Origin of the sequence: Streptomyces barringtoniae (genome assembly GCF_020819595.1) — a bacterium.
Lineage (GTDB): Bacteria > Actinomycetota > Actinomycetes > Streptomycetales > Streptomycetaceae > Streptomyces > Streptomyces barringtoniae.
In genome coordinates this window covers 57672-115224 of sequence record NZ_JAJHNP010000026.1, presented here as the reverse complement: position 1 = coordinate 115224, position 57553 = coordinate 57672, and the positions used below count along the sequence as shown (strand labels likewise).

Sequence of the window (57553 nt, the reverse complement as noted above, 5' to 3'; positions counted from 1 at the left end):
GCCTTCGCCTCCGACAGCCGCAGCCAGACCCAGATCCTGGCCGGCTCCAGCGAGTCCACGGTCTCCGCGACCGCGACCGCCACCTGGGCGGCCGAGGGCGCCATACCGGCGGTGTCGGCCCGCAGGGACTGCGCCAAGGGCGCCCTGGACATCTTCGTGGCCAACAAGGGCGACAAGCCCTTCACCTTCGAGCTGATGGGCGCCGAGCACACCATCCCCGCGGGCACGTCCCGCACGGTGACCGTCCCGCTCCAGGAGGACCAGGCCTACGACTTCACGATCACCGGACCCCACGGCTTCAGCCACCGCTTCACCGGCGTCCTCGACTGCAAGACGCAGGGCGCGATCACCACGGAGTCGGCCCGGATCCACAACGCCCCCAGCCCCGCCTCGGTCGGCGGCACCACCGCCCCTGACACCAACCTGGCCGAAACGGGCGGCTCCGAGATCACCCCGCTGATCGCTGGCGTGGCCATCGGTTTCGTGGTGATCGGCGGGGCGGTACTGGTGGCGCTGCGCAAGCGGGAAGAGCGGAACACCTGATCAGGGGCCGTGTCAGGCGGCTTGGGTCGTCCTGGTGCGGGTTGGGGGATCGGCTCGTTACCCGCCGATCGCTGAGTCTGCGGAAAACGAAGCCAGATGCACTCAGGAAGATGAGAATGGATCAGTGGATATAGCCCGTCTGGTCCTGGACTTCACCAAGGTGTTGGTCTGGCCCTTGGTTGTGTTGTTCATTGCCTACGGCTTCCGAGACGAGGTACGGGGGTTGTTGCGGCGAGTGCGCAACCTCAGTGCTGTGGGAGTAGATGCCGAGTTCTCGGAGGCGGTCGAAGTGGCCAGCGCCGGAGTTGAGGCCGCTGTACGCGAGAGTCCACCTTCACAGGAGGCTTTGGAGCCCGCCAGCGGGCCCGCTGAGCGTCAGCAATTGACTACTTCAGAGACCGCCTCTGGTTTCAGTCGTCGGCCTGCTCCGCTGACAGCGATGGCGTTCGTGAGCCCCGATGGAGCGATGATGGCTGCCTGGCGTCAGGTTGAGAGCAAGCTCTCTGAGATGGTGCCGAACTACGAAGACATGAGGGAGCGCGGCAAGCTGTTCATGCTGATCACCAGGAGCGAGTACTTCTTTCCCCGAGACATCAGCGGTGCACTTCAGGACCTGAAGAGGATGCGCAATGAGGTAACTCACGTAGTTGATCAGGGACGGATACCGAGCCCCGAGGCTGCGGCAGAGTACGTCGAGAGCTGCCAAGCCATGGTCGAGTGGCTAGACGAGTATCGGCGCAGCCCGGCTTGGGAGAGTGCGGTCGAAAGACTCCGCTCCCTGCCCGGGTCCCAGTGACCTTCCGTTCGAGGCCGCGCAATAACCGCAATGACCGTCCCTGGTCGGTCTGCTTCGAGCTACGGATCAGAAGGCTTCTGACATTCAGCGCGGACATCAACGAGTCCGGACGGAAACATACACCAGCGTCTCTGTCCGGCTATCGCGCCCGTCGACAGGCAGCAGCCGAAGCGGGCCCGGAGCGAACTCCTGAAGCGGGTGCCGCAGGTTCGAATCCCGCCGAGGGGACACAGGCAAAGGGCCGGCTCAGCAGGTAAACCCTCCTGAGTCGGCCCTTTGCCTTGTTCGCCTCACCAATGCCGCTCGGATGCCACATCCCCGCCTTGGGCTGGTCTCTCCCGCCCTCGCGGATCACGAACGTCCCGCGGGCATGTGGCCGTGCCGCACATGGAGAAGTGCCGAGTCCCAGCTCTTGGCCGGCGACGGAGATTTACCCGCCGCCCGCTGGCTGTATCGCTGCTGCCATGGGCTCGCTCCCTCCCATGTCCAGCCGGAACGGCGGGTACTTGTCGGTCATGAGGTACGCGTAGACGAGCACCCTCAGCGTCCAGCGCAGCAAGCCCATGAGGAAGTCGAACAGACCCCGCGGGTAGGTCCCCGTGAACATCAGGATCACCACCGCGACCAGAGAGAGCAGGCCGATGAGCCCGGAGGAGAACGGACTGTAGTGATCGAGGTACCGGTACGCGCTCCAGCCGCTGCTCATCAATATCGTGATCACCAGCAACTGTGGGATGACCAGCAGCCACTTGACCAGAACCAGCCCGCGGGACAGCCGCTTGGGATAGGTGACATTGACGCGGATCGGGTAGTCGGGCACGTCCGCGAGGGTGAACGGCGGATACTTGTCGGTGCCGAGCACTGCGGAGGCGTAGTAATTGACTCGCGTGCTCCAGCGTATGACGCCGACATTGAAATGGAAGAGCGGTCGGGGGTACCTGCCGGCGATGAGGATGCTGAAGAACGCGACGATGCTCAGCACCAGGAACGCGATCCACAGGAAGAACAGAACCATGTAGTGCGGAATGGCGAGGATCCACTTCACCAGCCATTTCCATCGGGTGAGCCGGGGGTCCAGGGTCGCTTCGACGCATAGGGGATGGGTGGAAGTGGGAAACATTGCTGCCACATCCTTTCTTGTGTGAGTAGGGGGAAATGCATCCCGTAAATCGCATCTCCAGGACTGTTCCGGACGATGCGGGCGGGCCACTTGCTCTCCGTGAGCCGCATTCCAATTGAGCCCCGGCAATCGAATCGCGTCATGCCCCTGGATTGCGTGGCAGGAGAACACGTGACTTGACAGATGTCGGCGGACCCGATAGGCGGGGCACGGCCACCCGGCCAGGATCCGGCCGGGGCTCCCGGCGAGTTCCGTGAACGTGCCGGTTTCAGATGGCCACGCGGCTCGCGTGAGACTCGGGAGCAGAAAGCGAGCGGGACAGGAGATTCTGATGCAGATCATTGCCATCACCGCCGCAAAGCGGTGCTCACCAGGCGCGGATGCTCCGTCCTGTCTCCATGAGGTTGCAGGGGGAGCCGGTGACGGCAGACAGAGCATTGCTTCTGAAGAAGCTGCGGTTCGATCCTGATGCGGTGCGATCCACGAGCTGGAACGCCCCTCGATACTCGGCCCGGGCGACCAAGTGCATGTCCTCGGGAACCGGCAGGTGCTCACCATGCGCGCCGCCGGTCACTGGGAGAAGCCTGTCGGCCGTTGGGCCACATGGTGGTGGAGTTGGCGTCTGCTGTGGCGGTTGCCCTCAGAGTGGCCATCGGGCAGAAGCGGCGCATGGCCGCTCAGGGCGTCATGATCTGTCGGTGGATGAGTACGCGTGGCCCACGGGCCCCGAAGTGCCGGCTGGAGACGTGGTGCGGCGGAGCTGGGCGGCGACCGTCGCAGCTCTGCCCGTGGGGACCCAGATCACCGGAGAGGTCATCGGGCGTCAGCCCTTCGGGATCTTCATACGTATAGACGGTGTGCCCGACGCCGTGGCGCTGGCTGAGACAACGGCCATGCCGCAGGGGATGGACCTGCCTGGCCTCGGGGCCTCCGTCACGGGTGAGGTTTACTGGCACGCCCACAACCACCAGGTGAGAGTCCGGCTCGGTGGGTGGCTGGCAGCCGACGAGTGATCGCTCCCGGGCCGTCCCTGGTCCGTGCAGGGGCACTCGGGGCCACCCGACGACGACCGACAGTGACGGACGGGCCACCGCCGAGACCGCCGAAACCCCAGGTCACAGCCCCCGCACCAAACGGGTTAACACCCAAGCCTGGCGGTCAGGCAAGATGGGGTGTATCTGCCCACTGCCAGATTTCAAGCTGCCGGACGGTTTCTCTTGGCTGAGTTCATTTACACCATGCGCAAGACGCGCAAGGCGCACGGCGACAAGGTGATCCTCGATGATGTCACCCTGAACTTCCTGCCGGGGGCGAAGATCGGCGTCGTCGGTCCGAACGGTGCCGGTAAGTCGACCGTGCTGAAGATCATGGCGGGGCTCGAGCAGCCGTCGAACGGTGACGCGTTCCTGTCCCCGGGCTACAGCGTCGGCATCCTGCTGCAGGAGCCGCCGCTGAACGAGGAGAAGACCGTCCTGGAGAACGTCCAGGAGGGTGTCGCCGAGATCAAGGGCAAGCTCGACCGGTTCAACGAGATCGCCGAGCTGATGGCGACCGACTACTCGGACGCGCTGCTCGACGAGATGGGCAAGCTGCAGGAGGAGCTGGACCACGCCAACGCGTGGGACCTCGACGCGCAGCTCGAGCAGGCCATGGACGCCCTCGGGTGCCCCCCGGGCGACTGGCCCGTCACCAACCTCTCCGGTGGTGAGAAGCGCCGCGTCGCGCTCTGCAAGCTGCTGCTGGAAGCCCCCGACCTGCTGCTGCTCGACGAGCCCACCAACCACCTCGACGCCGAGTCCGTGAACTGGCTGGAGCAGCACCTGGCGAAGTACGCGGGCACCGTCGTCGCCATCACCCACGACCGGTACTTCCTGGACAACGTGGCCGAGTGGATCCTCGAGCTCGACCGCGGCCGCGCCTACCCGTACCAGGGCAACTACTCCACCTACCTGGAGACCAAGGCCGCCCGTCTGAAGGTCGAGGGCCAGAAGGACGCCAAGCGGCAGAAGCGGCTCAAGGAAGAGCTGGAGTGGGTGCGGTCGAACGCCAAGGGGCGGCAGGCCAAGTCCAAGGCGCGTCTCGCCCGGTACGAGGAGATGGCCGCCGAGGCCGAGAAGATGCGGAAGCTGGACTTCGAGGAGATCCAGATCCCGCCGGGCCCGCGCCTGGGCAACGTCGTCGTCGAGGTCGACAAGCTCAACAAGGCCTTCGGCGAGAAGGTCCTCGTCGACGGCCTGAGCTTCACGCTGCCGCGCAACGGCATCGTCGGCGTCATCGGCCCGAACGGCGCGGGCAAGACCACACTGTTCAAGATGATCCAGGGCCTGGAGACGCCGGACTCCGGCGACATCAAGGTCGGCGAGACCGTCAAGATCTCGTACGTCGACCAGGGCCGCTCCAACCTCGACCCGAAGAAGACGCTGTGGGAGGTCGTGTCCGACGGGCTCGACTACATCAACGTCGGCCAGGTCGAGATGCCGAGCCGGGCGTACGTGTCCGCGTTCGGGTTCAAGGGCCCGGACCAGCAGAAGCCGACCGGTGTCCTCTCCGGTGGTGAGCGCAACCGCCTCAACCTGGCGCTCACCCTCAAGCAGGGCGGCAACCTGCTGCTCCTCGACGAGCCCACCAACGACCTGGACGTGGAAACCCTCAGCAGCCTGGAGAACGCGCTGCTGGACTTCCCCGGCTGCGCCGTGGTCGTCTCCCACGACCGGTGGTTCCTCGACCGCGTCGCCACGCACATCCTCGCCTACGAGGGTGAGTCGAAGTGGTTCTGGTTCGAGGGCAACTTCGAGTCGTACGAGAAGAACAAGATCGAGCGGCTGGGTCCGGACGCCGCGCGTCCGCACCGCGCCACCTACAAGAAGCTGACCCGGGGCTGATCGGTCTTGCGCCACATCTACCGCTGCCCGCTGCGCTGGTCGGACATGGACGCGTACGGACATGTCAACAACGCGATCTTCCTCCGCTATCTGGAGGAGGCTCGCATCGACTTCCTGTCCCTGCGCGGCGAGGAGTCGAAGCAGGGCTCCGTGGTGGCGCGCCATGAGATCGACTACAAGCGCCAGCTCGTCCACCGGCCCACGCCCGTGGACATCGAGCTGTGGGTCACCCAGGTCAGGGCCGCGTCCTTCACCGTCACCTACGAGGTGAAGGACGCGGACGTGATCTACGTCCGGGCCTCCACCGTGGTCGTCCCGTTCGACTTCGAGACGCAGCGGCCACGCCGGCTCACCGCCGAGGAGCGGGAGTTCCTCCAGCGGTACACCGACGACGCGGACGACGCCGACGAGGAGGCCGTCGCCGCATGACCGTGCTGCACCTGGCCGACGAGACGGAGGCGGCTGATCTCGCCGCCTTCCTCTCCCGGCTGCTCCACTACGACCGTGGAGCCGCGGTGCGCGTGCAGGCGGCCGGCACGGCGCTCGCCGTCTTCGGCCGGCCGCCGTCGTTCGAGGTGCTGGCCGTCCGCGCGGTACGGCTGGCGAAGCCCTACGAGAAGGGCCTCGAGGTCAGCCTCGACGTGACCGTCTCCGCGGGTGAGTTCCTGGAGTCCGTGGACGAGCGGGCGGCCACCGCCGGCGTGCCGGCCGCGGTCACCGGGCCGCCGTGGGCCGGTGTGCTGCCGCCGCGCGGCGGCTGGCAGCCCGAGCCGGGGCTGCCCGCGCCGGACGCGCTGCGGGCGACCGTCGCCGCGGCGGTCACCGAGTTCCGCTCCCGTACGGAGGAGCTGGCGCCGGACGGTCGTACGCGCGCGGAGCTGGACCGGATCGGGCGGGACATCTGGTCCCGGGAGATCGGCCGGACCGGGCTTCCGGTGCGGGCCGTGCACGCCGCCCAGTCCCTGGGCTTCCTGCGGCCGGGCACCGATCCGGCCGACACCGGGCTGTTCTCCTCGGGGGCGTGGCTCAGGCTGCGCACCCCGTACGGGTCCGTCGCCGTACGGCGGACGGGCCTCGGCACGCTGGGCGTCAGCGTGCGCTGAGCCGATCCGGCTCCTTCCGGATCACCGCGTTCCTCCGTTCCGCTCGTCCGGCCACACCCCGATGTGGTCGGACTCCAGTTCCAGGGCCACGCGGTCGCGCATGTCCAGGGCGCGGAGGTAGTCGGCGGGGAGCTGGAGGCGGCCGGCGCGGTCGAGCATCGCGTACTCGCGGGCGACGACCGTCTCGTGGCCGGTCGTGGCGTCGATCTCGCTGCGCCGCAGCACCTCGGTGGAGGTACGGCCGTCGCGGATGGCGACCGTGCGGCGGACCTCGCCCGCCACGGCCTGGTCGTGGGTGACGATGACGATCGTGGTGCCGAGGGTCTCGTTGGCCGTGCGGAACGCGTCGAAGATCTGCGCGGCGGTCCGGGAGTCGAGTTCGCCGGTGGGTTCGTCGGCGAGCAGCACCGCCGGGTCGTTCGCGAGGGCCACGGCGATCGCCACGCGCTGCTGCTGACCGCCGGACAGCTCGTGCGGATGGCGGTCGCGGCAGTCGGCCATCTGCAGCAACTCCAGGAGTTCCACGGCGCGTTCGGCGCGGGCGCGGCGGCGGATGCGGGCGCGGGTGCGGGTGCCGGAGAGCTGGAGGGGGAGGGCGACGTTCTGGGCGGCGGTCAGGTACGGCAGGAGGTTGCGGGAGGTCTGCTGCCAGACGAAGCCGACGGTTTCGCGGCGGTAGGTCAGGCGGTCCCGGGCGGTCATGGCGAGCAGGTCGTGGCCGGCGACCCGGGCGGCGCCGGCGGTGGGGGTGTCCAGGCCGGCGAGGATGTTCATCAGGGTGGACTTGCCGCTGCCCGAGGCGCCGACGAGGGCCATCAGTTCGCCCTCGCGGACGAGGAGGTCCAGGCCCTGGAGGGCCTGGACCTCGATGCCGGCCGTGGAGAAGATGCGGACGAGGCGGTCGCAGGTGATCAGGGCGTCGTGGCCGTAGGCGGGTCGGTCGCGGGATTCGGCGACGCGGTTCGCCAGGTCGGCGAGGGTGGGGTGGTCGGTGGTCATCGGGTCTCCTGCGGGACGGTGCCCCGGGCTGCGGGTACGGCTGTGTGGTCGCCGGTGCTTCGTGGGTGCCCTGCGCTGGTGCTGGGGAGGCGCTTGCCCGCGCCGGCGGGGTACTCCCTCATCGGCCGTCCCCCGCCCTGAGTTCCGTAACCGATCCCCGGCGCCCCGTCCACCACGCCTGCACCGCCGCGACCCCCACCGTCACCAGTACGACCGCCGTCGCCGGGATCGTCAGTGACCAGGTGTCCGGTCTCAACTCTGCAGTGTCGAGAGGGGATGGGGCCGAGGAGAGGGCGATGGCCGTCAGGTCGATGCCGGGGGAGAGGAGGCGGATGGTGGACCAGCCGGTCAGGGTGGAGCCGAGGGCGGCGAGGAGGGCCTGCGGGAGGGACTCCAGGATCAGCAGGCGGCGGCCCTCCGCGCGGGTGAGACCCATCGTGCGCAGGCGGGCCAGCAGGGCGGCGCGTTCGGGAGCCGCGCGGAGGAGGGCCAGGAACAGGGCCAGTACGGCGAAGCCGGCGCCCGCGGCCACCGCCGCCGTGTAGACGCGCTCGGCCCCGGACTGCAGGGGCGAGTCGGAGTACCGGGCGCGCTCCGCGGCCAGGAGACGGACGTCGGCGGAGCCGCCGGCCGCGTGCCGCAGCGCGGCGGCGTCCATGCGGTCGCCGGTCAGCAGCAGGGCCGTCGGGCGGTCGGCGGGGGAGGACAGGCCGGACCGGTTCACGATCAGGAAGTTGCCACCGGACACCGCCGGAGTGGTGTCGCGGACCAGCGCGATGCGCACGGTGACCGTGCTGCCGTCCGACAGCCGGACCGGGAAGGGGCGCCGGGTGCCGTACTCGGAGGCGACGGACGGCGAGGCCACGGCCGGCAGGGGTCGGCCGGAGCGCGACGTCAACTCGCCGGGGCGGAAGACGCCCAGGCCGGTACGGGCCGCCAGCGCGCCGTAGGACGACGGGTCCGCGCCCACCAGCGGTACCGAATCCTGGCCGTCCACCGGCTTGGCCTGGTAGTCGATGCTCACGGCCGCCACGTCCCGCACCCCGTCCACGGCGCGCACCCGGGCCGGCACCGCCGCCGGGAGCGGGGCGTCGGAGTCCACGCGCGCGTCGGCGCCGACGGTCAGCAGCGCCGCCCGTTCCCGGGCGTCGGCCACGCCCGCCAGCACCGAACCGCCGAACGCCGCCGTGGTCAGCGCGGTCAGCAGCGCCACGAGCGGCAGCACCGCGGAGGTCTGGGCGCGGCCCGCGCGGGCCAGCGAGAGATGGCCGGTCGCCCCGCGCAGACGGGCCGCCGGGCCGGTGAGGCGGCGCAGCAGCAGCGGGTAGAGGCGGAGCAGCAGCAGCGCGGCGATGACACCGACCAGCACCGGGGCCAGGGCGACCAGTTGGTCGCCGTTCGTGCCGCGCCGCCGCAGCGCCGCGACGGCCGCGGCCGCCGGCACCAGGAGGGTCAGCTCGGCGACCGTACGGCGCCGGGAGGGCCGTACGGTCGCCAGGTCCGAGCGGTCGGCCGTCGCGCGCACCGCGCGGTGCGCCAGGGCGGCGCGCAGCGGCAGCGCGGCACAGGCGGTGACGGTCACGGCGGCCGCGGCGGCCACGGCGTGGGCGGTGCGGCCGGCCGGGACCGTGCGCAGGGCCACGGCAAGGCCGAGCGCACCGGCCGGTACGGCGACCACGGCGGTCTCGGCCAGCAGCCGGCCGGCGAGCGCGGGCAGGGAGGCGCCGCGGGCGCGCAGCAGGGCGAGTTCGGCGCGGCGCCGCTCTGCCGCCAGGCCGCCCGTCATGAGCAGGACGACCCCGACGACCGTGCCGGTGCCGGCGGCGGCCACGGACACCAGCGGGGAGATGCCGGAGCGCAGCCTGGCGAAGGAGGTGAGGGTGTCGTCCAGGGCCGTGCCGATGCCGGTGTTGTCGTCGGTGACGGCGCGGACGCGCTGCAGCCCGGGGCCGGACTCCAGGGCGGCCACGGCCGACTTCAGCCGGTCCAGGTCGTGGGCGTGCAGGGCGCGCAGGTCGGGGGCGAGGAACCAGTAGCGGAACGGGTTCGTGGTCGTGCCCAGCAGCGCGGGCGCCGCCTGCTGGGGGAGCAGCAGCGTGCCGAGCCAGTACTTCGGCGGGTCGCCGCCGGGGCTGGGCAGCGTCACCAGGACCGGGGTGCGCAGGCGAGGCACGGTCGACCAGTAGGCGCCGGCGGGGTCGCGCGGGTCGAGGATGCCGGTGACCCGGACGGCGAGCGGGGGCCGGCCGGCCCCGGGCACGTGGATGACCGAGCCGACCTTGATGCGCAGGGACTTGGCGGTGGCGGCGGTCACCGCGGCCTCCACCCCGGGTGTGCTCGCATCCACCGGGCGGTCGGCGCGCGGCATGCGCCCGGCGCGCAGGCGCGCGTGTGCGGCCAGGCCGCTCGGCGCGAACAGCGAGACATGCGCCGGCAGTCCGGTGGGGCGGGGCAGGAACGCGTCCGGCACCTCCGGGCTCACGGTGCCGGCGACGCCGTGGACCGACTGGGCGCGGTCGACGGTGAGCGGGGCGGGGACCGCGGGGAGGATCTGCCGGTACTGCCGTTCCAGCGCGGCCGGGCGTACGGCGGTGGCCCGCTGTCCGGCCGACAGGCCGAGGTCGGGCGCGGGCGCCTGCACGAGCACGGTGGTGCGGTCGGGGCGCGCCTGTGCGGCGGCCCGCCGCAGGCCGGCGTCCTCGTACCGGTCGACCGCGCGCGGGAAGGCGCCCGCCAGGCACGCGGCCAGCGCGACCAGCAGGGCGAGCGCGGCCGCGGTACCGGGCGCGGCCCGCAACCGGGTCCGCACCCGGGGCGCGAGGACCCGTGACACCGGACGCCTCACCTCACCCACCTCCCTCGGAGCCTCCGGCCGGCCGCGCCCGTTCCCTTCTCGGCGTGGTCCGCCGTGCGGTTCGTCTCACTCACCCCCCTGCTCGCGCAGCGCCCGAGCCGGGTTCGTGCGGCGTAGGGCCGGCAGTGCTGTGACCGTGAGGGGGACCGCCGCGACCGCGCAGAGCAGCACCACCACGCGGGCGGGCGGGAGCTGGACCAGGAGGTCCGGTACCGGGCGGCCGGCCTCGCCGGTCAGGACGATCAACGGCAGCACGGCGCGGGCCAGGACGGTGCCGAGGCCCAGGCCCACCGCGAGCGCCAGACCCACCAGGACGGCCTGCTCGGCGGCGACCGCGCGGGCCAGTCGGCGGCGCGGCACACCGAGCGCGCGCAGCACGGCGAACTCGGCTCCGCGGGCGCGCCGCGCGGCGGCCGCGCCGACCGCGAACCCGACCGCGGCGAGCGCCGCCGCCACCACGGCCGCTGCCGTGAACGCGGCCTCGGGACCCGCCCCGAACGGGTCGTCGCGCAGTTCGGCGGCGATCTCGTCGCGCACCACCACCTGCCCCGGATCCACGTCCGGCAGGGCCCGTACGGCGACGGCCACCCCCGCCGCGGCGCCCGGCCCGGTGTTCAGCCACCACTCGTTCGGCGTCGCGCTGTCGCCGTACCGCGCCTGCAGCAGCTGGTTCACGGCGCGCAGGTCGAGCAGCACGGCGCCGCCGTCGCGGGCGCCGGTGGCCGTCGGGTCGGCGGTGGCGGGCAGGGCGCGCACCGCACGGACGATCCGTACCGGCAGCGTGTGGTCGCCGATCGTCAGGCCGACGCGCTCACCGACCCGGGCGCCGGCCGACGCCAGATAGCGCTCGGTGGCCACGCCCGGTACCGCGGCCGGCGCGTGCTGCGGCACCTCGAGCCGGATCGTGACGGAGGCGACCCGCCATGCGTCGGCATCCGGGAGGTAGCCGGTGCCGTAGGCGAAGGTGCGGGGGCCGGTGACCCTGGGGCGGGTGGGGCTGGTGGCCGGGCTCGCCACGGCGTCGCCCGCGGCCTCCGCGGTGGTCTTCCAGCGGGCGGGCAGCGCGAGCGGGTGCGCCCGGCCGTCGGCGCCGGTCGACGTCAACTCGCCCAGAGTGAGCCGGTGTTCGGCCTTCCTGCCGGGCTGGTTCATCTCCAGGCGGAGCCCGGTGAGGGTCAGCGGTCCGGGCGCGGCGCTCACGTCGAGGCTCAGCGGGTGCGGGTGTCCGTCGGCGGGGAGCTGTCCGAACGGCAGCTGGTACGGCACCCCGTACCGGTCCGCCAGCGTCACCGTCACGTCGGTGACCACCCCCGGCCCCGCCGAGCTGAGCAGGGTCGCGGTCAGCCCGAGCCGCGCGGTGCCCACCGGCACCCGGGTCCCGGCCAGGGAGCCCTGCGGCGCCAGCCCGGCGAGCAACGGCCGTACCGGGACGTCGGCCAGGTCCGGGCGCATCAGCACCGCGTCCGCCGCGTTCCCGGTGTCCAGCGCCAGCACGGTCGCCGTACGGTCGCCGGACAGCGGCTGGGAGACACGGACGGCCGGCGCCGCCTCGCGCACGTGCGGCAGCCGCGCGTACAGGTCGGTACGGCCGAGCCCGCCCTCCCCGGCGGACAGCACGCGTACCGGCACCCCGGCCCGGAAGTCGGCCTGATCGTCCTGCGAGCGGCCCCAGGACGCGGCCTGCCCGATCGCGAGCATGCCGAGCGCGACGGCGAGGACCAGCAGCAGCACCGGGCCCGCGGCGCGTGCGGTGCGGCGGCTGAACTGCCAGCCGGCCAGCGCCACCGGCAGCCCGCGTCCGCCCGCCGCCCACCGCTCGGCGAGCCGCGCCACGGGCGGCAGCAGCCGCAGCGTCAGCACGGTCCCGGCGAGCAGCGCCAGCGCGGGCGCGGCCACCAGCAGCGGATCGACCCCGAGCGCCCCGGACCGGTCGGCGGTCACGCCTCCCGAGCCCTGCCGCCCCAACTGCCAGTAGGCCACTCCGGCGACCGCGAGCAGCCCGAGATCGGCCCCGGCACGCACGGGAACGGGGAGCATTCCGGCGGAGGCGGGGCGGGAGAGACGCACGGGACGCGGAACACCGACGCGAGGCCACCACGGCGCAAGCCTCCCGCCCGGGCGCCGCCCACCCGAGCCGGCCGGCGTCGAGTACCGGGCGCGCCGGCCGGGCGGTGTCGAGTGCCGCGTTGCCGAGCCGGACGGCGTGGAGGGCCCAGGCAGTGCCCGGCCGGGTCCGCCATCACCGCGGACGCCGGCCTTGGTCCGTGCCGCCGCGGTGTCCGGGCCGGCCGGTGTCGAGTACCGGGCGCCGGAGCCGGATTGCGTGGAGCGCCGGGCGCCACAGCCGGACGATGTCGGGGTGCCCGGGCCCGGCAGCGTCGATCGCCGCGCACCCCAGCCGGACGGCGTCGAGCGCCCCCCGTCCCAGCCGGACGGCGTCGAGCCGGACCCTGTCGCCAACCGCCCACCGCGCCCACCGCGCCCGCCCGGCACCGACCGCGACCGACCCCCTCGGCCCCACACCCCCGTACCGGCTCCTCGGCCCCACACCCCCGCACCCGCCCCGCGGTCCCACGCCCCCGCACCCCCCACCGCCGGTACCGTCACCGCCAGGGCGCAGCCCAGGGCCGCCGTGGTCGCGACCAGCCAGACGAGTGGGCGGCCGGCCGGGGGCAGGTCGAGGTGGAGGCCGAGGCCGGCCAGTGGGCCGTGGCCGGCGAGCAGGGCGGTGAGCGGACCGGCGAGCAGTGGCGCGCACACCGCGGCGGGCAGCGCGAGCAGCAGCGCCTCCGCGGCGGCGAGGGCGGCGAGCCGGGCCCGGGAGGCGCCGCGCGCCCGCAACAGCCGCGTCTCGTCGGCCCGTTCGGTGCTGAGCAGCCGGGCCACCAGCAGCAGCGCGTAGCCGGCGAGCAGGGCCAGTTGCAGCGTGACGACCAGCAGCGTGGAGCGGGCGACGAGCAGCGAGCGGTCCACCCGGTCCAGGACGTCCGGCAGCGAGGTCTGCGCCATCGTCGTACCGTGCAGCGCCGCGCGGTCGCGCAGGCCCGCGCTGCCCGCCCGGGCCGCCGTACGCAGCCGGCCGATCCGCGCGGTCGTCATCCGCGCGAAGTCCGCCGACGCGAGCCACGCCGTGGGCCCGGCGCTGACCCGGCCGCCGGTGAGGACGGAGGAGTCGGCGAGCAGCGGGCCGTACGTCATGAAGCCGGCCTTCTTCGCGCCGCGGCCCGCGAGGTCGTCCAGCTGCCAGTACGCCGCCGTGACCGAGACGGGGCGGTACAGCCCGGTGATCCGCACCCGTACCGCAGGGCCGTCCAGCCGGTCGGTCAGCGTGAGCCGGTCGCCGGGCTTCAGCCGCAGTGCCCGGGCGGCGGTCTGCGGGACGGCGACCTCGACGGTGCCCTCGGCGGGGCGCGGGAGGCGGCCGGCGGTCAGCCGCAGCCGGGTGCGGTCCAGTGCCGCGAGGTGGGTCAGGTCCGGGTCGCCGGACCGGGCCGCGGGCGGCTGCAGCGAGCGGGGCAGGGCGTACGGGCCCGAGCGGCGCAGGGTCCGCACCGTCACCGCCAGGCCGTCGAAGGTCTTGCGGGCGCCCTCCCGTACGGCCGCGTCGGCGGCGGCACGCCCGGCCGGCGGGACATCCGCCTTGACGATCAGCGCGGTGTCGGGCGCGGTGCGCGGATCGGCCAGCACATGGCGCAGCGCGGCGTCGCTGATCGCCGTCGAGTACGCGGTGAGAGTCGCCAGCACCGCGGTGGTCAGCACCACGGTGATTAACGCGGCGCCCAGCAGCAGCCGGTGCGCACGCGCGCGTGAGAAGACGAGTCCCGTCACCCGGCCCCCGTGTGTCCGTCAGCTCCAAGACCTTCGGGCGATGCTGACAGAGCGGACCTGCCGGGGGTAAGCGGTTGTCGACCGGTCTATACCGGATCGTGACCGGAATCCGGCCGCGCACGACCGGAGTCCGGCGTTCAGCGACGGCTGTTCGTCACTCCGGGGCTCGTCACTCCGGGGTGTTGATCATCGATGCGGCGGCGTACGTCAGGTAGTTCCACAGCGTCGTCTCGTGCTCCTCGGACAGCCCGAGTTCCTCGACGGCGACCCGCATGTGCCGCAGCCAGGCGTCGTGCGCCGCCCGGTCCACCGTGAACGGGGCGTGCCGCATGCGCAGCCGGGGATGGCCGCGGTTCTCGCTGTAGGTGGTGGGGCCGCCCCAGTACTGCATCAGGAACAGGGTCAGCCGCTCCTCGGCCGGGCCCAGGTCCTCCTCCGGGTACATCGCCCGCAGCTCCGGGTCCTCGGCCACTCCCTCGTAGAAACGGTGGACCAGCCGGCGGAAGGTGTCCTCCCCGCCGACCTGCTCGTAGAAGGTCTGCTCCTGCAGCGTGCCGCGCCGAATCTCATTCACCCGTCCATGGTCTCAGACCGGGTGACCCAGGACCCGAGGCCTAGGACCCCCGCGGCCCGGCCCTGCCGGAACCCCGCTCGCCCCTACTGTGGACCCATGGGTGCCTACGACGCCGAGACCGACCGCCTGGCCGCCGCCGCGCGGGACGCGCTGGTGCGGGAGATCGACGCCGAGGGGGCCTGGGCCGGGGACCCGGTGTGGCGGGAGGCGTTCGCGGCGGTGCCCCGGCACCTGTTCGTGCCGTACTACTACGTCGCCGGACCGCGCGGCCACGAGCGCCGCTGGGGCGAGAGCCCCGACCCGCGGGCCCGCGAGCGGTGGGTGCGCGGCGTCTACGAGGACGTTCCGCTGGCCACCCGGCTGCGCGACGGCGAGCTGGTCTCCTCCAGCAGCCAGCCCTCCCTGATGGCGCGGATGCTGGCCGCGCTGGAGGTCGAGGACGGAGACCGGGTCCTGGAGGTGGGAGCCGGCACCGGCTACAACGCGGCCCTGCTCGCCCACCGGCTCGGCGACGACGACCTCGTCACCACCGTCGATCTGGAACCGGAGATCACCGAGTCGGCCCGCAGGCACCTGGAAGCGGCCGGATTCCGTCCGGCCGTCGTCACCGGCGACGGCGCGCGCGGCGTGCCCGAACGCGCCCCGTTCGACCGGATCATCGCCACCTGCGAGCTGCCCACGGTCCCGCGCGCGTGGCTCGCCCAGTGCCGCGCCGGCGCCCGCATCCTCACGCCGCTGGCCACCGGCCTGCTCGCGCTGACGGTGCGGGACGCGACCCACGGCGAGGGCCGTTTCCTGTCCACGCCCGCGTACTTCGTGCCGCTGCGCGGCGGGGTCAGGCCGGAGCCGGAGGGCGTGTCGCTCGCCGGGCTGCCGGGCCGGGCCCGCGCGCAGGAGACGTTCCGCTTCCTGCTCGCGCTGACCCGGGGCACCCTCGACCCGCAGGAGGCCTGCCCGCTGTGGGAGCGCGAGGGCATGCCGGAGCGTGAGCGGTACGGCGTCACGGTCGACGGCGAGCACGCCTGGGCGTGGCTGGACGAGCCGGAGGGGCCGTACGCCTGGCCCCTCCCGTGACCGTCCCGGTGTCGCTCAGGCCCGGCGGACGGTGATCGTCGTCCAGGCGCCCACGTGCACCCGGTCGCCGTCCTGCAGCGGAACCGGCACGAACGGCTGGATCGGTTCCTCGGACATGTTGACCGTGGTGCCGTTGGTCGAGTTCTGGTCGACGACCGCCCAGCTGCCGTCCGGCTGCTGCACCAGCACCGCGTGCTGGTGCGAGACGCCCGGGTCCTCCGGCGGCACCGACAGGTCGATGTCGGGGGTGTCGCCGGTGGAGTGCCGGCGGCGGCCGATGGTGACCTGGTTGCCGCTGAGCGTGCGCTGCTGCTCGGGCGAGTACGCGGGCAGGTTCAGGCCCGCGGCCTCGGGACCCGAGCGCTGCATCATCGCCATGAAGTAGTCACGGTCCGGGCCGACGGTCGCCGTCCAGGTGGCCCGCTGCGGCGGCACCGGCGGGTAGCCGTAACCGCCGCCGGCCTGTCCGCTCTGCGGGCCGCCGGCCGACGGCGGGGAGATCACCCAGTCGTCGTCACCGCCGAAGGAGGGGCCGGGGGGCGGGGGAGCGGCCGGCTGCCCACCGCCGCTCCCGGGCGGACCGCCGACCGGGGGCCGGCCGGTCTCCCGCGGGAACGCGGGCGGCGCGGGCGGGCCGGACTGCTGGTACGCCTGCGGGGCACCGCCGGGACCGGCACCGGGGGGCGGCGGCGGTACCGGACGCGAGGGGTCGCCGCCGAAGCCGGAGGGACCGCCCTGGGGCGGGCCGGGGGGAGTGGGGCCACCCGGACCCGAGGGTTCACGGCCGAAGGAGTCGCCGGGGCCGGAGGGGCCACGGCCGAAGGGATCGCCGGGGCCGGAGGGCTCACGGCCGAAGGGACCGCCGGCCCCCGGGCCCTGAGGCTGACCGGGGCCGCCGCCGAAGCCGGAGGGACCGCCGGGGCCGCCGGGACCCTGGCCCTGACCGCCGCCGAAACCGGACGGAGCACCCGAACCCGGGCCGCCCTGGCTCGGGCCACCGAAGGCACCCGGACCGCCCGGACCGCCCGGACCGGGCGAGGTCGGCGGGCCCGACGGGCCCCGCTCACCGGCGAACGGCGTCGGGCCCGACGGCTCGCTGCCGAAGGACGGGATCGGCTCGGCGGGCCGGTTCATCTGCGAGGGCCGCGAGCCCTGGTACTCGTACCCGTCATTGCCGCCGTACGTCGCGCTCGGCGGCTGGAACCGCGGCTGCGGCGCGCGCGGCGCAGCCGGGGTGTACGAGGTGGCCGTGTTGGTCAGGAAGTTCCACCGGCACTCCTCGCAGAAGGGAGCGCCGCCCTCGCGGGGCGTACGGCACTGCGGGCACATCTCCGGCTCCGGGGCCGACGCGGCCGGCGGGCGTGCGCCGGCCTGGTTGCCCTGCGGGGGCGGGAAGCCGTAACCGCCCGCGGGCGGGGGCGGCGGCGGGGGCGGCGGTACGGCACCGGCCATGCGGTGACCGCACACCTCGCACCAGTCGTCGGAACCCGACTGGTGTCCGTTCGGGCAGGTCGCCATGTCGGTGCTTCCCCTTCTCCGGATGTCCTACTGGGTCACTTCTTTACACGAACAGTCTTTGTGGACCTGGTCTCCAGAGTCATCTCATCCGCCTCTGCGACCTTCGTCTTCAACCGCACAGTACCTGTCGCGGCATCGACCACGTCCACCACCTTCGCAAGCAGTTTCGCAGTATCGGCGTTCCCGGAGGCGTTCGCGAGCTGAACGGCACGCCCCAGTTTGGCCGTTGCGCCATCGAAATCACCCGCTTTACGAAGATCGAGGCCTTGCTTGATGGCTTGTGCCAGTTCGGCCTGCCCGGTGTAGTGGGCGACTTGGGGGTTGATCGAGGTGGAGGCCACCATGTCGTCGGTCCACACCGCCCGTACGAGGCCCTGCGCGCCGAGGTTCTGTACCGACCCGTCCGCTTGTGGCACGACCAGCGAGACCCGGGCGGCGAGCATCTCCTGGCCGAGGCCGGCCGCCGGGACCTCGACGCACAGGTGGTAGTCGCGGGACTCGTCGCCCCAGGACCCGGTCGGGTAGTCCCCGGCGCGCGGCCCGGCCTCGGTGCGGCGGGCGGTCAAGTCCTCGACGGTGGGCGCGACTTGCTTGACGAACCGGATGGTCGTGCCGACCGGCGTCCACACCCGCAGGGAGACGTCGGCGACCTCCTTGCCCATCGCCGTCTCCATCATCTGTGTGAAGTCGGCGGCGAGCCCGGCCGGGTCGGCGACGATGTCGGCGGTGCCGAGCAGCGCCGAGGCGATCCCTGTGACTTCTTTCACTTCCCAGTCGGTGCCCACGCCCCGCGCGTCACAGGTGAACCGTCCGGCGCACGCGTCCAGCGCCGCCCTCAGTTCCTCCGGCGACTCGTGCTCGTTGCGGCCGTCGGTGAGCAGGATGCCGTGCCGGATGGTGACGTCCGCCGAGTTCAGCAGCCGGTCGGCGAGCCGCAGCCAGGTGCCGATGGCCGTGCCGCCGCCCGCGCTGAGCCGTCGCAGCGCCTGCTTGGCCTGTTCGCGGGTGGCGGCGTCGGCGACCGCGAGCCGTCCGCCGCCCGGATAGACCTCCTTGGCCACGTGCGTGCCACCGATCACCGCGAAGTGCGTGCCGTCGCGCAGGGTGTCGATCGCGGCGGCCGTGGCGTCCCGGGCGTTGCGCATCTTGGTCGGCGGGTAGTCCATCGAACCGGAGCAGTCGACCATGAGCGCCACGGCGGCCGACGGGCCCTGGCCGCGCGGGTACAGCGGTGCCGCGGCGCTGCCGACCGTGCCGCCGCCGGTCGAGGTCACCGTGACGATCGCGTTGACCTCGCGCCCGCCCTCCGGCAGGTACTCGTTCTGATAGACGTCCATCGAGAACTGCGGCACATGCGACTTCGCGAAATTGGCCATGCGAACTCAAATCCCCCTTGACCGCCCTGCCGAAGCAGGACGACGGCTGTGAACGGGCCGGTCCCCTCCGGCCCGCGGCCCCAGACCTCGGGCCCTCAGGCCGATCCTGCCCCCTGCGGCGGCGCCGGGAACGGCACGACGGCCACTGTTACGTTGTCGTGGCCCCCGCCGTCCAGGGCGTGGCCGACCAGCACCCGGGCGCTGTGCAGCGGGCGCTCGGCCGCGTCCGCCGGCACCACCTCGGACATCTCCTCGGCCGTCTCGGCGTAGTTCCACAGCCCGTCGGTGCACACCACCACGACTCCGGACCGGTCCGGCTTGAACGACGCGGTGTGCGGCTCCAGTTCGTAGGCGTCGGCGCCGAGCCAGCCGGTGATCGCGTGGGCGCGCTCGTCGGCGTACGCCTCGGCCTCGCTCATCAGGCCGGCGGCGACCATCTGCGCGGCCCAGGAGTCGTCCTCGGTCAGCCGGGCCGCCGGTGCGCTGCGGTCGTCCGGCACCCAGTACACGCGGCTGTCGCCGACCCAGCCGACGACCAGCAGCCCGGAGGTGACCACCGTGCCGACGATCGTGCACGCCGGGGCGTTCTGGTGCGGGGCGTGCTCGCGGGCCGTGGCGGGTTCCTCGGCGAGCGCGTTGACGGCCTGCGCGGCGGCGACGATCGCCTCGTGCAGGGCCGTCTGCGGATGCGTGCCGCGCGGCAGGGCCGCCAGCAGCGCGTCACCGGCCGCCTGGGAGGCGGCCGTCGACGCGTCGTCGGGGCGGGTCGCGGAGGACACGCCGTCGCAGACGATCGCGAGGGCGGCCGGGGTGCCGTCGGGCAGTGCGGTGTGGCCGACGGCGAAGGCGTCCTCGTTGCGGTGGTGGCGCAGACCCCGGTCGCTGACGGCGGCCACCGGGCCCGACTCCCGCTCCACGTGGTCGCGTTCGCGGGGCTGGGCGTGCCCGCAGTTCTCGCAGTAGCCGTCGCTGTCCACCCGGCCGGCCCGGCAGGCCACGCACACCTGCGCGGGCTCCTCCGGCGCGGCAGTGTTCCCGGGGTTGTCGGCCACGCGCGGGTCCGGCGCCTGCAACGGGTACTCCTCGGGTTCGGCGGGCCGGTCGAAACGCACCCCGGAACCGGCCGGCTGTGGTGCGGACCCGTGGCCGTGCGGGTCCGTGCCGGGCCCGTGTTCGGGCAGGGGGGTGCCGCCGGAGTCGGTGCCGGGCAGGTCGGCCGGCAGGTGCGGCGCCTGCGGGGCGCCGGAGCGGTCCGGCTCGGGGGCGGGCCAGTCCACGCCGTCCCCCGAGGCGCCGTTCATGGTGAGCGTCGGATGGTCCTGCGGCGGCTCGGGTACGACGGAGAGGTCGTACCCGCACGCTCCGCAGAACAGGTCACCCGGCTCGACGGGCTCCGCGCAGCTCGGGCACTTCGGCAGTGCGGCCTGCTGGGGCATCTGCGACATCAACTACACCCACGTCCGGGGGCGGTAACGGTTGGCCCGTTCCACCAGTTCGATCCTCTCCTCGCCGCCGGGCGCCAGCCGGGCCAGCGTGCGGTAGGCGCGCTCCAGGCCGAAGCGGAGGCCCCGCTCGTCCAGACCGCTGCCCAGCAGCACCCGTCCGCCGGCGGCGGGCTGGGTGCCCTGGCCACCGGAGAGTATCCAGTCCAGCGCCGAGCCGAGGACTTCCGCCGACAACTGCTCGCGCCGCGCCGGGTCCAGACCGTACGCGTCCAGCGCCTCGACCTGCCCGGCGGCGGCCGTCAGGTCGTCCAGGAACGGTACGTCACCGGCGGTGGCGGTGCGCTGTCTGAGCCGCGCCCGAACGGCGGCGACCCGGGCAGCCGTGTAGTGGATGGAGGACTCCGGCACCGACTCCAGGGTCCGCACGGCACCGTGCCGGTGGCCGGCCGCGAGCTGCACCCGGGCGAGCCCGAAGGCGGCGCTCACATAGCTCGGGTCGGTCGCCCACACCAGGTGGTAGTACTCGGACGCGTTGTCCAACTGGCCGAGCACCTCCGCGCACAGGCCGAGCGCCAGCTTGGGCGGGGCCTCGCCGGGGAAGGCGTCGTAGATCGCGTCGAAGGAGAGCGCGGCGCCCTCGAAGTCGCCGGTGACCAGGGCGGCCACGCCCCGGTACCACACCACCCGCCAGTCGTCGGGCCGTTCCTCCTCCAGCTTGGCCAGGCTCATCAGCGCGGCCTGGTGGTCACCGCTCTCCAGCCGGGCGCGGACCTGCCTGAGCCGCGTCTCCACGGTCTGCACCGGCGCCGCGTCCAGGGCCGCGATCAGCTCGGCCGGCGCGGAGGTCATCAGACCGGCCAGGAAACCAGCGTTGGGGTCACCCGGATCGACCAGCGGGACCGGCAGGGCGAGCGCACCGGCGGGGGCGTCGACGGGCTTGACGAGCGCGGGCGGGAGCGGGGCAGGGGCACCGGCGGGACCGGGACCGGCGGCCGTGCCCAGGGCTCCGGCGGCACCGGTCGCCGTCCCCGGCGCACCGGCTGCCGTCCGCTTCCGGCTCCGGGCCGCCCGCGCCCCCAGCAGCGAGACATCACCGTCCAGCCGGGGGAACAACTCGCGGTCGACGACCCGCACTTCGGGGCCGAACAGCGTCGACAGCGCGGGCCGTGCCTGGCCGCTCTGCAGGGAGACGACCTCGCGCAGCACGCCGGTCAGCTGCTCGGCCATCTCCTGCGCGGAGGCGAACCGGCGCGCCGGGTCGGGGTCGGTGGCGCGGACCAGGAGCCGGTAGAAGGACTCGTAGCGGCGGAAGACGTCGATGGTGTCCGGGTCGGGCAGGGAGTCCACGTAGACGTTCGTGTAGCCCTGGAAGTCGAACGTCAGCACCGCGAGCGTACGGCCCACCGTGTACAGGTCGCTCGCCACCGACGGGCCGGCCTCGGCGACCTCGGGCGCCTGGTATCCGACCGTGCCGTAGATCGCCGACTCGTCGTCGTCCATGCGGCGCACGGCGCCCATGTCGATCAGCTTGAGCTGGTCCTCGGTCTGGATCGCGTTGTCGACCTTGAAGTCGCAGTAGAGGAGGTTACGGCTGTGCAGGTGGCCGAGGGCCTCCAGCGCCTCGATGCCGTACGCGCAGGCCTGCTCCACCGGCAGCGGGTCCCGGCGGCCCTGCGGGCTACGGCGGGCGTTGGCGATCTCCTTCAGGGACTTGCCGCCGACGTACTCCATGACGATGTAGCCGTCGAGGGAGCCGGTGCGCTGGTCCAGGTGCTCCACGAAGTTGTAGATCCGCACGATGTTGGCGTGCTCGATCTCCGCGAGGAACCGCCGCTCGGAGATGGCGGCGGCCATCGCGTCCTGGTCGCCGGTGTCCAGCAGGCCCTTGAGGACCACCCACCGGTCGGAGACGGCACGGTCCACGGCGAGGTAGATCCAGCCGAGCCCGCCGTGCGCGAGGCAGCCCACGACCTCGTACTGGCCGTGCACGATGTCCCCGGCCTTCAGTTTGGGCACGAAGGAGTACGGGTGCCCGCACTTGGTGCAGAACCCCTCCGTGCGGCCCGGCCGCTCCCCCCGGGCCCGGCCGACCGGCGCCCCGCAGTCCGAGCGCGAGCAGAACCGCTTCCGCTCCGGCACCTCCGGGTTGTCCAGCACCATCGCGCGCGGGTCGGGCCGCGGTACCTGCGGCACGTGCACCAGACCGGCGCCGAGCCGCCCGCGCGTGGAGGTGCCGGAGGAGGAGCCGGAGCTGCGCACCGACACCGAACGCCCGCTGGAGCGGCCCGACAGCGAGCGCGAGAGCCGCCCGGACACCGAGCGGCGCGACTTCGACGACTGCGAGGACGTGCGTGAGCTGTTGCGCGAACTGCCGCTGTCCGCAGCGCCCCTGGTCACCCCGGTCGCCGGCGAACCGATCAGCCCTCCCCCGGAGGGGGGACCCCCAGCCGAGACGACCGGTGCCAGGCCGCAGGTGTCGCAGTACAGCTCGCCGCCGCCGACGTCCTCGTACGAGCCCTCGCAGCCCGGCCGCTGACAGGTCTGCCCCGGCTGACTCATGACTGGTCCCCCTTACGGTCCTCGGGCGCCCCCGCGCCGCCGAGCAGCTCGGCCGCCAGCTGCTGGTAGCGCAGCACGGCCTGTTCGGCCACCCGCAGGTCACAGGGCGCGCTCCACAGCATCCGGCGGGCCGCGTCGTACCGCTCGATCAGGAACGGGTCCTCCGCGAGCCCGTGCCGGGCCACCTTCGCCCTGTACGCGTCGAGCCGGCCGCGCAGCTCGGCGCGCACCGCGAGCGGCGCGGTGACCGCGGTCAACGACTCGCGGGCCCGCAGCAGTTCGTCTTCCGCCTTCTGCTCCAGGGAATCCAGGAGCGGGGAGAGCCGGTGCCACTGCGCCTGCCTGCGGTACTCGGCCGCCGTCGCCAGCTGCTCCTGGAGCACGGTCGGCGGGCCGCTGACCACCGGCACCTCGGTCGCCGCGATCTTCGCCAGCACCTCGCCGCGCGCGGTGCGGGCCTCGGCGAGCGTGCGGTCGGCGCGCGAGAGCACGTCCCGCAGCCGGATCAGCCGCGCCTCCGCGTCCTGCCGGACCGTCAGCACGGCGTCGATCTCCCGGCGCACGTCCTCCAGGGCGCGCGCCTCACGGTCGTACACCGTGGTGTCCGGACGGCCGCCGCCCGGCGCCGAACTGCCCTCGGCCGGCACCCAGAACGCCAGCGGGTCGGAGACGACGTCCTCGCGCAGCTTGGTCAGCGTGCGCGTGATCCGCTCCAGGTCGTCACCGGCGGGGTGCTCGCCGGGGCGCACGCCGACGGAGTGCGCGAGCTTGCGGGTGCGCTGGAGTTCCGCGGCGAGTAAATCGATCCGCGCGGGCAGCGCCGACCACACCGCGTCGGCGGTGACGACCAGGTCCAGGCTCGTCGCGTACAGCTCGTTCATCCGGTCCACCAGGCCGGACAGTGAGAAGGACTCGCTGAGCGTGCCGTTCCCGGCCACGGTGACGGCCTCGCCGCGCAGCAGCTCGGTCAGCTCCAGCAGGTCCTCACGGCTGGACCAGCGGCGCCGGGCGCGGATCTCCCGGGCGGAGCGCAGCGCGGCGGCGTAGGCGTCGAAGTACCCCCACAGCAGGGTGATCCGCGCCTCCGTGGCCTGCCAGCGTTCCTTGGTGACGCCGGTCAGTTCGGCGCCTTCGAGGAGTCTGCGGCCCGCGTGGTCCTGCAGTGCCAGCAGCGAGGTCTCGATCGCCTCGTGCTCCTGGCCGAGCCGCGCCAGCGCACGGTCCACCTCGTCCCGGTCCATCACCGGCCCGGCGGGGTCCGTGACGCCCATCGATCACCTCTCGCTGCTTCGGGTTTCCGGTCGGACATGGCTCAACTCGTGCGCAGATACTGCGGCGCGGGCGGCTTGGACGCGCTCGAGTCCTTCCCCAGTGTCGCCGACAGCCACTTGTCGTACGACGCCTGCCAGCCGCCGGTGCGGTAGCCCACCAGAATGCGATTGACCCGGCGTACCAGATCGGAGGCGTCCTTCTTCATCGCCACGCCGTAGTACTCGGTGGTGAACGCCGCGCCCTTCAGCTCGACGGTCGGGTCCTGCGCGGCCTGGCTGGCGGCGAGCGCGCCGTCGGTCACCACCGCGTCCACCTCGCCGAGTTGCAGCCTGACCAGGCAGTCGAGCTGGTTCGGGACGGTGGCGGAGATGTCCGCCGAGGCGGGCAGGGTGCCGTCCTTCCGGTCGGCGTCCAGCTTGGTGTACGCCGTCGAACCGGCCGCCGTGCAGATCCGCTTGTGGGCCAGGGTGCTGTTGTAGCCCGTGACGGACGACGACTTGGGCGCGAGGACCTGCTGCCCGGTCTTGAAGTAGGGGGCGGAGAACGCCACCTGGGACAGCCGGTCGCAGGTGATGGTCATGGTCCGCACGACCATGTCCACCCGCCCGTCCTGTATCGCGGAGATCCGCTGGCTGGTCGGGATCGCCTTGAACTGCACCGCGTCCGGGTCGCCGAGGATGTCCTGCGCGATCCGGTGCACCAGGTCGATGTCGAAGCCCTCCAGCTCCGCGCCCTGGGTGTTGGGGTTGCGGTAGCCCCAGTGGTAGCTGTTCTGGTCCACGCCGACGATCAGCTTGCGCTTGGCGCCCGTACGGGCCTTGATCGCGTCGATGGTCGGGCCGTCCGCGCCGGACGGCGAGAGGGTCTGGTCCTGCGCCCCGGAGGGCGTGCAGTCCGTGGCGCGGGCCTGCACACCGCTGGCAACGGCCTGAGCGGCCCGCTCCGGACGGTGCCGCGGCGCCTGCTGGGTGCAGGGCAGCAGCAGGACGAACGCCAGCGCCAGCGCGCACAGCACCGCCATCGCGCCGACCCCGCCCCAGCCCCGCAGGGAGGCCCGTACACGCGCCGCGTACATCGTCATGCCCCCTGTCACCGGTACTCCGAAAGCCTGCGGCCGATGCCGAGCAGCGCGCCGGCCGCGCCGAGCACCGCGAGCACGGCCGCGCCGACCGGCAGCCCGGCCATGGCGTCCCGGCCGTCGCCGGCGGCCCGCTGGAACTCGGCCTGCTCGTGGTCGATGGCCCGGGCGAGGTTGGCGTCGACGCTGTCGAAGCACTCGCCGGTGGCGCCCTTGGCGCCGATCACCTTGTCCAGCGCCTGCTGGTAGTTGCCGTTCTCGTCCTCGGTGCGGGCGGCGGTGTGGCGCTGTTTCCACACCGCCATGTTGCCCTCGGCCGCCTTCACCGGTGTGCTGCCGCCCTGGTCGTCGGCGAGTTTCGCCGCCCGGGCCAGGCCCGTGCCGAGGGTGGTCATGTCCTTGTCGAAGTCGTGGTAGTACGCGTCGTACGTCTGCCCGTCGACCGTGACGGTCTCGGCGCCGCGCGCCACCAGGCTCAGGTTCTCGTTGCCGCGTGCCTTCAGGGACGCGATCCGGGCGTCGTGCAGGACGGTCAGCGAGCGGATGCCGTGGTCGTAGGAGCCGTTCAGCTCCGAGCGGGCCACCGCGTGCCCGACGACCAGCCACAGCAGGGCGACGGTCGTGGCGGCGGAGGCGGCGACCAGGCCGTGGTTGAGGACGCGGTTGGTGCGCCGGTAGGTGCGGTTCTGGGCCCAGCCGAGCCCGGCGAGCGAGAGCACACCGAGCGCGATGGCGACCCACGGATACGGTGTGGCGTCGCCGTAGTCGGCGGCCAGCCGCTGGTTCTCCTTGGTGTAGAGATCCTCCGCCGCCGGGAGCATCTCCTTCTGCATCTTCTCGTTGGCGTAGCGCAGATACGCGCCGCCGACCGGATAGCCCTGCCGGTTGTAGGTCCGCGCCCGCTCGATGAGCCCCTTGTACTCGGGCAGCAGCGTGTTCAGCCTGGCGATGGTCGTCTCGGAGGCGGAGCCCGGCTCGGCGTTCGCGGCGGCCGTCACCAGGCCCGCGGCGGCCGTCCGGATGTCCTTCTCGTACCGGTCCCGGGACGCCGCCGTCTCCTGACCGCCGGCCAGGAACCCGCTGGAGGCGGCGGTGTTGGCGTCGGCCAGCGACCGGTAGATGTCCGCCGCGCCTGAACTGAGCGGCTGGCTGCGGTGCAGCACGTCGTCGGCGGCGGCCGCCCGCTCACTGGCCTGCCAGGCGGTGGCCGCGCCGAACGCCACGACCAGCAGCGCCAGTACGGCCCCGATGATCCGCAGCCGCCCCGGCTCGGTGGTCGTCGCGTCCCGCAGCCGGTCGACCCCCTCGGCGAACGCGGTCCGCCGGGCCGACGGCGCGGGGGAGCCGGTGCGGGCCGGGCGGGAGGGCTGTGCGGGGATGCCGGGGGCGGCGGGCAGGCCGGGGCCCGCCACCGGTGGCGCTGCCGTGCTCTTCGGCGGGTGTGTCACTCGACCTCCCCCATGGTCATCCGTTCGCCGCCCAGTATCACCGCCCGGACCGACATCCGCACCGGCCTTCACTGGATCTTGATCGGATCGCAGCGTGCCCGACGGCGCGCACCGCGCGGCGCACCACCCCTTGTCGATGAACACGCCGGTTGCGGCGGATCGGTTCCGTGATCAGGGCGAGGTACCGGCGCGGGTACGAAGTCCTTCGCGCACGGCGAGGCGCAGCAGGCGTTGCATCGGTTCCGCCGGGTCGGAGGGCTCACCCGCCGGGGCGTCGTAGTCGATCTCGAACAGGACGTTCCGGCAGAGGAGAACGGCGCGGGCCGTGGCTTCGCCGGATCCCGGCTCGACGTGCTCGTGCCGCCAGTCGCAGGGGGTGGCCGAGGGATCGGCGTGGGCCCGGGTACCCGGCCCGGTCGTCAGCCCGGCGAACACGTCCTTCGCGATCTCGGCGCCGCTCCTGTCGGGCGTCGGCGTCTCCGCGTCGGTGGCCAGCGCCAGTCTCGAGGCGTTGGCCTCGGTGTGCCAGCTGCACCACCCGTCGTCGTCGCGGGGCCACGGCGCATAGAGGCCACCCATGTTCCGCGCCGCACGGTCGCGTACCGGAGCTCCGTGCAGGGCCGAGGTGACCGTCGGCCCGTCGAGGAGCGAGCAGGCCGGCGCAGGGACGGCATAGGGGCCGGCAGGCCGGCGGACCTGGCTGACGGACGCCGGGACGGTGGCGCTGCCGACGGCCAGCACCACGCCCGCCAGCAGGGGAGCGGGCCACCGGCGCAGCAGCCGTACGGCACGCGGGTGCGGGCGGGCGCGGACCCCGCCGTCCCGTGCGGGTGGTGCTTCGCCGAGCAGGTGCTCCTGCAACCGCGCGTGGCGGAACTGGAACACCCCGCCGGACTGGCGCAGCACCCCGCGCGCGTGGGCGTCCTCCAGGAAGGCCATCGTCCGCCAGGGCAGCCGGCCGGTGGCCGCCAGGACGACGCGCCCGGCGGCGTGGCGGCCCCATGCCGTGTTGGTGATCCCGTGCACGACGGTGATGGCAAGGACGCCCGAGAGCAGGGTGGCCCACGCCGCCGGGCCCGTCACCTCGGCTCCCGCGTGGTCGCTCCAGGTGTCGAGGATGAGGACGGGGAACAGCACCACCGCTTCCAGGCACCACCGGCGTGGCCCGGTCACCGAGTGGTTGACCGCCAGGGTCAGGGTGGACACCCGGTCGGCCCGCAGCAGGGAGCGGGGAGTGGCCGACGCCACGTCGGTCGGCATGCTGGGTGCCGCACGGACGACGAACAGCACCCCCAACGCGATCGCCACGGGGACCGGGAAGCCGGCCGGGTAGGGGTCTTTCTCGGTGGGGATGCCGGTCAGCCAGGCGAAGCCGACCCCGGCGGCGCTCGCGGCGGCGCGCCGGAGGACGGTGGGCATGCGCCGGCGCAGTTGCAGACGTGCGGGGACGGGCTCGGTGGCGTGGACGTCCACCAGGGCGACGAGGAGGGGAAGCACGCCGAGCACGGCCAGCGCGGCCCAGGGCGGCAGCGTCATGCCCCACCACCGGATCGTTCCGTGCGGCGGCAGCGCTGCGGTGAGGGCCACCGCCGCGCCGTAGACCAGCGTGACGGCCACCGCCGTAGCGGCCTTCGCCTGTCCGGGATACCAGCGCCACCAGGCGAGTTCGCCGCCGGGAGCGCCGTGCCGGGCGGCGTCCCGGGCCAGCCGGCTCAGGTGGCGTTCGGCGTCCTCCGCGCGCCAGCGGGGTGGTTTCCCCACATCGGGCGGCGGCGTGTAGACGGCCGGGACCAGCCGGGCGATGAGGTGTTTCTCGATCCTGGCCCGGGTCGGGAACGCGGCCGTGTCCAGGAGTTCCGCCGGGTCTGCGGCCGTCTCGCCGTACACGGCCAGAGCCAGCCCGAGCATCAGCGGCGACGACAGTACGGCGCGCAGCCGCAGGGCGTGCGGATCGTCGCCGTCGCGCATACGGGCGAGCACGGGTTCCCACAGCGGGGTGCCGTCCGACCGCGTCCGCCGGGTGCTGGTCCTCAGGTACTGGCTCAGCTCCCGCACGGTCAGCGGCCGGAGTGTCACTGCCGCCGCGCCGCTGAGTACGTCGGCCCGGCGCACCGCGTTCCGGTACTGCTCGGTGCGGCTGGTGAGGATCAGGTGGGTGTGTTCGTCCAGGCTCTCGTTGAGCGTGCGCAGGGCCACGGACCGCCGTTCGGCCGGCATTTCGTCGAGGCCTTCGAGGATCAGCAGGAGCCGCTCGGGGCGGGCGACCTCCTCGGCCAGCGTGGTGCCGAAGCCGGTCGGTGCCGCCAGTTCGGGGTGTTCGGTGGCGAGTCGCCGCGCGGCCCACCGCCACAGGCCGGTGTCGGCCGGGTTCCAGGAGGCGAGGGGGAGGATCACGGGAACCCGGTCGGCCGGCTGCCGTCGCTCGAGCAACCGCAGGCCGAGCCGGAGCGCCGCGACGCTCTTGCCCGCGCCCGGCTCGCCCAGGATCACCAGCCGTCCGGACGGCACCAGGCCGTAGAGCCGGTCGATCTCCGTGACATCCCCGTCGAGGGGCAGGGGCTCGTCGCTGCGTTCGCCGGTACGGATGGCGGACCAGTGGTCGAACAGGGCGCGCTCGGCGGTCCGGCACAGCACGGGCAGCAGCCGCGGTCCCTGGACGCGGCGGGCGATCGCCTCGTCGCGCCACCGCGCGGTCTGTTCCCGGGCGAGTCCGGCGAGCACGCCGTTGACCGTGGCCCGCAGCGCGTTCTCGTAGCGGCCGCGGGACAGCTGCCGGCACTGCCAGGTCACCCATCCCACCGAGTGCGCCGTCATCAGCAGCGCGAGCCCCGTGACGACCAGCCAGGGTGCCTTCCGGCCGGTCGAGGCGGTGAGCCCCGTGCTGAGCAGGAAGCCGCCGGAAGCCACCAGGGCCGCCGTGACCGCGCAGCGCCGCAGAAACGCCCAGCGGGACAGGGGCGTCAGCTGGAAGGGAATCCCGTAGAGGTGGACGCGGCCGATGGAACCGGCCTGAATGACGGTCTCCGCGTCACCGTGGAAGGTGTTGTGCACGTCGTGGCCGCTCCCCCCGGCTCGCCCCACGTCTCGCGCACCTCCGCCGTCTCCTGGCCGAGCACGATAGCCCGCGTCGCCGGTGTGCTCCAAGTAGGCTGGAACACCCGGGAGTTCGCGCCGGGAACGGCGGGAAGCGGCGACACGAAGGGAGGCGGCGTGGAGGCCGAACTGACTGCGCTGGCCATGTCCGGGGCGACGACCCTGGTCCAGCTGATGGCGGGCGACGCATGGGCCACGGCCAGGAGCCGGGCGCGGGCCCTGTTCGGGCGTGGGCGGGCCGACGAGGCGCGGGCGGCGGACGCGGAGCTGGAAGAGGCCCGCGCCGCGGTCGTCGCCGCCGCGGACAGCGGTGACCGGGCGGCCCTTGCCGAGATCGAGTCCCGGTGGCAGGCGCGGCTGCTGCTCCTGCTCCGAGAGGATCCGGCGGCGCAGGCCGGGCTGCGCGCCCTGATGGCGGCGGCAGAACACTCCACGGAACCGGGCACCTCCGTGCACAACACCATCAGCGGAGGCGACATCCGCGGCCCCGTCATCCAGACCGGCACCATCGAGGGCGACCTCCACTTCGGCTGACGTACCCCGCCGCTCTGCCCTGCCCCACCCTCGCCGGCCGGAGGACGGGTCCCGGTCCTCAGGGCCGCTCCCAGTGCCCCCGCGCCCGCTCCCGCGCCTGCGGGCCCGCGCCCAGGCGGTCCAGGCCCAGCAGGGCCGCGCCCAGGACCGGGCTCGCCGTGACCACGCGGACGTCGGCCTTGGGCGCGCGGGCGGTCAGCAGGTCGCGGATGCCGTCGTCGAGCAGGGCGTGGCCGGCGGTCAGCACGCTGCCGCCCAGCAGGACCGGCGTCTCCTCGTCGAGCAGGTCCAGGCGCGTCAGCGCCACCGTGGCCATCACCGCGACCTCCTCCGCGAGCCGGGCGACGATCGAGCGGGCCACCGCATCGCCCTCGGCGGCCGTCGCGAAGAGCACCGGGGTCAGCTCGTGCCGGCGGTCGTGGCCGACGTGCTCCAGGTGCAGCGCCTCGATCAGCGCGTACATCGTCGTCAGGCCGAAGTGGCCGGGCAGGGTGCGGGCGAGGGCCGTCGGCCCGCCCCGGCCGTCCTCCGCGCGGGCGGCGAACCACAGCGCCTCCTCCGCCAGGCCCCAGCCCCCGCCCCAGTCACCGGAGATCCGGCCGATGGCCGGAAAGCGCGCGGTACGGCCGTCGGGGCGCATGCCGACGCAGTTGATCCCGGCCCCGCACACCACGGCCACCCCGCGCGGCTCGGCGACTCCCGCACGCAGGATCGCGAAGGTGTCGTTGCGCACCTCCACCGACGCGCCCCAGCCGCGCGCCTGGAGCGCCGTCGCCAACTGCTCCTCCTCGACGGGCAGATCGGCGTTGGCCAGGCACGCCGAGACATGCGAGACGGACGTGACGCCGGCGTCCGCGAAGGCGCGCCCCACCGGTTCGGCCAGCGCGTCCACCGCCGCCCTCACCCCCACCGCGGGCGGGCGGAAACCGCCGCCGCGGGCGGTGGCCAGCACCTCCCCGGCGGCGGTGACCACGGCCACGTCGGTCTTGCTGTTTCCGGCGTCGATGGCGAGGACGGTCTGGGTCAGGCCCACGCGAGGTGCTCCCGGTTGTGTGCGATCAGCTGGTCGGTGAGGGCGTCGGCGTACGCGTGCTGCCCGATCAGCGGATGGGCGAGCAGGGCGCGGAAGACGCGGTCGCGGCCGCCGCGCAGCGCCGCCTCCAGGGCCAGGTCCTCGTACGCCGTCACGTTCGCGATCAGGCCGGCGAACAGGGGGTCCGGCTCCGGCACCGGCAGCGGGGCCGGACCGGCCGGGCCGACCGCGGCCTGGACCTCGATCACCGCGTCGTCGGGGAGGAAGGGCAGCGTGCCCTTGTTGAACGCGTTCACCACCTGGTAGGGGCTGCCACCTCCGCCCAGCAGGGCCGCCGCCAGGTCCACGGCCGCCTCCGAGTAGTACGCGCCGCCGCGCTTGGCGAGCAGCGCCGGCTTCTCGTCCAGGGCCGGGTCGCCGTACATCGCCAGCAACTCACGCTCCATGGCGGCGACTTCGGCCGCCCGGGAGGGCTTGGTGCGCAGTTCGCGTACGACCTCGTCGTGGGCGTAGTAGTAGCGCAGGTAGTAGGAGGGGACCACGCCCAGGCGGTCCAGGAGGGGGCGCGGCAGATGCAGGTCGTCGGCGATCGACTCACCGTGCTCGGCCAGCAGCTTGGGCAGGACGTTCTCGCCCTCCGGGCCGCCCAGCCGTACCCCCGTCTCCCAGGTGAGGTGGTTGAGTCCCACGTGCGCGAGATGGACCTCGGCCGGGGCCACGCCCAGCAGCCCGGCGAACTTCCGCTGGAAGCCGATCGCCACGTTGCACAGTCCGACCGCCCGGTGTCCGGCCTGGAGCAGGGCGCGGGTGACGATGCCGACGGGGTTGGTGAAGTCGATGATCCACGCGCGCGGGTTGGCACGGCGGACCCGTTCGGCGATGTCCAGGACGACCGGGACCGTGCGCAGCGCCTTGGCCAGGCCGCCCGCGCCGGTGGTCTCCTGGCCGACGCAGCCGCACTCCAGCGGCCAGGTCTCGTCCTGCTCACGGGCCGCCTGGCCGCCGATGCGCAGCTGGAGCAGCACGGCGTCGGCGCCGTCCACGCCCGCGTCCAGGTCGGCGGTGGTGACGATCCGGCCGGGATGACCCTGCCGGGCGAAGATCCGCCGGGCCAGCCCGCCCACCAGCTCCAGGCGCTCCGCGGCCGGGTCCACGAGGACGAGTTCCTCGATGGGCAGGGTGTCCCTGAGGCGTGCGAAGCCGTCGATGAGTTCGGGGGTGTAGGTCGAGCCTCCGCCGACCACGGTGAGTTTCATGTCGTGGTTAACCCTTCACTCCGGTGAGCGTGACGCCCTCGACGAACGCCTTCTGGGCGAAGAAGAACACGAGGATCACAGGGGCCATGACCAGCACGGTCGCGGCCATCGTGAGGTTCCAGTCGGTGTGGTGGGCGCCCTTGAAGGACTCCAGGCCGTAACTCAGGGTCCAGGCGCCGGGGTTCTCGGACGCGTAGATCTGCGGGCCGAAGTAGTCGTTCCAGGCGTAGAAGAACTGGAAGAGGGCGACGGCCGCGATCCCCGGCCTGGCCATGGGCAGGACGACCTTCAGCAGGGTCCTGAGGTCTCCGCAGCCGTCCACCCTCGCGGCGTCCAGGTACTCGTTCGGGATGGTCATCAGGAACTGGCGCAGCAGGAAGATGGAGAACGCGTCGCCGAACGCCATCGGGATGATCAGCGGCCACAGCGTGCCGGACAGGTCCAGCTGCTTCGCCCAGAACAGGTACATCGGGATGATGACCACCTGCGGGGGCAGCATCATCATCGAGATGACCAGCATCAGGGACAGGTTCCGGCCCCGGAAGCGGAACTTGGCGAGCGCGTACGCCACCGGGATGGACGACACCACGGTCAGGACGGTGCCGAGGCCGGCGTAGATCAGGGTGTTCTTCCACCAGGTGAGGAAGCCGGGTGTGTCGAAGACCTTCCGGTAGTTGCCCCACTCCCAGGTGTGCGGGATCAGGTCGCGGCTGAGTGCCTGGGTGTCGCTCATCAGCGAGGTCAGGAAGACGAACACGAACGGCAGGGTGAAGAACAGCGCGGCGGCGACACCGAGGGAGTGGATCGCGATCCATTCGAACAGCGTCCTGCGCCGGGCGGTGCGCTCGGCGGCCGAGGGCGGTGTCCCCAGCTTCACCGGCTTGTCCAGTACTTGGGTCATGGTCAGTCACCTGCCTGGATGAGACCGCCCCGGCGCCGCATCAGGAACCCGGTGAACACCATCGACAGGGCGAACAGCACCAGCGCCACCACACAGGCCGAGCCGTAGTCGAAGCGCTGGAAGCCGAGGTTGTAGACGAGCTGGGGGAGGGTGAGCGTGGACTTGTCCGGGTAGCCGGGCTCGAACTGGGTGCCCGCGCCCTGGATCACCCCGGAGGCGACCTTCCCGGCGATCAGCGGCTGGGTGTAGTACTGCATGGTCTGTATCACGCCGGTGACGACCGAGAACATCACGATCGGGGAGATGTTCGGCAGGGTGACGTACCTGAACCGCTGCCAGGCCGAGGCCCCGTCCAGTTCGGCCGCCTCGTACTGCTCGGTCGGCACGTCCAGCAGGGCCGCCATGAAGATGACCATGAGGTCGCCGATGCCCCACAGCGCCAGCAGGGTCAGGGCCGGCTTGGACCAGGTGGGGTCGTTGAACCAGCCGGGCGCCGGGATGCCCACCTTCTGCAGGATCGAGTTGACCGGGCCCGTACCGGGGTTGAGCAGGAAGGCGAAGGCCATGGTCGCGGCGACGGGCGGGGCCAGGTACGGCAGGTAGAAGAGGGTGCGGAAGACCCCCGTGCCCGTCTTCATCTTCGTGATGAGCAGGCCGATGCCGAGCCCGAAGACGACCCGCAACGACACCATCACCAGCACCAGCCACAGCGTGTTGCGCAGGGCCGGCCAGAAGAGCGGGTAGTGCTCGAAGACGTAACGCCAGTTCTTCCCGCCGCTCCACGTCGGCGGCCGGAAGCCGTCGTAGTGCATGAAGGAGAAATAGACCGTCGAGATCAGCGGATACGCGAAGAAGACCGCGAAGCCGATCAGCCAGGGCGACATGAAGGCGAGGGTCCTGAGCGCCGACCGGCGGCGCTTCGACGCCAGAGTGACCGTACTCATCGGCTACTTCGCCTGCGCGATGTCCGTGTCGATCTGCGCGGCCGTCTTCTTCAGACCGGCCTTCAGATCGGTGGCCTTGCCGCTTTCGTAGTCGTAACCGAACTGCTGGATCGTCACCAGGTACACGCCGCCGTTGATCGAGGCGGGACTGGTGGTGGAGGCCGGATTCGCGGCGATGTCGAGGAACGTCTTGAAGCGCGGGTCGTACTTCAGCTTCGGGGACTTCAGCGCGGCCAGCGTGGAGGGGACGTTGTGGATGTCGTTGGCGAAGCCGACCACCGCGTCCGTGTTCGTGGTGATGTACTTGACGAATTCCCAGGCCGCGTTCTGCTTGTGGCTGGTGGCGGCGATGCCCGCGATGGTCCCGGTGATGTAGCCCTTGCCGTACTGTGCCGCCTGGTCGTCGGGCACGGGCAGCGGGGCGACCCCGATCTCGAACTTCGGCTTGGCCTGTTCGGCCATCCCGAGCCGCCATTCGCCGTCGAGCTGCATGGCGACCTGACCGGTGTGGAAGGGGTGCTTGGGGCCCCATTCGTCACCGAGGGTCGAACGGAACCTCTCCAGTTTCTGGAATCCACCGAGTTCGTCCACGAGCCGCTTCTGGAGTGCGAAGCCCTTCTCGAACGCCGGGTCCGTGGCGACGTCCGACTTTCCGTCCTTGCCGAAGTACGTCGGTGAGAACTGCGCGAAGTAGTGCTCGGTGGTGGTCTCCCAGCCGTGGTAGTCCGGCATGAATCCGAGCTGCTTGTAGCCGTCGCCCTGGGTGATGGTCAGCTTCTTGGCGTCCGCCTCGAACTCGGACCAGGTCTTCGGCGGATTCGCGATACCGGCCTTCTGGAACGCCGTCTTGTTGTAGTAGAGCCCGTACGCGTCACCGAGCAGCGGCGCGGTGCAGCGGTTGCCGTCGAACTGGGTGTATTCGTTCATCGGCTTCGGGAACGTCTTCCCGGGGTCGATGCCGGACTTCCTGAAGAAGGGGTTGAGGTCGACCAGCGCACCCGAGGAACAGAACTTGCCCACATTGTTGGTGGTGAACGAGGAGATCACGTCCGGTGCCCTGTCACCACCCGAACGCAGCGCCTGGTTGATCTTGTCGTCGGTCATGTTGCCGACGATGTTCACGTGGATGTTGGGGTGCGCCTTCTCGAAGCCGGCGACCAGGGACTTGACGGCCTGCACCTCGTTCGGCGCGCTCCAGGCGTGCCAGAAGTTGATCGTGGTGTCCTTCGAGGCGTCGTCCGTGGCACCGGAGCCCGACTGCCCGGTACAGGCGGTCGCGGTGAGGAGCAGGGCGGAGGCGGTCAGGGCGAAAGCCGCTTTTCGGGCGACTTCGGGTATGGCTGTGGGCATGGCGAGGTCTCCCAGGGACGGGCGAACGGGAAGAGGAGGTGCTGCCGGGGTCAGCGCGAGGTGTCGAAGACCTCGTCGCGGGTGGTCACGAGCGCGGACTCCAACGCGCCGCGCAGAACGGGGTGTTCGTGGACGTCGCCGACGACCAGCCGGGGGCGGGCAGCGGCCAGCTCCTCCAGCTCGGCCTGGACGAGGGCGCGCAGCACCTCGCCGCCGGCCGTCAGCGCGGAGCCGCTGAGGACGACGAGTTCGGGGTCGAGGACGGAGACGAGCGAGGCGAGACCGGTGGCGAGCCGGGTCGCGTAGGTCTGGAGCAGTTCCCGGTAGGGGCCGGAGGCGTGGTCGGCGCCCCGGGCCACGAGCTCGGCGGCGACCTCGGTGTACGACCCCGACGGCACGTCTTCGATGCCGAGTTCCCGGGCCAGCTTCGGTACGGCCTGGGAGCCGGCCAGCTCCTGGTAGCCACCGCTGTTGGCCTTGGTCACCTGCCGGACCAGGGGGGTGCCCGGCACCGGCAGGAAGCCGACCTCGCCGGCGCCGCCGGTCCAGCCGCGGTGCAGCCGGCCGCCGAGGACCAGGGCGGCGCCGAGGCCTTCCTGGTTCCACAGCAGCACGAAGTCCGCGTGCCCCTTGGCCGCCCCGAGCCGCTGTTCGGCCAGGGCGACGAGGTTGACGTCGTTCTCGTACTCCACCGGCATCGGCAGGGCGGCGGCGAGCTCGTCGAGCAGGGAGGGGGAGTGCCAGCCGGGCAGGTGGGAGGCGTAGCGCAGCCGCCCGGTGTTGGGGTCGAAGGCGCCCGGGGTGCCGATGACCAGCCGGTGCACGTCGGACCGGGCGAGCCCGGCGGCCTTGACGGCGCCGTCGAGCGCGTCGGTCACCTGCTGTACGACGGGTCGGGCGGGCCGCCGCCCGGGAGTGGGCAGCTCGTACTCACCCACCGTCCGGCCGGTGACGTCGGCGACGGCGGCGCGGATCCGCTCCGGGGTCACATCGAGCCCGGCGGCGTGCGCGGCCGCGGGGTTGACGGCGTACAGCTGGGCGTTGGGGCCCGGCCGGCCCTCGCTGGTGCCGGTGACCCGGACCAGTCCGGCCGCCTCCAGGCGGGCCAGCAGCTGGGAGGCGGTGGGCTTGGACAGGCCGGTGAGCTTCCCGATCCGGGTGCGCGACAGCGGCCCGTGCTCCAGCAGGAGGTCCAGGGCGGCGCGGTCGTTCATGGCGCGCAGCACGCGCGGGGTGCCCGGCGTACCGGCGGTTCCTGCCATGGGGTCGACACCTGCCTTTCCAGCCGCCCAGCTTTTCAGTGACCCGGTCATGGCGTCCAGCCTTGATCACCGGACGCGGGAAGATCACTGTTAGGAAACCTTCCTATCGGCGTGCGAGGAACGTAAGCCCAGGACGAAGAGGGCGTCAATAGACACCGCCCCCGAGGAAACGGAGTCGTTACCTCGGGGGCCGGATGCTCTCGGGGCTCAGTCGAGCCATCGTGCTGCTGTCTTTGTGGGCGGCATGGAAGCCCATGCCCATGCCCGCCGGGTCGATTCCGGCGGTGTGGAAGTGGACAGCGAGCCTGACGGCGCCACTGCTGTGCTCCATGACCGGTTCGGCGCTCATCGCTGGTTCTCCTTGTCGCGCTGATGCCAGGCTGGGCCCGCTTCGGGCGCTCCGGCAGAACGATGGGGCACCCCCTGCGCACTGCACGCCGGGATGCCCCATCTGTTCACTCGAACGAGTGTGCTGAACCGTTCCGCTCGCGGCAGTTACTTGCCCGGAGGTGTCGCCCGCTGCGGAGCGATCGGTGTCGTCGCGGCCGCCTGCGGCGAGTCCGTGTTGGCGAAGACCGACGGCGCCGCCACCGAGGCCGCGGGGTCGGGGGTGTCCTGCGCGTCCTCGACCGACGTCGCGCCGCCCACGATGCGGATGCTCGCCTGGTCGAAGGCGCGCTTGATCCGCCAGCGCAGCTCGCGTTCGACCGTCAGCGCCTTGCCGGGCATGGTCTTGGCCGAGACCCGCACCACCATGGAGTCGATCAGCACCGAGTCCAGGCCGAGGACCTCGATCGGGCCCCACAGCAGCTCGTTCCAGGGCTCTTCCTTGCTCATGTGCTCGGCGACGTCGTCCAGCGTGGCCTTGACCCGGTCCAGGTCCTCGGAGGTCTTGACGGTGACGTCCACGCCCGCCGTGGCCCAGCCCTGGGAGAGGTTGCCGATCCGCTTGACCTCGCCGTTGCGGACGTACCAGATCTCGCCGTCGGCACCGCGCAGCTTGGTCACGCGCAGCCCGACCTCGATCACCTCGCCGGTGGCCACGCCCGCGTCGACCACGTCACCGACGCCGTACTGGTCCTCCAGGATCATGAACACGCCGGAGAGGAAGTCGGTGACCAGGTTCCGGGCGCCGAAACCGATCGCCACGCCCGCCACACCGGCCGACGCCAGCAGCGGCGCCAGGTTGATCTTGAAGGTGGACAGCACCATCAGCGCGGCCGTACCGAGGATCAGGAAGCTCGCCACCGACCGCAGCACCGAGCCGATCGCCGCCGATCGCTGTCGGCGCCGCTCGGCGTTGACCAGCAGCCCGCCCAGCGCGGTGCCGTCCACGGCCTGCGCGGTGCGGCCCATCCGGTCTATCAGCTTGGTGATCGCCCGCCGCACCATCGCGCGCAGCGCCACGGCTATCACCACGATCAGCAGGATCTGCAGTCCCATCGCGAGCCAGGTCGACCAGTTCTGCTCGACCCAGCTCGCCGCGTTCGTCGCGCTCTGCTGGGCGTCCTGCAGCGACGGCACGGCCGGTGCCGTTCCGGACTGAGAGGGGGACGGGGTCGGCGACGCACCGGCGGCCAAGAGGACGGCGGGCAAGGACGACACGGCAGATACCTCCAGGTGCTGCGCGGTCCGTGCCGGTGGGCGGTCAAGGTCTTCAAGGTCACGAAAAGGTCACCGGACGGACAGGGCCACCACACTAACGGGGCATTGTGTGGGTATCGCGCGGATCCGCCAAGGAGGGGCGCAGGAGAGACGGGACTCACGCCGGCTTGAACGGGCCATGATCCGGGGGAAGTATCCGGTGTGGTCGAAAACACTCCCAGCCCGTTACCGGGACATGGTGGCGCTTCCACCAGGCATGAGGGGAGACTGACTGCAGATCGTCCCGGCGCGAGCCACGCGCCGCCGACGCCCAAGGAGGCACCCGTGCCGCATGTCCTGGTCCTCAACGCGTCGTACGAGCCGCTCGGCGTCGTACCGCTCCGCCGCGCGCTCGTCCTCGTCCTGGAGAACAAGGCCGTCTCCCTCGAGGAATCCGGCGCCTATATGCACAGCGCAACCGTCACAGTCCCCGCACCCAGCGTGGTCCGGCTCAAGCGATTCGTCCGGGTTCCCTATCGGGGGCCCGTTCCACTCACCCGGCGTGCGCTCTTCGCGCGCGACGGGGGCCGGTGCATGTACTGCGGTGGCGTCGCAACCAGCGTCGACCACGTCATCCCGCGCAGTCGCGGGGGCAAGCACGTCTGGGACAACGTGGTGGCCTCCTGCCGCCGCTGCAACCACGTGAAGGCCGACCGTCACCTCGTCGAGCTGGGGTGGCGACTGCGGCACAAACCGGCGCCGCCGAGCGGGCTGGCCTGGCGCATCATCGGCACCGGGCACAGGGACCCGCGCTGGCTGCCTTATTTGCAGCCGTACGGCGCGGACGACGCCATGGCCCGGATCGACGGCATCTCTGCCTGACGGCGATCCGGGCCTTCGCGTACCTGCCCGAGCGGAGGACGCGAACCGGCTCCGGGAGACCCCTGTGCCCCCGGAGCCGTCCGTCTCACGCGTACTTCGCGCTCACGCGTACCGCAGCTCCGCCGGGTTCGCCGAGCGGCGCAGCAGGGGCTCCGGCATCAGCTGCCCGAACTAGACCGCCGAAGTCGGTACGGCGCAGCTCGTTGATCCGCTTCCGCCGGGCCCCCTCACGGCGAGGATCTCGCCGGCGTGCAGGCCGGCCGAGGCGCCGCGCAGCGCCCGGGTCCTGCCGTGGGCCTTGACGAGGTCCCGGCTCGTGAGAACCGGGACCGAGGTGTCCCCCTTGTTGGTCACGCTCCGTCGGCCTCCGCGGTCGGTGTGGTCGGCCGGGCCGCCGTGGTGTTCAGCCAGCGGAGGTCGGCGTCGAGGTGGTCGAGGGCGTAGTCGGCCGACAGCACGGGTGGCCGGATCGGCGTTCCGGTCGGTCTTGGCGGCCGTGAGCTGCCGCATCCGCTCCATGTGCGCGGCCCGCTGGGCACGCGAAGAGCTCGTTCGTCACGAAGGGCGCCGGCGGGGCGGTCTCACCCGCCCAGCGGGCCCGTTCGCCCGAACCGGCGTCCGTCGAGTGGCGTGCGCTCCGGACCGCCGTCCGCGTCCGTGCCCTCCGCCTCCGCGAGGCCGTCGCGGACCAGGCGCTGCAGGGTCGTGCAGACCTGCCCGTAGGCCAGTGGAAGGGCCTGCGGGCAGCGTTCGTCGTGGCCGCTTCAGGTCGTAGCCATGGCTCGGCCCTGCCGCCAGCAGCCCCAGAGGGCTCTTCTCGTATTCGAGCAGCTCTCTGGAGTGCCCGCGCCGTCACGGGGTAGGCCTGCCGTAATCCGTTCAAAACCGCAGCATCCGACCGCCACCCAGAAGGAGGCCCCCGTGGCCGCACCGGCTCGGCTCTCGATCCCGGACCAGTGGAAACCCGGGGCGGACCCGTCCGCCCCGGCCGACGACGCACCGCTGAGCATGTTCAGCTCGGAGCGCGCCTGCGCCCAGGCCCCGCTGACCAGCGAACCGCCCCTGCCCGACGCCGAACCCCTGACCAGCGAGCCGCCGCTCGCCGAGGCCACCCCGCTGACCAGCGAGTCGGACGCCTTCTTCGCACAGTCGTACGAGTCCGGTGACTTCGGCGCGAGGTCGTAGATGACCGCGGCGTTCGAGGACTTCGCGGACGAGGACCTGGCCCGGCTCGCCGGACTGCACGGGGTCGCCACCTCCTACAGCCCCGCCCCCGGCCGCGACGTCCCGGTCCCCGCCTCCGCCGTGACCGCCGCCCTGGCCGCCCTCGGCGTCGACGCGGCCGGCCCCGCCGCCGTACGCACTGCCCTCGCCGCACGGGAACACGAGCTGCGCGAGCGCCTGCTGCCGCCGACGCTCGTGCACTGGGCCGGCGACCCACAGGGCCCCGCCGCCCTCGCCGCACTGCCGCCCGGCACCCGCGTGCGTGTCGAGACCGAGGAGGGCCAGGAACGGGACACCGCCGCGGAACTGCCGCTCGGCGTGCACCGGGTGACCGCCCTCGCACCCGACGGCCGCACCGGCCACGCCCACCTCGTCGTCGCCCCCGACCGGCTGCCCGCCCCGCCCGGCCGCTCCCACGGCCTCCTCGTCCAGCTCTACTCCCTGCTCTCCCGCCGCTCCTGGGGCATGGGCGACCTCGGCGACCTCGCCGAGCTGGCCGGCTGGGCCGGTCGTACCGCCGGCGCCGGATTCGTCCAGGTCAACCCGCTGCACGCGGCCGTACCCGGCGCCCCCACCGACCCCTCCCCGTACCGCCCGTCCTCCCGCCGCTTCCCCGACCCGGTGCACCTGCGGATCGAGGACGTCCCCGAGTACGCGTACGTGGCGGACCGCGAGCGGCTGAGCGCCCTCCTGGAGCGGGCCGACCGGCTGCGCGCCGCCGTCCTCGACAAGGGCGCCCTCATCGACCGGGACGCCGTGTGGGAACTCAAGCGCGAGGCACTGGACCTGGTCCTGGCCGTCCCCCTCGGCCCCGGGCGCCGGGCCGCCTACGACGACTACCGCGCCGCCCACGGCCAGGCACTCGACGACCACGCCACCTGGTACGCCCTCGCCGAGCTCCACGGCCCCGACTGGCAGCGGTGGCCACCGGCCCTGCGGGACCCCCGTTCGGCCGCGACCGCGCGCGCCCGCGCCGAACTCGCCGACCGGGTCGCGTTCCACGCCCGCCTCGCCTGGCTCACCGACTGCCAGCTCCGCGCCGCCCAGCGCGCCGCCCGCGAGGCCGGCATGCCCGTCGGGATCGTGCACGACCTCGCCGTCGGCGTGCACCCCGTCGGCGCCGACGCCTGGGCCCAGCAGGACGTGTTCGCCGCCGGCATGTCCGTCGGCGCCCCGCCCGACGCCTTCAACGCCCGCGGCCAGGACTGGGGCCTGCCGCCCTGGCGCCCCGACCGGCTCGCCGCCACCGGGTACGCCCCTTACCGCGACCTCCTGCGCGCCCTGTTCCGTTCCGCCGGGGCCCTGCGCATCGACCACGTCATGGGCCTGTTCCGGCTCTGGTGGGTCCCCCAGGGCAGCCCGCCCACCGGGGGCACCTACGTGCGCTACGACGCCGACGCCATGCTCGCGATCCTCGCCCTGGAGGCCACCCGCGCCGGGGCCGTCGTCATCGGCGAGGACCTCGGCACCGTCGAGCCCGGCGTCCGCGAGACGCTGCAGCGGCGCGGGGTGCTCGGCACCTCGGTGCTGTGGTTCGAACGCGACTGGGAGGGCGACGGACGCCCGCTGCCGCCCGAGCGCTGGCGCGCCGACTGCCTGGCCACCGCCACCACCCACGACCTGCCGCCCACCGCCGCCCGGCTCACCGGCGACCACGTCGACCTGCGCGACCGGCTCGGCCTGCTCACCCGCCCCGCGACCGAGGAACGCGCCGAGGCCACCGCCGACGCCGCCGAGTGGCTCGCCCTCCTCGGCAGCCTCGGCCTGCTGGACCTGGCGTCCGCCGGACCGCCCGGCAGCGACGAGGAGGAGGAGATCCGCGCCGTCCACCGCTTCCTGCTGCGCACCCCGGCCCGGCTGATCGGCGTCTGGCTCCCGGACGGCGTCGGCGACCGCCGCCCGCAGAATCTGCCGGGGACCTGGGACCAGTACCCGAACTGGCGGCTGCCGATCGCGGACCCCGAGGGCCGCCCGGTGCCGCTGGAGGAACTGACGGCCTCCCCTCGGCTGAGGGCACTACTCCAAGTGTTCGGACAGGTCAGGGGCGCGTGAACCCCCCGTACGGGACCCCGGGCGCGCGGCCTTCCGGGGGGTTCGCTAACTTGAGATCGTGGACAAGAAGAACGCCCTGCGCGCCGGCGCCCTGGCCGCTGGTACGACGCTGATGATGCTGCTCATGTCGTCCCCCGCGCTCGCGCTGACCCGCGACGACGGCGACGACCCCGGCCCCGGCCTGAACGTCATGCAGACGCTGGGCCTCTACGTGCTGCTCCCGATCGCGCTGTTCGTGGTCATCGCCGGTCTGGTGATGGTGCTGGACAAGTCCACGATCAGGACCATCAAGCCCTCGTCCAACGTGAAGTCCGAGGCCAAGGCCAAGGCCTGACCGGACACCGGTTCTGTCGCCGGGGGCGCCTGTCGATCCGGTCCGTGGTCCTCGCCGACGTCCGGCTCGCCGAGGAGCCGCCGACGCTGCTCACCGTCAACGCCGTCGGCGACGCCTTCGCCTTCCTCGCACCGTTCGGCGACGGCTACCACCGGGTGATCGGCTGGCACCGCGGCCGCAACGTCCCCGACACCGAGCCGCTGGACCTGGCGGAGATCCAGGAGATCACCCGGCTCGCCCTCGGGCGGGACTTCGGGACGCACGACGCCGGCTGGATGTCCCGCTTCCACAGCGACGAACGGCAGGCGCCCGCCCACCGGGTGGGGCGGGTCTTCCTGGCGGGCGACGCCGCGCACGTGCACACCCCGGCCGGCGGCCAGGGCATGAACACGGGCCTGCAGGACGCGGCCAACCTCAGCTGGAAGCTCGCGGCGGTCGCCGGCGGACACGCGGACCCCGCGCTGCTCGACACCTGCCAGGACGAGCGGCACCCCGTGGGCGGTCGGTGCTGCGCAGCGGCGGCGGGATCGTCCGCCTCGCCATGGCCAAGCGCCCCTGGACCCTCGCGGCCCGCGCCGCGCTCACCACGTTCCTGAACGCCGTCGGCCCCGCCCGGCGCAAGGTCGCGGGCCAGGTCACCGGCGTCGGCTACCGCTACCCGGCACCGCGCGGCGCCCACCGCCTCACCGGCACCCGGGTCCCCGACGTCGCCCTGGCCGGCGGCGACCGCCTCTACGAGGCCCTGCGCGGCGGCCGGTTCGTGCTGATCACCCCGGAGCCGTACGAGGCGGGGCCCGGCTGCGCGGGCCGACTGGCCGTGGCGCACCGGACGAGCGACCGCCGGACGACCGTGCTGGTCCGTCCCGACGGATACGCGGCCTGGGCCGCCGACTCGGCCGGCGCGGCGGACATCGAGACGGCGCTCGCCACGCACGTCGGCCGCTAGCCCTCTTCTCGGTTCGGCGCCTCCAGCGCGGGCTGGTAGGCCTTCTCCGCCCCCACCGTAAGCAGATTGTTCAGTTCAACTGAAAAGAACAGTCGAAAAGTTTCGATGGACCTGATGGATCGGGCGCTGCGACGGTAGAAGCACACCAACCATCGAAAGGAGCCCCGTGGCCGCCGTCCTGCCCAGGACCACCACTTCCGCCGCACCCGCCACCGCGCCCGCCCCCAAGGCCGCCGCCCCCACGACCGGCCTGGCCCTCGCCGCCCTCGCCACCCTCGTCTGGTCCGGCAGCTTCGTCACCTCCCGCGGTCTGCACGACAGCGTCCCGCCCGTCCAGCACGCCTTCTGGCGCTGGGTCGTCGCACTCCTCGCCGTAGCCCCCTTCGGCGCCCGGCAGGCCTGGCGGCAGCGGGCGTCGATCCGCCGTCACGCCCGCTACGTCCTGCTCGCCTCCCTCCTCGGCGTGGCCACCTACAACACCCTCGTCAACCAGGCCGGACTGACCACCCCGGCCGCCACCATGGGCATGATCATGGCCGCCTCGCCGGTGCTCATGGCCGTCTTCGAACGGCTGGGCGGCGTACGGCTCGCCGCGCGCCGCACCACCGGCCTGCTCGTCGCCTGCGCGGGCGTGGCGCTGCTCGTGGGCGGCGGCGCGCACTTCTCGCCGGGCGACCTGTGGATGATCGCGGCCGCCTGCTGCTTCGCCGGCTACAGCGCGCTGCTGCGCCGCAAGCCCGCCGAACTCCACGGCACCGGCTTCCTGTTCACCACGTTCCTGACCGGGACGGTCCTGCTCCTGCCCGCGCAGGCGGTGAGCGTGACCGCGCAGGGCTCCTTCCACCTCGCCCCCGCCACCGTCCTGCCCCTCCTCTACGTCGGCGTCGCCTCCTCCGCGGTGGCCTTCTTCGCCTGGAACAAGGCCGTCGCCCTGATCGGCGCGACCCGCGCGGGCATCGTCTACTACCTCCAGCCGGTCTGCGTGGCCGTCCTGTCCTGGGCCGTCCTCGGCGAGACGACAGGGCTGCCGCAGCTGCTGTCGATGGCGCTGATCCTGGGCGGGGTGTTGCTGGGCGCGGGCTCACGGCGTTGACGTGTAGCTTTCCCGGCATGGCCGAGTGGGACATCCGGAAGCTGCAGATCCTGCGCACCCTGCGCGAGCGCGGCACCGTGACGGCGACGGCCGAGGCCCTGCACATGACCCCCTCCGCCGTCTCCCAGCAGCTCACCAACCTCGCCCGGCAGCTCGGCGTACCCCTGCTGGAGGCGCGGGGCCGCCGGGTCCGCCTCACCGACGCGGCCCGCCTGGTGCTGGCCCACACCGAGCCGGTCTTCGAGCAACTGGAGCGCACGGAGGCGGCGTTGGCGGCGTACGTCCAGGGGGAGGCCGGGGAGGTCCGGGTCGCCGCGTTCCCGACGTCCGTACCCGCCCTGGTCGTACCGGCCGTACGGGCCCTGCGGGACACGCACCCCCGGGTGACGGTCCGGGTGCGGGAGGCGGAGGCCGCCGAGGCCTACGACCTCCTGACGGCCGGCGAGGCGGACCTCGCCCTGTCCCTCGCGGCGTCGGCGCCCGGCGCGGCGGACCCCCGCTTCACCCAAATCCCCCTGCTGGCCGACCCCTTGGACGTCGCCCTGCCCCCGGACCACCCCCTGGCCGTGGCCCCCGCCCTCACCCTCACCGACCTGGCCGCCGAACCCTGGATCTTCGGCGGCAGCGGCCCCTGGTCGGACATCACCCGCCGCGCCTGCGAGGCGGCCGGCTTCAGCCCCCACCAGGGCCACTCGGCCTCCGGCTGGACCGCGATCCTCGCCATGGTGGAGGCGGGCATGGGCGTGGCCCTGGTCCCGCGCATGGCCGCGGGCCGCCGCGACGGGGTGGTCATGCGGGACCTCGGGCCGGACGGCCCGGTCCGCCATGTGACGGCGGCGGTACGCAGGGGCGGGGAGACCGGGCCCGCGGTGACCCGTGTGCTCCAGGCCCTGCGGGATGCGGTGCCCGGGCGCCCTCACCGGCTCGGTGCCCATGGCCGAACCGAGCGGTAGCAGCCGACGCGGGTGTCGCGGGGGTGATGGCGCACTGCGGGGGAGTCCGGCGGTGGCCGTCGGACATCTGGCGGGTGCCCTCGCCTGCGCGCCCGAGGATCCCGAACCCCTACGCGGCGATGGCGATCGGGTCGGTCACGGGTGTGCGGCCCGACATCGCGTGGGCCGACGCCCCCTGGTCCGTCGACGAGCGGTGCGGTGAGCGCCGACGCGCCGGGCGGGGCCGCGTCCGGCACGGCCGAGGCTCTCTTTCCTCTGCGCGACTCAGCCCCGCCGCACCTCGTACAGGAAGCACCCGTACTCCACCGCCCGCACCTGCACCACCGCCACCTCCGGGTCGGCGAAGGCCTCGGAGAGGGCGGAGGGGAAGTCGTCGTCCGTGAGGCGGCCGCCCAGGATCCGGCCGTCGGCCGAGTAGCGGCGGAGCACACGGTGGGCATCGGTGAAGGGCAGGGCGGGGTCGGGCGACGGGCCCGGGCACTCGTCCGCGTGGATGAAGACCGGGCCCTGTTCGTCGTACGCCCCCGGGTCGGCGCCCGTCTCGGCCGCCCAGCGGCGCAGCGGCGCGTACGAGACCAGGGCGATCCGCTCGCCGGGCTCGCTGCGCCGCAGGCAGCAGCGCAGCGGGGCGCCGCCCTCCTCGTCGGTGAAGGGGGCCAGGGGGCGGCCCGCGTCGTCGGCGGTGCGCAGCTCCTTCAGTGACCGGGACGGAATCGGGCGTGCGGTGTAGGTCCTCATACGCCCCAGCCTCCTGCCCGGCCGCCCCGCTGACCGGCGGTATCCGGACATCGCTTTCCCTGCGGGTCCCATGGAAGGATGGCGCAACCGACACATAACGAGGAGATGACCGCGTGCCTGGCACAAACCTGACTCGCGAAGAGGCGCAGCAGCGGGCGGAGCTGCTCACCGTTGACTCGTACGAGATCGATCTCGACCTCTCCGGCGCGCAGGAGGGCGGTACCTACAGGTCCGTGACCACGGTGCGCTTCGACGTGGCCCGCGGCGGTGCCGAGTCCTTCATCGACCTGGTGGCGCCCACCGTCCACGAGGTCACCCTGAACGGTGACGTGCTCGACCCCGCCGAGGTCTTCAAGGACTCGCGGATCGCCCTGCCGGGTCTGCTGGAGGGCCGTAACGTCCTGCGGGTCGTCGCGGACTGCGCCTACACCAACACCGGCGAGGGCCTGCACCGCTTCGTCGACCCGGTCGACGAGCAGGCCTACCTCTACACCCAGTTCGAGGTCCCGGACGCCCGCCGGGTGTTCGCCTCCTTCGAGCAGCCGGACCTGAAGGCCACCTTCCAGTTCACCGTGCGGGCGCCCGAGGGCTGGACGGTGATCTCGAACTCGCCGACCCCGGAGCCGCAGGACAACGTCTGGTCCTTCGAGCCGACCCCGCGCATCTCGTCGTACATCACCGCGCTGATCGTCGGCCCGTACCACTCCGTGCACAGCGTGTACGAGAAGGACGGGCAGAGCGTGCCGCTGGGGATCTACTGCCGCCCGTCCCTCGCCGAGTTCCTGGACTCGGACGCGATCTTCGAGGTGACCCGGCAGGGCTTCGACTGGTTCCAGGAGAAGTTCGACTACGCGTACCCCTTCGCGAAGTACGACCAGCTGTTCGTGCCCGAGTTCAACGCGGGCGCGATGGAGAACGCGGGTGCCGTCACCATCCGCGACCAGTACGTCTTCCGGTCCAAGGTGACCGACGCGGCGTACGAGGTCCGCGCGGAGACGATCCTGCACGAGCTGGCCCACATGTGGTTCGGCGACCTCGTCACCATGGAGTGGTGGAACGACCTGTGGCTGAACGAGTCGTTCGCCACCTACACCTCCATCGCCTGCCAGGCCGCCGCGCCGGGCTCGCGCTGGCCGCACTCGTGGACCACGTTCGCCAACTCCATGAAGACCTGGGCGTACCGGCAGGACCAGCTGCCGTCCACGCACCCGATCATGGCGGACATCCGCGACCTGGACGACGTGCTCGTCAACTTCGACGGCATCACGTACGCCAAGGGTGCGAGCGTGTTGAAGCAGCTCGTCGCGTACGTCGGCGAGGACGAGTTCTTCACGGGCGTGCAGGCCTACTTCAAGCGGCACGCGTTCGGCAACACCCGCCTGTCCGACCTGCTCGGCGCCCTGGAGGAGACCTCCGGCCGCGACCTGAAGACCTGGTCGCGGAAGTGGCTGGAGACGGCGGGCATCAACATCCTCCGCCCGGAGATCCGGACGGACGCCGACGGTGTCGTCACCTCCTTCGCCGTCCGCCAGGAGGCCCCGGCCCTGCCCGCCGGCGCCAAGGGCGAGCCGGTGCTGCGCCCGCACCGCATCGCCGTCGGCCTGTACAACCTCGACGCGAGCGGCAAGCTGGTGCGCACCGAGCGGATCGAGCTGGACGTCGACGGCGAGCTGACGGCCGTACCGCAGGTGACCGGCAGGCGCCGGCCGGCGGTCGTCCTGCTCAACGACGACGACCTGTCGTACGCCAAGGTCCGCCTGGACGAGGAGTCCCTGAAGACGGTCACCGAACACCTCGGCGACTTCCAGGAGTCCCTCCCGCGGGCCCTGTGCTGGGCGTCGGCCTGGGACATGACCCGGGACGCCGAGCTGGCCACCCGGGACTACCTCTCCCTGGTCCTGTCCGGCATCGGCAAGGAGTCCGACATCGGCGTGGTGCAGTCGCTGCACCGCCAGGTCAAGCTCGCCATCGACCTGTACGCCGACCCGGCCGCCCGCGAGTCCCTGCTGGCCCGGTGGACCGACGCCACGCTGGCCCACCTGCGTGCGGCCCAGCCGGGCGGCGACCACCAGCTGGCCTGGGCCCGTGCCTTCGCGGCGACGGCCCGCACCCCCGAGCAGCTGGACCTGCTGGAGGGCCTGCTGGAGGGCACGCAGACCGTCGAGGGCCTGGCCGTGGACACCGAGCTGCGCTGGGCGTTCGTGGAGCGGCTGGCGGCGGTCGGCCGCTTCGACGAGGCGGAGATCGCGGCCGAGTACGAGCGGGACAGGACGGCCGCGGGTGAGCGGCACGCGGCCACCGCCCGCGCGGCCCGCCCGACCCCGGAGGCCAAGGCGGAGGCCTGGTCCTCGGTGGTCGACTCCGACAAGCTGCCGAACGCCGTGCAGGAGGCCGTGATCGGCGGCTTCGTCCAGACCGACCAGCGCGAGCTGCTGGCGCCGTACGCGGACCGGTACTTCGAGGTCGTCAAGGACGTCTGGGACGCCCGTTCGCACGAGATCGCCCAGCAGATCGCGATCGGCCTGTACCCGGCGGTCCAGGTCTCCGAGGCGACCCTCGCCAAGACCGACGCCTGGCTGGGTGCGGCCGAGCCGAACGCGGCCCTGCGCCGCCTCGTCTCGGAGTCCCGCTCCGGCGTCGAGCGGGCCCTGAAGGCCCAGGCGGCGGACGCGGCGGCCGGCAAGTAGCACCGCGGCAAGGGCGCCCGGCCTGCGCGCCGGGCGCCCTTTCGTGTGCGCACGGCTCGCCGGCCCCGGGCGCCCTTTCCCGGCTCAGCGAGCGACCATCCCGCCGGTGACGTCGACGAAGGTGCCGGTGATGCCGGCCGCCCGGTCGGAGGCGAGGAAGACGGCGGTGGCGGCGACCTCGGCGAGAGTGGGGTTGCGGCGGGTCATGCGCATCGCCGCGAGGTTGTCGACGATGCCCTGGACGGCTGCCTCGTCGATCGCCGGGTTGACGGCGGACAGCTTCTCGACGGTGAACGTCTCGGGCACCCCGGCCGCCCACAGCCCCACGGCCCGCACCCCGCGCGGACCCAGCTCGATCGCCAGGTTCCGTACGAGTGTGTCGATCGCGGCATCGGCCGGTCCCGTGCCGCCCATCATCGGACTGCCGTGCGCGGAGCCGCTGTTGAGGGCGAGGACGACTCCCGAGCCGCGCTCGGCCATGCGGCGCCCGGCGGCGCGGGCGGTGATGAAGTTGGCGCGGGCGCCGTTGATCACCGGCCGCAGGAAGTCGTCCACGGGCATCTCGGTGAGCGGGGCGCCCTGCACATCGCCGCGGGTGACGAGGTTGAACGAGATGTCGACGTCGCCGACGCCCGCGAGGTGCTCCTCCACCGCCGCCTCGTCGAGGGCGTCCACGACGGCGACCTCGGCGTCCTTGAGGTCGGCCGCCACCGCCTCCAGCGTCTCCCGGGTGCGGCCCACGAGGTGCACCCGGGCGCCCTCGCCGGCGAAGGCGCGGGCCACCGCACCGCCGATCGAGCCGCCGGCGCCGTAGACGATCGCGGTCTTGTCGGTGAGCAGCATGGTGAACTCCTTCGGAAGTGGTGTCCGTTTCACCGATACAGACGCACGGCACCCCCGGCGCTCATCGCTCACAGCCGCAGCGGCAGTCCGAACGCCGGGAACAGGTGCGGTTCGAAGGAGGTGATCTCCGTGATGCGGCCCGCGGCGTCGAAGCGGAGCACGTCCAGGACCTGGGCGCGGTAGACGTTCGTACCGGGGCGGCGGACGTAACCCCCGGCCGCGAGCTGCCCGTTGGCCCGGGCGGGCAGGTGGCGCCAGTGGCCGAGGAACATGGGGGACGCCGGGTCGAGGCTCGGGCGGAGGAAGGCGAGCAGCGCCTCGCGGCCGGTGAACCAGAACGGGTTGGGCGGCATCGTCAGCGTGACGTCCTCGGCGAGCAGCTCGGCCATCGCGGCGAAGTCGAGCCGCTCGGCGGCCGTCACGTACCGCTGGAGCGCGGCCCGCTGGGCGTCCGTGGGCGGGGTGGCCGTCCAGTCCGTACGGCTCGCGGGCAGCCGCTCGCGCAGGGCCGGACGGGCGCGTTGCAGCGCGCTGTTGACCGAGGCCACGGAGGTGCCGAGCATCTGCGCGGTCTCGGCGGCGGTGAGTCCGAGCAGGTCGCGCAGCACGAGCGCGGCCCGCTGGCGGCCGGGCAGGTGCTGGAGCGCGGCCAGCAGGACCAGCTCGACGGTCTCGCGCGATTCCGCCGCGCTGTCCGGCAGCTCGTCGTCCGGGTACGGCTGCAGCCAGGTGATTCGGGCCGGCGGCTCGCCGTTGCCGTGGTCCATGCCGGGCAACGGCTCGTAAGCCTGCGGGCGGCGGGCGGTACGGCGCTGGAAGTCCAGGCAGGCGTTGGTCGCGATGCGGTACAGCCAGGTACGGGCGCTCGCCCGGCCCCGATAGCCGTCCCGGCCCCGCCAGGCCCGCAGGAACGTCTCCTGGACCAGGTCCTCGGCGTCGTCGTAGGAGCCGGTCATGCGATAGCAGTGGGCGCGGATCTCCCGCCGGTACGACTCGGTGAGGGCGGCGAAGGCGGACTCGTCGAAGGGCGTGGCGTCGGTTTCCGTCGTGTCGGTTTGCGTCACGGGGGAGCCCGTGACGCAGACCGGGCCACCGGCGCCGGCCCCGCTCCCGGGGTTTTCCGTCACGCCGGGCTCTGTGACGCAATGGTCCGTGGTCTGCCGGGTCTCCTGCGCGAGCCGTGCGATACGGCGCAGCCGGGCCACGGAGGCGGACAGTTCGGTCACGCCCGCGTACAGGGCGGAGGCCGGCCGCGGCACCAGCGAACCCGCCTGCCGGCCGACCGACTCGATCAGCTCCTCCAGGCCCCCGCCACCGTCCTGCCGCTCCCGGTAGGCCTTCTGCCGGCAGGCCGCCGAGCAGTACACCGAGCTACGGCCCCGGCGGCCGGCCCGTGCCGGAAGAGGGCCGCCACAGGTCGCGCACGTGTCCACGGCCACCTCCCGCTCGGAAATCCGGGTCAGTGATCCTCGCACGACGGCGGAAGACACGACAGGGGGCGGCCACGTGACCGTGACCGCCCCCTGTGGCGCAGTTGCGTGCGGGTTACTTCGAGGACAGCTCCGCCGCCACCAGCTCCGCGATCTGGACCGCGTTCAGCGCGGCGCCCTTGCGGAGGTTGTCGTTGGAGATGAACAGCGCCAGGCCGTTGTCCACCGTCTCGTCGCGGCGGATGCGGCCGACGTACGACGGGTCCTGGCCGGCCGCCTGCAGCGGGGTCGGGATGTCGGAGAGGGCGACGCCCGGGGCCCCGGCGAGCAGCTCGGTGGCGCGCTCCGGGGAGACCGGGCGGGCGAAGCGGGCGTTGACCTGGAGGGAGTGGCCGGAGAAGACGGGCACGCGCACGCAGGTGCCGGAGACCTTCAGCTCGGGGATCTCCAGGATCTTGCGGGACTCGTGGCGCAGCTTCTGCTCCTCGTCGGTCTCGTTGAGACCGTCGTCGACGATCGAGCCCGCCAGCGGGAGCACGTTGAAGGCGATGGTGCGCTTGTAGACCTGCGGCTCGGGGAAGTCGACCGCCCGCCCGTCGTGTGTCAGCTTGTCGGCCTCGTCGGCCACCTTCTGCACCTGGCCGTGCAGCTCGGCCACGCCCGCGAGACCCGAGCCGGACACCGCCTGGTAGGTGGCGACGATCAGCGCCTGGAGACCGGCCTCCTCGTGCAGCGGCTTCAGGACCGGCATCGCGGCCATCGTGGTGCAGTTCGGGTTGGCGATGATGCCCTTGGGACGGTCGGCGGCCGCGTGCGGGTTCACCTCGGAGACGACGAGCGGGACCTCGGGGTCCTTGCGCCAGGCGGAGGAGTTGTCGATCACGACGGCGCCCTGGGAGGCGACCTTTTCGGCCAGGGCCCTGGAGGTCGCGCCGCCCGCCGAGAAGAGCACGATGTCCAGGCCGGTGTAGTCGGCGGTCGCCGCGTCCTCCACCGTCACCCCGTCCAGCACGGTGCCGGCCGAGCGCGCCGAGGCGAACAGGCGCAGCTGGGTCACCGGGAAGTTCCGCTCCGCGAGGATCCTGCGCATGACCGTGCCGACCTGACCGGTGGCTCCGACGATTCCGACCCTCACAGTGACTCCCTCTTTGTGTCTCGTGCATGACCGGGGCTTTTCCATCATGCGGCCGACCCCGGTCCACCTGTCCAATTCTTTGCGAGGCGTGCCCGAGGAGTGGGACACGATCGCCCGGCGAACGGTTCCGTACGTCCGTCCAACATGCCCCTGAGCTGGAGAAATTCCCTCCGCCGGGCGCCAGGGCCGCAAGCTGTGCTGTCCTGTGCCTGCCCGTACGCCTCCCCGGCCACACGGCCATGTGACATACGCCTCTGCGCACCGCCGGAAACCGGTCCGAACGTTCCGGCCCGCTGCCGCGTCGTAGGGGCAGACGCGTGAGGGGGTGGCCTGTGCTGCGCGGAGGGGCGCGCCGCGACCGGGGGGCGTACGCCGCCGGTACGGACCGTGGGGAACGCGGGGACCGTACCGGCGGCGATCCGCTGGACGCGGCCCAGGAACGCCGGGTGCGGGCGGTGCTCGCGCTCGGCGGCGTGCCGCAGTCGGACCTGCCGGACGGGGTGCAGCAGGTACGGCTGCGGCTGCTGGAGCGGACCGCGAGCGGACGGGAGGCGCCGCGGGACGTCTCGGCGTGGGCGGCGGTGGTCGCCTCCAACCTCGCCATGGACTGGCACCGGGCCAAACGTCGCCAGGAGAGGCTGGGGGAGCGGCTGGCCGCACTGCGCGAGCCCGCGCACCCCTCCGGCGAGGAGACCAGCCTGCTCTCCCTCGCCGTCGCCCAGGGCCTGGACGACCTGCCCGCCGCCCAGCGGCAGGTGCTCGTCCTGCGCTTCTTCGCCGACCTGCCCGTCCGGGCCATCGCCGGGGAACTGGGCGTCCCCGAGGGCACGGTCAAGAGCAGGCTGCACACGGCGGTCCGCGCCCTGCGCGACCGCCTGCACGAGGACGAGGTGGTGTGACGTGACCGCCGGACATGGCAACGCCGGGGAGTACGGCGGTATGGACGCGCTGATGGCGGCCATCACGGGGGAACCGCTGCCCGAGGAGGCCCACCGCGATCCCGCCTTCCTCGCCGAACACCGGGCGGCCGAGGCCGACCTGGCGGTGCTGAAGGAGCAGCTGACCCGGCTCGCGGATGCGCTGACCGGGGAGCGGGCGGACAGGGCGGTGCCCGCCGAGGAGGCCGTGCGTCCTCGGCCGGCGCCCCGCCCGCGCGGTGTCACGCGACCGGTGAGGGCAGGGCGCCGCCCTCCGCGGCCCGGCCGGCCCTGCGGACCGCGCCGGGTGCTGCGGATCGCGTTCGGGTCGCTCGCCGGGGCCGCGGCCGTCGCCCTGGTCGTCGGGTTCGGCTGGATGGTGACGCACTCCGGTGCCTCGGACGACAACAGCGCGAGCGCCGCGGACAAGAGCGTGGGCGACGCCCCGGCCAGGGTCTCCCCGGGCGGCGGGCGGCCGTCCGAGCCGGAACTCGACCTGGCCTGCTCCAGGCTGGTCGTGGAGGGCACCGTGGCCGAGGTGCAGCCGCGCAAGCCGTCCGCCTGGTCCCGGATCACGCTGACCGTGATCCGCTCCTACAAGCCCGCGCACGGCCCGGCCCGGGTCAGCTTCCTGCTCGACGGCGGCGCGGAACCGGCCCCGCGTCCGGGCCAGCACGTCCTCGTCCGGGTCGGTGCGGGCCGGCAGAACGCGAGCCTGTGGGCGGTCGGGGACACCCGCGTGGCCGCCGACCGTGCCTGGATCACCGAGGCGCTGCCCAGGTCCCGGCAGCTGACCTGCCCGACCGGGGAGGCGTCGGCCGGCAGGCCGTGAGGGGCGGGTGCCCAGCGTTGCGGCGTGACCTCCTCGGTCTTCACGCTGCCGACGCCCGCGACCGCGCCGCGGGCGGTCAGTGGTCCTTCGAGCGCGCGTAGTGCCGCGAGGCCTTCGCGCGGTTGCCGCACGCGGCCATCGAGCACCAGCGGCGGGTGCCGTTCCGGGACGTGTCGAAGAAGTGCAGGATGCAGCTGCCGCCGGAGCAGGTCCGGATGCGCTCCGGGGCGCGGGTGATCAGCTCCAGGTAGTTCCGGGCGGCGCGCCAGGCCGGCGCCCACGACGGATCGGTGAACTCCGGCTCCTCGGCGGGGCCCTCGGGGGTCAGCCGGGCCCGGATCCGCCCGTGTGCCAGTACGGCGTCCACGAGCGGCGCGGCCTGGGCCGGTGACCCGTGCACCGCGGCCTTGATCGCCTCGCGCGCCTCGCGCAGATGCTCCAGCGTCTCCGTGTCGGCCGCGTGCTCCCCGGCCAGCCCGTTGCTCGCGAGCCACACCGCCAGCCCGTCGGTGCCGTCGAGCAGGTCCTGGGTGACGCCTTCCCGGTTCCACCGGGTGTTGAGCAGGTCGAGCGCGAGGGGCTCGCCGGTGAGGGGGCGGGGGTCGCGGGGGGCGGTCATCGGGCACTCCTTCCGTCCTAACCACTCAAGTGTATGTGAGCGGTTGACCTTCCGAGCCCTAACCCTCTAATGTCAAGAAAGAAGGTTAGATAGCAGCTCGAAGGAGAACACCATGACTCCGCGCATCGCGCACGCCGGTCTGAACGTCACCGACCTCGACCGCTCGCTCGCCCTGTACCGCGACCTCCTCGGCTTCACCGTGCTCGCCGAGGGCAAGGAGGACGACCAGCGCTGGGCGATGCTGGGGGAGGGCGGCGGTGCCCCGCTCGTCACCCTCTGGCAGCAGGCGCAGGGGTCGTACGACAGCGGTCGCCCCGGACTGCACCACCTCGCCTTCACGGTCGACTCGATCGACCGCGTCCGGGAGTACGAGACCGCGCTGCGGGACGCCGGAGTCGACTTCGCCTACGACGGTGTGGTCGCCCACCGCGAGGGCGGGACCTCGGGCGGGATCTTCTTCCACGACCCGGACGGCATCCGCCTGGAGATCGCCGCCCCCCTCGGCCCCGACGGCGCCCCTGCGCCCCACTCGGAAGCCCCGACCTGCGGTTTCTTCTAGCCATGGGCACCTATCACGCGGGCTCGCTCGCCGTGCAGGAACTGCTGGGTGTCCGCGACCGCGCCGACCATGTGGGCCGCTCCCTCGGCCAGGACATCAAGCCGGTCGCGGCCGCCTTCCTGGAACTGCAGCCACTGCTGGTGGTGGGAGCGGCGGACCCGGGGACGGGGAGGGTGTGGGCGTCGGCGCTCACGGGGGCGCCGGGTTTCGTCCGGGCCACCGGGCCCCGCCGGATGTCGGTCGTCACGGATCGGCGGCAGGGCGGCCGACCCGGAGGGGAGCAGGGCCGTGTTCGCTCTGCGGCTGCCGCCGGCCCGCACCCGCACGACGCCATCGACGACCCGCTCACCGCGGCGCTGAAGACGCAGGGCACCCGCATAGGGACCATCGCCCTGGACCCCCGAACCCGCCGCCGCATGCGCCTCAACGGCCGGCTCGGACCGACCCCCCGCGGCTTCGCCGTAGAGGCGGACCAGGTCTTCTCCAACTGCCCCAAATACATCCAGCGCAGGGAGACGTACGAGACACTCGAGGACCGCACGCCAGGCATCCCCACCCGCCTGACCGAACTCGGCCCGCAGCAAGCGGAGTTCGTCCGCGCGGCCGACACCTTCTTCCTGGCCACGGTGCACCCCGCCGGAGCCGACGTCAGTCACCGGGGCGGCAACCCGGGCTTCGTCCAGGTCACGTCCCCACACGAACTGACCTGGCCCGACTACCCCGGCAACGCCATGTTCCTCACCCTCGGCAATCTGCGAAGCACCCCCAGCGCCGGACTGCTCTTCCTCGACTGGACGACCGGCACGACCCTCCAGCTCACCGGCGAGGCACGCGCCGAGTTCACGGCGGCCGGCGAGCGCAACGTACGCTTCACCCTCGCCGAGGCCCTGTGGGCCCCGGCGGCCCTGCCGCTGCGCTGGTCCGCGCCCGAATATTCACCGGCGAATCCGGACGTTCGGGATTAACCTCCCTGGGATGCGACGGAACTTGAGGGTGGCGGCCTACGCCGTGTGCGTCCGTGACGGACAGATCCTGCTCGCGCGTTCACCCGGTCCCGACGGCACCCCGGAGTGGGTGCTGCCCGGTGGCGGCATGGAGCACGGCGAGGACCCGTACGACACGGTCCGCCGCGAGGTCGGCGAGGAGACCGGTTACCGCATCGAGGTGACCGGTCTCCTCGGTGTGGACTCGTTCCGGCTGACCCTGGACCGGCGCCGCCGGCACCGGCGTCGCACCGACCACCATGCGCTGCGGCTCGTCTACGAGGGAGAGATCGTCGGCGGTGAACTCCGGTACGAGGTCGGTGGATCAACCGATTTCGCGGCATGGCGGGACCTTTCGGTCGTACCGGACCTGAACCGGGTGCCCCTGGTCGACACCGCCCTGCGCCTCTGGCGGGAACGCCCCGCGAACGGGCATCTCGCCGCCGGAACCCGTCCCCTACCCCAACAGATGAACGAGGAGTAACTGCCCCTGGGCCGCGGGCGATCCACTCCATGACCGCGACCCCTACCCCGTGATCCACGTACGGTGATGGGCGCTGCGCGTTGCCGCCGCGTTCACGCGCAGGTCATCCCCGGTGCCAACGATCCACAGTGAGCGGGGTGTTCGCGACAGCGACGGCCCGCGAACACTGCCGACGCGTTCGCACTCGGGGAGATCGCGCCAATGTCGCGCATACGCTCTGTCGCCGCCTCCGCCCTGGAGGTCAACCGCCGTACCGTCCTCGCCGCCGCCGGAGCGGTCTCGCTCTCCGCGGGCGTCGGCTACGCCCTGCGCCCCACCGACAGCGAGGCCGCCACCGCCGCCGCGCCGGTCGCCCACTCCCGGCAGGCCACTGCGGCGGTCCCGCTCGCCCCCTACACCAAGGGCACCACGCTCGC

At 72.9% G+C, this 57553-nt stretch carries 48 protein-coding genes and 2 pseudogenes (2 of these 50 only partly in view); 22 read left to right on the top strand and 28 right to left on the bottom strand.

The genetic code is table 11. The features are described from left to right. Both LMU33_RS35505 and LMU33_RS35500 read left to right on the top strand, forming a co-directional pair. A protein-coding gene (locus LMU33_RS35505; RefSeq protein WP_228625211.1) for a Cys-Gln thioester bond-forming surface protein crosses the window boundary here: on the top strand, positions 1–543 show its final stretch. The gene continues 900 nt to the left of window position 1, outside the view; the window shows 543 of its 1443 coding nt (coding positions 901–1443); its start codon lies beyond the left edge, outside the window; it ends in the stop codon at positions 541–543. 124 nt (positions 544–667) lie between these two features. Then, complete coding sequence (locus tag LMU33_RS35500) at positions 668–1339, top strand: hypothetical protein (RefSeq protein ID WP_228625209.1); 672 nt, start codon at positions 668–670, stop codon at positions 1337–1339. Between the two features lie 430 nt (positions 1340–1769). Here LMU33_RS35500 and LMU33_RS35495 read toward each other — a convergent pair whose 3' ends face one another. Further along, positions 1770–2459, bottom strand: coding sequence for a DUF4389 domain-containing protein (locus LMU33_RS35495; RefSeq protein WP_228625208.1), 690 nt, complete (start codon positions 2457–2459; stop codon positions 1770–1772). A gap of 698 nt (positions 2460–3157) precedes the next feature. Here LMU33_RS35495 and LMU33_RS35490 point away from each other — a divergent pair. From LMU33_RS35490 to LMU33_RS35475, 4 genes are all read left to right on the top strand, one after another. Next, the gene (locus LMU33_RS35490; RefSeq protein WP_228625206.1) at positions 3158–3472 is read left to right on the top strand and encodes a hypothetical protein; all 315 of its coding nucleotides are present in this window, start codon (positions 3158–3160) and stop codon (positions 3470–3472) included. Positions 3473–3676: 204 nt separating this feature from the next. Further along, positions 3677–5341, top strand: a complete 1665-nt coding sequence (gene ettA / locus LMU33_RS35485) for an energy-dependent translational throttle protein EttA (protein ID WP_228625204.1) — start codon at positions 3677–3679, stop codon at positions 5339–5341. Between the two features lie 6 nt (positions 5342–5347). Next, a complete protein-coding gene (locus LMU33_RS35480) occupies positions 5348–5770 on the top strand; it encodes an acyl-CoA thioesterase (protein ID WP_228625202.1) in 423 nt (140 codons plus the stop codon). After that, positions 5767–6444, top strand: a complete 678-nt coding sequence (locus LMU33_RS35475; RefSeq protein WP_228625200.1) for a DUF8185 domain-containing protein — start codon at positions 5767–5769, stop codon at positions 6442–6444. Before LMU33_RS35480 ends, LMU33_RS35475 begins: the two co-directional genes overlap by 4 nt. 21 nt (positions 6445–6465) lie before the next feature. Here LMU33_RS35475 and LMU33_RS35470 read toward each other — a convergent pair whose 3' ends face one another. The 4 genes from LMU33_RS35470 to LMU33_RS35455 all read right to left on the bottom strand — a co-directional run bounded on the left by LMU33_RS35470 (position 6466) and on the right by LMU33_RS35455 (position 14699). After that, positions 6466–7443 (bottom strand): ABC transporter ATP-binding protein, encoded by a 978-nt coding sequence (locus tag LMU33_RS35470; RefSeq protein ID WP_228625198.1) that lies wholly within the window; start codon positions 7441–7443, stop codon positions 6466–6468. A 118-nt stretch (positions 7444–7561) separates the two neighbouring features. Next, positions 7562–10276 (bottom strand): FtsX-like permease family protein, encoded by a 2715-nt coding sequence (locus LMU33_RS35465; protein WP_228625196.1) that lies wholly within the window; start codon positions 10274–10276, stop codon positions 7562–7564. A gap of 87 nt (positions 10277–10363) precedes the next feature. Further along, complete coding sequence (locus LMU33_RS35460; RefSeq protein ID WP_228625194.1) at positions 10364–14125, bottom strand: FtsX-like permease family protein; 3762 nt, start codon at positions 14123–14125, stop codon at positions 10364–10366. Between the two features lie 169 nt (positions 14126–14294). Further along, on the bottom strand, positions 14295–14699 hold the full coding sequence (locus tag LMU33_RS35455; RefSeq protein ID WP_228625192.1) for a globin: 405 nt from the start codon (positions 14697–14699) through the stop codon (positions 14295–14297). 96 nt (positions 14700–14795) lie between these two features. Here LMU33_RS35455 and LMU33_RS35450 point away from each other — a divergent pair, with 96 nt between their 5' ends. Continuing rightward, positions 14796–15773, top strand: a complete 978-nt coding sequence (locus LMU33_RS35450; protein ID WP_228625190.1) for a methyltransferase domain-containing protein — start codon at positions 14796–14798, stop codon at positions 15771–15773. A gap of 15 nt (positions 15774–15788) precedes the next feature. On the opposite strand, the gene LMU33_RS35445 is transcribed toward LMU33_RS35450, so the two are convergent. The 8 genes from LMU33_RS35445 to LMU33_RS35410 form a co-directional block, all read right to left on the bottom strand. Then, positions 15789–17291 carry an FHA domain-containing protein gene (locus tag LMU33_RS35445; protein WP_228625188.1) on the bottom strand — a complete coding sequence of 501 codons (1503 nt, stop codon included), beginning with the start codon at positions 17289–17291 and terminating at the stop codon, positions 15789–15791. A gap of 35 nt (positions 17292–17326) precedes the next feature. Beyond that, positions 17327–18667, bottom strand: a complete 1341-nt coding sequence (locus LMU33_RS35440) for a vWA domain-containing protein (protein WP_228625186.1) — start codon at positions 18665–18667, stop codon at positions 17327–17329. Between the two features lie 95 nt (positions 18668–18762). After that, positions 18763–20112: a PP2C family protein-serine/threonine phosphatase gene (locus LMU33_RS35435; protein WP_228625184.1), complete on the bottom strand. Its 1350-nt coding sequence runs from the start codon at positions 20110–20112 to the stop codon at positions 18763–18765. Positions 20113–20115: 3 nt separating this feature from the next. Beyond that, the gene (locus LMU33_RS35430; RefSeq protein ID WP_228625182.1) at positions 20116–22671 is read right to left on the bottom strand and encodes a serine/threonine-protein kinase; all 2556 of its coding nucleotides are present in this window, start codon (positions 22669–22671) and stop codon (positions 20116–20118) included. Continuing rightward, positions 22668–23942, bottom strand: coding sequence for a hypothetical protein (locus LMU33_RS35425; RefSeq protein WP_228625181.1), 1275 nt, complete (start codon positions 23940–23942; stop codon positions 22668–22670). Before LMU33_RS35425 ends, LMU33_RS35430 begins: the two co-directional genes overlap by 4 nt. Positions 23943–23983: 41 nt before the next feature. Beyond that, positions 23984–25018 (bottom strand): glutamate ABC transporter substrate-binding protein, encoded by a 1035-nt coding sequence (locus LMU33_RS35420; RefSeq protein WP_228625263.1) that lies wholly within the window; start codon positions 25016–25018, stop codon positions 23984–23986. Positions 25019–25032: 14 nt separating this feature from the next. After that, positions 25033–26469, bottom strand: a complete 1437-nt coding sequence (locus tag LMU33_RS35415; protein WP_372478117.1) for a GlnX family signal transduction membrane protein — start codon at positions 26467–26469, stop codon at positions 25033–25035. A 171-nt stretch (positions 26470–26640) separates the two neighbouring features. Next, positions 26641–29520, bottom strand: a complete 2880-nt coding sequence (locus LMU33_RS35410) for an NACHT domain-containing protein (protein ID WP_228625179.1) — start codon at positions 29518–29520, stop codon at positions 26641–26643. A 3-nt stretch (positions 29521–29523) separates the two neighbouring features. Between LMU33_RS35410 and LMU33_RS35405 the strand changes: the two genes are divergently transcribed. Continuing rightward, a complete protein-coding gene (locus LMU33_RS35405) occupies positions 29524–30096 on the top strand; it encodes a hypothetical protein (RefSeq protein WP_228625177.1) in 573 nt (190 codons plus the stop codon). A gap of 58 nt (positions 30097–30154) precedes the next feature. Here LMU33_RS35405 and LMU33_RS35400 read toward each other — a convergent pair whose 3' ends face one another. From LMU33_RS35400 to LMU33_RS35365, 8 genes are all read right to left on the bottom strand, one after another. Continuing rightward, a complete protein-coding gene (locus LMU33_RS35400) occupies positions 30155–31129 on the bottom strand; it encodes an N-acetylglucosamine kinase (RefSeq protein ID WP_228625175.1) in 975 nt (324 codons plus the stop codon). After that, on the bottom strand, positions 31120–32385 hold the full coding sequence (locus tag LMU33_RS35395; RefSeq protein ID WP_228625173.1) for a 6-phospho-beta-glucosidase: 1266 nt from the start codon (positions 32383–32385) through the stop codon (positions 31120–31122). Before LMU33_RS35395 ends, LMU33_RS35400 begins: the two co-directional genes overlap by 10 nt. Positions 32386–32392: 7 nt before the next feature. Beyond that, on the bottom strand, positions 32393–33286 hold the full coding sequence (locus LMU33_RS35390) for a carbohydrate ABC transporter permease (protein ID WP_228625171.1): 894 nt from the start codon (positions 33284–33286) through the stop codon (positions 32393–32395). A 2-nt stretch (positions 33287–33288) separates the two neighbouring features. Continuing rightward, positions 33289–34230, bottom strand: coding sequence for a carbohydrate ABC transporter permease (locus tag LMU33_RS35385; RefSeq protein ID WP_228625169.1), 942 nt, complete (start codon positions 34228–34230; stop codon positions 33289–33291). A gap of 3 nt (positions 34231–34233) precedes the next feature. Beyond that, complete coding sequence (locus LMU33_RS35380) at positions 34234–35580, bottom strand: ABC transporter substrate-binding protein (protein WP_228625167.1); 1347 nt, start codon at positions 35578–35580, stop codon at positions 34234–34236. A 50-nt stretch (positions 35581–35630) separates the two neighbouring features. Beyond that, on the bottom strand, positions 35631–36842 hold the full coding sequence (locus tag LMU33_RS35375) for an ROK family transcriptional regulator (RefSeq protein WP_228625165.1): 1212 nt from the start codon (positions 36840–36842) through the stop codon (positions 35631–35633). Between the two features lie 178 nt (positions 36843–37020). Further along, complete coding sequence (locus tag LMU33_RS35370; RefSeq protein ID WP_228625164.1) at positions 37021–37191, bottom strand: hypothetical protein; 171 nt, start codon at positions 37189–37191, stop codon at positions 37021–37023. Between the two features lie 146 nt (positions 37192–37337). After that, positions 37338–38447, bottom strand: coding sequence for a mechanosensitive ion channel family protein (locus tag LMU33_RS35365; RefSeq protein ID WP_228625162.1), 1110 nt, complete (start codon positions 38445–38447; stop codon positions 37338–37340). Positions 38448–38771: 324 nt separating this feature from the next. Here LMU33_RS35365 and LMU33_RS35360 point away from each other — a divergent pair, with 324 nt between their 5' ends. Further along, positions 38772–39308: an HNH endonuclease gene (locus LMU33_RS35360; RefSeq protein ID WP_228625160.1), complete on the top strand. Its 537-nt coding sequence runs from the start codon at positions 38772–38774 to the stop codon at positions 39306–39308. A gap of 171 nt (positions 39309–39479) precedes the next feature. Here the strand turns inward: LMU33_RS35360 and LMU33_RS35355 are convergent, their stop codons facing one another. Both LMU33_RS35355 and LMU33_RS35350 read right to left on the bottom strand, forming a co-directional pair. Then, positions 39480–39662: a hypothetical protein gene (locus tag LMU33_RS35355; RefSeq protein WP_308280832.1), complete on the bottom strand. Its 183-nt coding sequence runs from the start codon at positions 39660–39662 to the stop codon at positions 39480–39482. Further along, positions 39659–40139: pseudogene (locus LMU33_RS35350) on the bottom strand (PadR family transcriptional regulator). Before LMU33_RS35350 ends, LMU33_RS35355 begins: the two are co-directional and overlap by 4 nt. A 90-nt stretch (positions 40140–40229) precedes the next feature. Here LMU33_RS35350 and LMU33_RS35345 point away from each other — a divergent pair. The 6 genes and pseudogenes from LMU33_RS35345 to LMU33_RS35315 all read left to right on the top strand — a co-directional run bounded on the left by LMU33_RS35345 (position 40230) and on the right by LMU33_RS35315 (position 45910). After that, positions 40230–40493: a hypothetical protein gene (locus LMU33_RS35345; protein WP_228625158.1), complete on the top strand. Its 264-nt coding sequence runs from the start codon at positions 40230–40232 to the stop codon at positions 40491–40493. After that, positions 40494–42584 carry a 4-alpha-glucanotransferase gene (gene malQ, locus LMU33_RS35340; protein WP_228625156.1) on the top strand — a complete coding sequence of 697 codons (2091 nt, stop codon included), beginning with the start codon at positions 40494–40496 and terminating at the stop codon, positions 42582–42584. A 58-nt stretch (positions 42585–42642) separates the two neighbouring features. Further along, complete coding sequence (locus tag LMU33_RS35335) at positions 42643–42918, top strand: hypothetical protein (protein ID WP_228625154.1); 276 nt, start codon at positions 42643–42645, stop codon at positions 42916–42918. Between the two features lie 23 nt (positions 42919–42941). Then, positions 42942–43864, top strand: a pseudogene (locus LMU33_RS41530) (FAD-dependent monooxygenase); the annotation flags it as partial. Between the two features lie 166 nt (positions 43865–44030). Continuing rightward, positions 44031–44957 (top strand): DMT family transporter, encoded by a 927-nt coding sequence (locus LMU33_RS35320; RefSeq protein ID WP_372478116.1) that lies wholly within the window; start codon positions 44031–44033, stop codon positions 44955–44957. Positions 44958–44974: 17 nt separating this feature from the next. Further along, positions 44975–45910 (top strand): LysR family transcriptional regulator, encoded by a 936-nt coding sequence (locus tag LMU33_RS35315; protein WP_228625152.1) that lies wholly within the window; start codon positions 44975–44977, stop codon positions 45908–45910. Positions 45911–46174: 264 nt separating this feature from the next. Here LMU33_RS35315 and LMU33_RS35310 read toward each other — a convergent pair whose 3' ends face one another. After that, positions 46175–46648, bottom strand: coding sequence for a DUF1203 domain-containing protein (locus tag LMU33_RS35310; RefSeq protein WP_228625150.1), 474 nt, complete (start codon positions 46646–46648; stop codon positions 46175–46177). 113 nt (positions 46649–46761) lie between these two features. Between LMU33_RS35310 and pepN the strand changes: the two genes are divergently transcribed. After that, on the top strand, positions 46762–49335 hold the full coding sequence (gene pepN, locus LMU33_RS35305) for an aminopeptidase N (RefSeq protein ID WP_228625148.1): 2574 nt from the start codon (positions 46762–46764) through the stop codon (positions 49333–49335). An 84-nt stretch (positions 49336–49419) separates the two neighbouring features. On the opposite strand, the gene LMU33_RS35300 is transcribed toward pepN, so the two are convergent. The 3 genes from LMU33_RS35300 to LMU33_RS35290 form a co-directional block, all read right to left on the bottom strand. Then, positions 49420–50178, bottom strand: a complete 759-nt coding sequence (locus tag LMU33_RS35300) for an SDR family NAD(P)-dependent oxidoreductase (RefSeq protein WP_228625146.1) — start codon at positions 50176–50178, stop codon at positions 49420–49422. 68 nt (positions 50179–50246) lie between these two features. After that, positions 50247–51617 (bottom strand): sigma-70 family RNA polymerase sigma factor, encoded by a 1371-nt coding sequence (locus LMU33_RS35295; RefSeq protein ID WP_228625258.1) that lies wholly within the window; start codon positions 51615–51617, stop codon positions 50247–50249. Positions 51618–51723: 106 nt separating this feature from the next. Next, positions 51724–52743: an aspartate-semialdehyde dehydrogenase gene (locus LMU33_RS35290; protein ID WP_228625144.1), complete on the bottom strand. Its 1020-nt coding sequence runs from the start codon at positions 52741–52743 to the stop codon at positions 51724–51726. 332 nt (positions 52744–53075) lie between these two features. Between LMU33_RS35290 and LMU33_RS35285 the strand changes: the two genes are divergently transcribed. Both LMU33_RS35285 and LMU33_RS35280 read left to right on the top strand, forming a co-directional pair. Next, entirely contained in the window at positions 53076–53642 is a 567-nt protein-coding gene (locus tag LMU33_RS35285; RefSeq protein WP_372478122.1) for a sigma-70 family RNA polymerase sigma factor, read from the top strand. Between the two features lies 1 nt (position 53643). Continuing rightward, positions 53644–54492 (top strand): hypothetical protein, encoded by an 849-nt coding sequence (locus LMU33_RS35280; protein WP_228625142.1) that lies wholly within the window; start codon positions 53644–53646, stop codon positions 54490–54492. 76 nt (positions 54493–54568) lie between these two features. On the opposite strand, the gene LMU33_RS35275 is transcribed toward LMU33_RS35280, so the two are convergent. After that, positions 54569–55111, bottom strand: a complete 543-nt coding sequence (locus LMU33_RS35275; RefSeq protein WP_228625140.1) for a CGNR zinc finger domain-containing protein — start codon at positions 55109–55111, stop codon at positions 54569–54571. Between the two features lie 112 nt (positions 55112–55223). Between LMU33_RS35275 and LMU33_RS35270 the strand changes: the two genes are divergently transcribed. From LMU33_RS35270 to LMU33_RS35255, 4 genes are all read left to right on the top strand, one after another. Continuing rightward, positions 55224–55670: a VOC family protein gene (locus LMU33_RS35270; protein ID WP_228625138.1), complete on the top strand. Its 447-nt coding sequence runs from the start codon at positions 55224–55226 to the stop codon at positions 55668–55670. A 2-nt stretch (positions 55671–55672) separates the two neighbouring features. Further along, entirely contained in the window at positions 55673–56635 is a 963-nt protein-coding gene (locus tag LMU33_RS35265; protein ID WP_228625136.1) for a pyridoxamine 5'-phosphate oxidase family protein, read from the top strand. Between the two features lie 28 nt (positions 56636–56663). Continuing rightward, positions 56664–57137, top strand: a complete 474-nt coding sequence (locus LMU33_RS35260; protein WP_228625254.1) for an NUDIX hydrolase — start codon at positions 56664–56666, stop codon at positions 57135–57137. 201 nt (positions 57138–57338) lie between these two features. After that, positions 57339–57553, top strand: partial view of a TIGR03767 family metallophosphoesterase gene (locus LMU33_RS35255; RefSeq protein ID WP_228625134.1) — the 5' end (the start) only. It continues 1534 nt past the right edge of the window; 215 of the gene's 1749 nt are visible here — the first part of the coding sequence; its start codon is at positions 57339–57341; the stop codon falls past the right edge of the window.

What these genes read in the sequence shown, in the direction of transcription:
- LMU33_RS35495 (WP_228625208.1), bottom strand. Translation starts at nt 2,459, where the DNA reads ATGTTTCCCACTTCCACCCATCCCCTATGCGTCGAAGCGACCCTGGAC.
- LMU33_RS35475 (WP_228625200.1), top strand. Translation starts at nt 5,767, where the DNA reads ATGACCGTGCTGCACCTGGCCGACGAGACGGAGGCGGCTGATCTCGCC.
- LMU33_RS35470 (WP_228625198.1), bottom strand. Translation starts at nt 7,443, where the DNA reads ATGACCACCGACCACCCCACCCTCGCCGACCTGGCGAACCGCGTCGCC.
- LMU33_RS35450 (WP_228625190.1), top strand. Translation starts at nt 14,796, where the DNA reads ATGGGTGCCTACGACGCCGAGACCGACCGCCTGGCCGCCGCCGCGCGG.
- LMU33_RS35445 (WP_228625188.1), bottom strand. Translation starts at nt 17,291, where the DNA reads ATGGCGACCTGCCCGAACGGACACCAGTCGGGTTCCGACGACTGGTGC.
- LMU33_RS35440 (WP_228625186.1), bottom strand. Translation starts at nt 18,667, where the DNA reads ATGGCCAATTTCGCGAAGTCGCATGTGCCGCAGTTCTCGATGGACGTC.
- LMU33_RS35435 (WP_228625184.1), bottom strand. Translation starts at nt 20,112, where the DNA reads ATGTCGCAGATGCCCCAGCAGGCCGCACTGCCGAAGTGCCCGAGCTGC.
- LMU33_RS35430 (WP_228625182.1), bottom strand. Translation starts at nt 22,671, where the DNA reads ATGAGTCAGCCGGGGCAGACCTGTCAGCGGCCGGGCTGCGAGGGCTCG.
- LMU33_RS35425 (WP_228625181.1), bottom strand. Translation starts at nt 23,942, where the DNA reads ATGGGCGTCACGGACCCCGCCGGGCCGGTGATGGACCGGGACGAGGTG.
- LMU33_RS35420 (WP_228625263.1), bottom strand. Translation starts at nt 25,018, where the DNA reads ATGTACGCGGCGCGTGTACGGGCCTCCCTGCGGGGCTGGGGCGGGGTC.
- LMU33_RS35395 (WP_228625173.1), bottom strand. Translation starts at nt 32,385, where the DNA reads ATGAAACTCACCGTGGTCGGCGGAGGCTCGACCTACACCCCCGAACTC.
- LMU33_RS35390 (WP_228625171.1), bottom strand. Translation starts at nt 33,286, where the DNA reads ATGACCCAAGTACTGGACAAGCCGGTGAAGCTGGGGACACCGCCCTCG.
- LMU33_RS35385 (WP_228625169.1), bottom strand. Translation starts at nt 34,230, where the DNA reads ATGAGTACGGTCACTCTGGCGTCGAAGCGCCGCCGGTCGGCGCTCAGG.
- LMU33_RS35380 (WP_228625167.1), bottom strand. Translation starts at nt 35,580, where the DNA reads ATGCCCACAGCCATACCCGAAGTCGCCCGAAAAGCGGCTTTCGCCCTG.
- LMU33_RS35375 (WP_228625165.1), bottom strand. Translation starts at nt 36,842, where the DNA reads ATGGCAGGAACCGCCGGTACGCCGGGCACCCCGCGCGTGCTGCGCGCC.
- LMU33_RS35370 (WP_228625164.1), bottom strand. Translation starts at nt 37,191, where the DNA reads ATGAGCGCCGAACCGGTCATGGAGCACAGCAGTGGCGCCGTCAGGCTC.
- malQ (WP_228625156.1), top strand. Translation starts at nt 40,494, where the DNA reads ATGACCGCGGCGTTCGAGGACTTCGCGGACGAGGACCTGGCCCGGCTC.
- LMU33_RS35315 (WP_228625152.1), top strand. Translation starts at nt 44,975, where the DNA reads ATGGCCGAGTGGGACATCCGGAAGCTGCAGATCCTGCGCACCCTGCGC.
- LMU33_RS35310 (WP_228625150.1), bottom strand. Translation starts at nt 46,648, where the DNA reads ATGAGGACCTACACCGCACGCCCGATTCCGTCCCGGTCACTGAAGGAG.
- LMU33_RS35300 (WP_228625146.1), bottom strand. Translation starts at nt 50,178, where the DNA reads ATGCTGCTCACCGACAAGACCGCGATCGTCTACGGCGCCGGCGGCTCG.
- LMU33_RS35275 (WP_228625140.1), bottom strand. Translation starts at nt 55,111, where the DNA reads ATGACCGCCCCCCGCGACCCCCGCCCCCTCACCGGCGAGCCCCTCGCG.
- LMU33_RS35270 (WP_228625138.1), top strand. Translation starts at nt 55,224, where the DNA reads ATGACTCCGCGCATCGCGCACGCCGGTCTGAACGTCACCGACCTCGAC.
- LMU33_RS35265 (WP_228625136.1), top strand. Translation starts at nt 55,673, where the DNA reads ATGGGCACCTATCACGCGGGCTCGCTCGCCGTGCAGGAACTGCTGGGT.